Source organism: Pseudomonas sp. NY11955 (assembly GCF_048068035.1).
Lineage (GTDB): Bacteria > Pseudomonadota > Gammaproteobacteria > Pseudomonadales > Pseudomonadaceae > Aquipseudomonas.
The window spans coordinates 170,386-219,534 of record NZ_JBLUPS010000010.1; the positions used below are offsets into that span (position 1 = coordinate 170,386).

45 protein-coding genes and 1 tRNA gene (1 of these 46 only partly in view) are annotated in these 49,149 nt (G+C 63.0%); 14 read left to right on the forward strand and 32 right to left on the reverse strand.

Features of this window, described 5'->3' with window-relative positions; all coding sequences use genetic code 11:
* Window positions 1-2,307, reverse strand: partial view of a TonB-dependent receptor gene (locus ACNFBR_RS19560; RefSeq protein ID WP_416736374.1) — the 5' portion only. The gene continues 30 nt to the left of window position 1, outside the view; only the first 2,307 of its 2,337 coding nucleotides appear in the window; the start codon lies at window positions 2,305-2,307; its stop codon lies beyond the left edge, outside the window.
* Between the two features lie 192 nt (window positions 2,308-2,499).
* On the opposite strand from ACNFBR_RS19560, the gene ACNFBR_RS19565 reads away from it, so the two are divergent.
* On the forward strand, window positions 2,500-3,417 hold the full coding sequence (locus ACNFBR_RS19565; protein ID WP_416736375.1) for a LysR family transcriptional regulator: 918 nt from the start codon (window positions 2,500-2,502) through the stop codon (window positions 3,415-3,417).
* A gap of 108 nt (window positions 3,418-3,525) precedes the next feature.
* Here ACNFBR_RS19565 and ACNFBR_RS19570 read toward each other — a convergent pair whose 3' ends face one another.
* Window positions 3,526-4,431: a TauD/TfdA dioxygenase family protein gene (locus tag ACNFBR_RS19570; RefSeq protein WP_416736376.1), complete on the reverse strand. Its 906-nt coding sequence runs from the start codon at window positions 4,429-4,431 to the stop codon at window positions 3,526-3,528.
* A gap of 39 nt (window positions 4,432-4,470) precedes the next feature.
* Entirely contained in the window at window positions 4,471-5,508 is a 1,038-nt protein-coding gene (locus tag ACNFBR_RS19575) for an ABC transporter substrate-binding protein (RefSeq protein ID WP_416736377.1), read from the reverse strand.
* Window positions 5,509-5,805: 297 nt separating this feature from the next.
* Between ACNFBR_RS19575 and ACNFBR_RS19580 the strand changes: the two genes are divergently transcribed.
* The 5 genes from ACNFBR_RS19580 to ACNFBR_RS19600 all read left to right on the forward strand — a co-directional run bounded on the left by ACNFBR_RS19580 (window position 5,806) and on the right by ACNFBR_RS19600 (window position 11,028).
* Complete coding sequence (locus ACNFBR_RS19580; protein WP_416736378.1) at window positions 5,806-7,410, forward strand: ABC transporter permease; 1,605 nt, start codon at window positions 5,806-5,808, stop codon at window positions 7,408-7,410.
* The gene (locus ACNFBR_RS19585) at window positions 7,407-8,270 is read left to right on the forward strand and encodes an ABC transporter ATP-binding protein (RefSeq protein ID WP_416736379.1); all 864 of its coding nucleotides are present in this window, start codon (window positions 7,407-7,409) and stop codon (window positions 8,268-8,270) included. Before ACNFBR_RS19580 ends, ACNFBR_RS19585 begins: the two co-directional genes overlap by 4 nt.
* 112 nt (window positions 8,271-8,382) lie before the next feature.
* Window positions 8,383-8,459 (forward strand) — tRNA-Arg (locus ACNFBR_RS19590).
* Between the two features lie 161 nt (window positions 8,460-8,620).
* Window positions 8,621-10,351 carry a dipeptidase gene (locus tag ACNFBR_RS19595; RefSeq protein ID WP_416736380.1) on the forward strand — a complete coding sequence of 577 codons (1,731 nt, stop codon included), beginning with the start codon at window positions 8,621-8,623 and terminating at the stop codon, window positions 10,349-10,351.
* A 239-nt stretch (window positions 10,352-10,590) separates the two neighbouring features.
* Complete coding sequence (locus tag ACNFBR_RS19600; protein WP_416736381.1) at window positions 10,591-11,028, forward strand: CBS domain-containing protein; 438 nt, start codon at window positions 10,591-10,593, stop codon at window positions 11,026-11,028.
* Between the two features lie 6 nt (window positions 11,029-11,034).
* Here ACNFBR_RS19600 and ACNFBR_RS19605 read toward each other — a convergent pair whose 3' ends face one another.
* From ACNFBR_RS19605 to ACNFBR_RS19615, 3 genes are all read right to left on the reverse strand, one after another.
* The gene (locus tag ACNFBR_RS19605) at window positions 11,035-11,673 is read right to left on the reverse strand and encodes an NADH:ubiquinone oxidoreductase subunit N (RefSeq protein ID WP_416736382.1); all 639 of its coding nucleotides are present in this window, start codon (window positions 11,671-11,673) and stop codon (window positions 11,035-11,037) included.
* A 69-nt stretch (window positions 11,674-11,742) separates the two neighbouring features.
* A complete protein-coding gene (locus ACNFBR_RS19610) occupies window positions 11,743-11,985 on the reverse strand; it encodes a DUF2789 domain-containing protein (protein ID WP_416736383.1) in 243 nt (80 codons plus the stop codon).
* Between the two features lie 61 nt (window positions 11,986-12,046).
* On the reverse strand, window positions 12,047-12,505 hold the full coding sequence (locus ACNFBR_RS19615) for an aminoacyl-tRNA deacylase (RefSeq protein ID WP_012270008.1): 459 nt from the start codon (window positions 12,503-12,505) through the stop codon (window positions 12,047-12,049).
* A 98-nt stretch (window positions 12,506-12,603) separates the two neighbouring features.
* On the opposite strand from ACNFBR_RS19615, the gene ACNFBR_RS19620 reads away from it, so the two are divergent.
* Together ACNFBR_RS19620 and ACNFBR_RS19625 are read left to right on the forward strand one after the other, a co-directional pair.
* Window positions 12,604-13,950, forward strand: a complete 1,347-nt coding sequence (locus tag ACNFBR_RS19620; RefSeq protein ID WP_416736384.1) for an NfeD family protein — start codon at window positions 12,604-12,606, stop codon at window positions 13,948-13,950.
* 2 nt (window positions 13,951-13,952) lie between these two features.
* The gene (locus ACNFBR_RS19625; protein ID WP_416736385.1) at window positions 13,953-14,705 is read left to right on the forward strand and encodes a slipin family protein; all 753 of its coding nucleotides are present in this window, start codon (window positions 13,953-13,955) and stop codon (window positions 14,703-14,705) included.
* Between the two features lie 153 nt (window positions 14,706-14,858).
* Here the strand turns inward: ACNFBR_RS19625 and ACNFBR_RS19630 are convergent, their stop codons facing one another.
* The 3 genes from ACNFBR_RS19630 to ACNFBR_RS19640 all read right to left on the reverse strand — a co-directional run bounded on the left by ACNFBR_RS19630 (window position 14,859) and on the right by ACNFBR_RS19640 (window position 18,128).
* On the reverse strand, window positions 14,859-15,491 hold the full coding sequence (locus ACNFBR_RS19630; protein WP_416736386.1) for a LysE family transporter: 633 nt from the start codon (window positions 15,489-15,491) through the stop codon (window positions 14,859-14,861).
* Window positions 15,492-15,630: 139 nt separating this feature from the next.
* Window positions 15,631-16,218 (reverse strand): mechanosensitive ion channel domain-containing protein, encoded by a 588-nt coding sequence (locus ACNFBR_RS19635; protein WP_416736387.1) that lies wholly within the window; start codon window positions 16,216-16,218, stop codon window positions 15,631-15,633.
* Entirely contained in the window at window positions 16,218-18,128 is a 1,911-nt protein-coding gene (locus ACNFBR_RS19640) for an ATP-binding cassette domain-containing protein (protein ID WP_416736388.1), read from the reverse strand. Before ACNFBR_RS19640 ends, ACNFBR_RS19635 begins: the two co-directional genes overlap by 1 nt.
* A 50-nt stretch (window positions 18,129-18,178) precedes the next feature.
* On the opposite strand from ACNFBR_RS19640, the gene ACNFBR_RS19645 reads away from it, so the two are divergent.
* Complete coding sequence (locus tag ACNFBR_RS19645; protein WP_416736389.1) at window positions 18,179-18,661, forward strand: TIGR02444 family protein; 483 nt, start codon at window positions 18,179-18,181, stop codon at window positions 18,659-18,661.
* Here ACNFBR_RS19645 and ACNFBR_RS19650 read toward each other — a convergent pair.
* Window positions 18,637-19,665 (reverse strand): AlgP family protein, encoded by a 1,029-nt coding sequence (locus tag ACNFBR_RS19650; RefSeq protein ID WP_416736390.1) that lies wholly within the window; start codon window positions 19,663-19,665, stop codon window positions 18,637-18,639. The two genes, ACNFBR_RS19645 and ACNFBR_RS19650, sit on opposite strands and share 25 nt — an antisense overlap.
* A gap of 178 nt (window positions 19,666-19,843) precedes the next feature.
* Here ACNFBR_RS19650 and ACNFBR_RS19655 point away from each other — a divergent pair, with 178 nt between their 5' ends.
* Window positions 19,844-20,482, forward strand: a complete 639-nt coding sequence (locus ACNFBR_RS19655; protein WP_416736391.1) for an FKBP-type peptidyl-prolyl cis-trans isomerase — start codon at window positions 19,844-19,846, stop codon at window positions 20,480-20,482.
* Between the two features lie 8 nt (window positions 20,483-20,490).
* Here ACNFBR_RS19655 and rsd read toward each other — a convergent pair whose 3' ends face one another.
* The 7 genes from rsd to ACNFBR_RS19690 all read right to left on the reverse strand — a co-directional run bounded on the left by rsd (window position 20,491) and on the right by ACNFBR_RS19690 (window position 26,851).
* Window positions 20,491-20,961, reverse strand: a complete 471-nt coding sequence (rsd, locus tag ACNFBR_RS19660) for a sigma D regulator (RefSeq protein ID WP_416736392.1) — start codon at window positions 20,959-20,961, stop codon at window positions 20,491-20,493.
* Window positions 20,962-21,192: 231 nt separating this feature from the next.
* Window positions 21,193-21,699, reverse strand: coding sequence for a disulfide bond formation protein B (locus ACNFBR_RS19665; protein WP_416736393.1), 507 nt, complete (start codon window positions 21,697-21,699; stop codon window positions 21,193-21,195).
* Between the two features lie 222 nt (window positions 21,700-21,921).
* A complete protein-coding gene (locus ACNFBR_RS19670; protein WP_416736394.1) occupies window positions 21,922-23,160 on the reverse strand; it encodes a heme biosynthesis protein HemY in 1,239 nt (412 codons plus the stop codon).
* Window positions 23,157-24,257: a uroporphyrinogen-III C-methyltransferase gene (locus ACNFBR_RS19675; protein ID WP_416736395.1), complete on the reverse strand. Its 1,101-nt coding sequence runs from the start codon at window positions 24,255-24,257 to the stop codon at window positions 23,157-23,159. Before ACNFBR_RS19675 ends, ACNFBR_RS19670 begins: the two co-directional genes overlap by 4 nt.
* Before the next feature lie 45 nt (window positions 24,258-24,302).
* Window positions 24,303-25,070: a uroporphyrinogen-III synthase gene (locus ACNFBR_RS19680; protein WP_416736396.1), complete on the reverse strand. Its 768-nt coding sequence runs from the start codon at window positions 25,068-25,070 to the stop codon at window positions 24,303-24,305.
* Complete coding sequence (hemC, locus tag ACNFBR_RS19685) at window positions 25,067-26,008, reverse strand: hydroxymethylbilane synthase (protein WP_416736397.1); 942 nt, start codon at window positions 26,006-26,008, stop codon at window positions 25,067-25,069. Before hemC ends, ACNFBR_RS19680 begins: the two co-directional genes overlap by 4 nt.
* Window positions 26,009-26,107: 99 nt before the next feature.
* A complete protein-coding gene (locus ACNFBR_RS19690; RefSeq protein ID WP_416736398.1) occupies window positions 26,108-26,851 on the reverse strand; it encodes a LytR/AlgR family response regulator transcription factor in 744 nt (247 codons plus the stop codon).
* Window positions 26,852-27,147: 296 nt separating this feature from the next.
* Between ACNFBR_RS19690 and argH the strand changes: the two genes are divergently transcribed.
* A complete protein-coding gene (gene argH / locus ACNFBR_RS19695; protein ID WP_416736399.1) occupies window positions 27,148-28,542 on the forward strand; it encodes an argininosuccinate lyase in 1,395 nt (464 codons plus the stop codon).
* Window positions 28,543-28,562: 20 nt separating this feature from the next.
* On the opposite strand, the gene ACNFBR_RS19700 is transcribed toward argH, so the two are convergent.
* Both ACNFBR_RS19700 and ACNFBR_RS19705 read right to left on the reverse strand, forming a co-directional pair.
* Window positions 28,563-29,234 carry a glutathione S-transferase family protein gene (locus tag ACNFBR_RS19700; RefSeq protein WP_416736419.1) on the reverse strand — a complete coding sequence of 224 codons (672 nt, stop codon included), beginning with the start codon at window positions 29,232-29,234 and terminating at the stop codon, window positions 28,563-28,565.
* Between the two features lie 82 nt (window positions 29,235-29,316).
* Complete coding sequence (locus ACNFBR_RS19705) at window positions 29,317-29,985, reverse strand: glutathione S-transferase (RefSeq protein WP_416736400.1); 669 nt, start codon at window positions 29,983-29,985, stop codon at window positions 29,317-29,319.
* 148 nt (window positions 29,986-30,133) lie between these two features.
* Here ACNFBR_RS19705 and ACNFBR_RS19710 point away from each other — a divergent pair, with 148 nt between their 5' ends.
* Together ACNFBR_RS19710 and ACNFBR_RS19715 are read left to right on the forward strand one after the other, a co-directional pair.
* Entirely contained in the window at window positions 30,134-30,433 is a 300-nt protein-coding gene (locus ACNFBR_RS19710) for a hypothetical protein (RefSeq protein ID WP_416736401.1), read from the forward strand.
* Between the two features lie 69 nt (window positions 30,434-30,502).
* Window positions 30,503-30,748, forward strand: a complete 246-nt coding sequence (locus tag ACNFBR_RS19715) for a TIGR02647 family protein (protein WP_016714401.1) — start codon at window positions 30,503-30,505, stop codon at window positions 30,746-30,748.
* Between the two features lie 37 nt (window positions 30,749-30,785).
* Here the strand turns inward: ACNFBR_RS19715 and ACNFBR_RS19720 are convergent, their stop codons facing one another.
* From ACNFBR_RS19720 to ACNFBR_RS19750, 7 genes are all read right to left on the reverse strand, one after another.
* On the reverse strand, window positions 30,786-32,729 hold the full coding sequence (locus ACNFBR_RS19720; protein WP_416736402.1) for an FTR1 family protein: 1,944 nt from the start codon (window positions 32,727-32,729) through the stop codon (window positions 30,786-30,788).
* Between the two features lie 229 nt (window positions 32,730-32,958).
* Window positions 32,959-34,377: an efflux transporter outer membrane subunit gene (locus tag ACNFBR_RS19725; RefSeq protein WP_416736403.1), complete on the reverse strand. Its 1,419-nt coding sequence runs from the start codon at window positions 34,375-34,377 to the stop codon at window positions 32,959-32,961.
* Entirely contained in the window at window positions 34,374-35,249 is an 876-nt protein-coding gene (locus tag ACNFBR_RS19730; protein ID WP_416736404.1) for an efflux RND transporter periplasmic adaptor subunit, read from the reverse strand. The genes ACNFBR_RS19725 and ACNFBR_RS19730 overlap by 4 nt, the downstream gene beginning before the upstream one ends.
* A complete protein-coding gene (locus tag ACNFBR_RS19735; protein ID WP_003255905.1) occupies window positions 35,246-35,458 on the reverse strand; it encodes a DUF1656 domain-containing protein in 213 nt (70 codons plus the stop codon). Before ACNFBR_RS19735 ends, ACNFBR_RS19730 begins: the two co-directional genes overlap by 4 nt.
* Window positions 35,455-37,542, reverse strand: a complete 2,088-nt coding sequence (locus tag ACNFBR_RS19740) for an FUSC family protein (protein WP_416736405.1) — start codon at window positions 37,540-37,542, stop codon at window positions 35,455-35,457. The genes ACNFBR_RS19735 and ACNFBR_RS19740 overlap by 4 nt, the downstream gene beginning before the upstream one ends.
* Window positions 37,539-37,991 carry a MarR family winged helix-turn-helix transcriptional regulator gene (locus ACNFBR_RS19745; protein ID WP_416736406.1) on the reverse strand — a complete coding sequence of 151 codons (453 nt, stop codon included), beginning with the start codon at window positions 37,989-37,991 and terminating at the stop codon, window positions 37,539-37,541. The genes ACNFBR_RS19740 and ACNFBR_RS19745 overlap by 4 nt, the downstream gene beginning before the upstream one ends.
* Window positions 37,992-38,225: 234 nt before the next feature.
* The gene (locus ACNFBR_RS19750; protein ID WP_416736407.1) at window positions 38,226-39,020 is read right to left on the reverse strand and encodes a tetratricopeptide repeat protein; all 795 of its coding nucleotides are present in this window, start codon (window positions 39,018-39,020) and stop codon (window positions 38,226-38,228) included.
* Between the two features lie 207 nt (window positions 39,021-39,227).
* Between ACNFBR_RS19750 and ACNFBR_RS19755 the strand changes: the two genes are divergently transcribed.
* Complete coding sequence (locus tag ACNFBR_RS19755; protein ID WP_416736408.1) at window positions 39,228-39,788, forward strand: WYL domain-containing protein; 561 nt, start codon at window positions 39,228-39,230, stop codon at window positions 39,786-39,788.
* Window positions 39,789-39,888: 100 nt separating this feature from the next.
* Here the strand turns inward: ACNFBR_RS19755 and ACNFBR_RS19760 are convergent, their stop codons facing one another.
* From ACNFBR_RS19760 to ACNFBR_RS19785, 6 genes are all read right to left on the reverse strand, one after another.
* Window positions 39,889-40,752, reverse strand: coding sequence for an ABC transporter permease (locus ACNFBR_RS19760; RefSeq protein ID WP_416736409.1), 864 nt, complete (start codon window positions 40,750-40,752; stop codon window positions 39,889-39,891).
* Window positions 40,753-40,766: 14 nt separating this feature from the next.
* Window positions 40,767-41,630 carry an ABC transporter ATP-binding protein gene (locus tag ACNFBR_RS19765; protein ID WP_416736410.1) on the reverse strand — a complete coding sequence of 288 codons (864 nt, stop codon included), beginning with the start codon at window positions 41,628-41,630 and terminating at the stop codon, window positions 40,767-40,769.
* Window positions 41,631-41,636: 6 nt separating this feature from the next.
* A complete protein-coding gene (locus tag ACNFBR_RS19770) occupies window positions 41,637-42,656 on the reverse strand; it encodes an ABC transporter substrate-binding protein (protein WP_416736411.1) in 1,020 nt (339 codons plus the stop codon).
* A gap of 18 nt (window positions 42,657-42,674) precedes the next feature.
* Complete coding sequence (locus ACNFBR_RS19775) at window positions 42,675-43,574, reverse strand: TauD/TfdA dioxygenase family protein (protein ID WP_416736412.1); 900 nt, start codon at window positions 43,572-43,574, stop codon at window positions 42,675-42,677.
* Window positions 43,575-43,771: 197 nt separating this feature from the next.
* The gene (locus tag ACNFBR_RS19780; protein WP_012269973.1) at window positions 43,772-44,113 is read right to left on the reverse strand and encodes a hypothetical protein; all 342 of its coding nucleotides are present in this window, start codon (window positions 44,111-44,113) and stop codon (window positions 43,772-43,774) included.
* Between the two features lie 373 nt (window positions 44,114-44,486).
* The coding region (locus tag ACNFBR_RS19785; protein ID WP_416736413.1) for an immunoglobulin-like domain-containing protein at window positions 44,487-49,149 on the reverse strand (4,663 nt) is incomplete at its 5' end.

The following is a 49,149-nucleotide window of genomic DNA, read 5'->3' on the forward strand; positions in this document are numbered from 1 at the left end:
GGTGCGTGGGGTGCCGAGCACGCCGGCATAACCACCGTTGGCGGAATTCCACAGGCTGGTGAAGTAGGTTTTGTCGCCGGCGTTTTTCACCCACAGCGACAGGTCGACCACGCCGTCGCCCTGGTCCAGGCGCACGCCGGCGGAAAGGTTGACCAGTGCGTAGCTGGGGATCTGGCCGAAGTCAGAGTCGTCGATGGTGCCCACGGCCTTCGAACGGAAGGCGTAGCTGGCGGTGACGTAGGGCTCGATGTGCTCGCTGGCCTGCCACTTGTACTGGGTGTTGAGGTTGGCGATGTACTTGGAGGCGCCGACCACCTGGTGGCCGGACAGGTCGCAGGTGGCGGTGGCATTGGCCAGGCTCACCTCCGGCGGGCATGGGGCGTCCTTGTACTCGGTGTAGCGCACGTCGTTCCACGAGCCGTTGAAGTTGACCGTGAGGCCACGGATCGGCAGCGCCGTGGCTTCGAACTCCAGGCCGCGCGAACGCACGCGGCCGGCGTTGGCCAGGTATTGCACGCGGTTGATCTGGTCGTAGACGTTGGCCTGGTAGCCATGCACTTCGGCCCAGAACAAGTTGCTGTTGAGTTGCAGGCGGCCGTCGAACAGGGTGCTTTTCAAGCCCAGCTCGGCATTGTTGACCCGCTCGGTGCCAACCAGCAGCGAATCGGTCCCCAGCCGTGGCGCGGCGCCGACAGTGAGGTTGACGCCGCCAGACTTCTCGCCGTGGGTCAAGGTGGCGTAGCCCAGCAACTGCTCGTTGAAGCGGTAGCTCAGGCCTAACAGGCCGGAAGGGCTGAAACTGTACTGGTTGAGGTCGCCCGAATCGTAGGCACCTATCCGGGCCTGGCGCGCAGTAGCGGCGGCACCGGTTACCGCGGCGCCGCCACTCGGCGCATCGCGGGTCACCCAGGCGCTCTTCTCTTCATAGGTGCCGCGGATGCCGGCAGTGAAGTCCAGGCGGTCGGTGACATGCCAGGTGCCCTGGGCGAACAGCGCATAGCTATCGGTATCGATGTGCCCATCACCGAGGGTGTCGACGTTGTTCAGCGCACCGGCCGGCGTGAGGTTCCAGACATCGGCCTGAGGCCCGTAATAAGTGAAGGACTTGTTGTCCAGGTCCTGTTTGAAGTAGTAGGCACCCAGCACGTAGTCGAAGGCGCCCCCCGTAGGCGACGCCAGGCGGATTTCCTGTGAATACTGCTTGTCGCGCACCGATACCCCGGCGCTGTAGAACACCGGCACGTTCAGGCCATCGTCGTTGCGCGGGGTGAAGTCCCACCAGCGGTAGGCCGTGATCGACGTCAGGGTGAAGTCATTGGGCAGGGTCCAGTTGGCCTCCACCGAAGTGCCGCCCTGGAACACCGTCACCTGTTGGTCGGCATCGAAATTGACCTTGCGGTCCTTGCCCGACACCAGGGTCGCCCCTGCCTGGGCGGCCAGGCTTTCATAGCGGTTGACGCCATTGATGGTCGGCCCGGTGCTGTACAGGCTGAGGATGCCGTTGTTGGAGTCTTCTTCGTTGTACTCGCCAATCCAGCGCAGGTTGAAGGTTTCGCTGGGCTTGAACAGCAACTGGGTGCGGAAGCCTTGGCGCTTGCCGCCGTTGAGATCATCACCGTTGTGGATGTTCTTCACATAGCCGTCGTCTTCGGTGCGGTAGGCGCTGATGCGCCCGGCCAGGGTCTCGCTGATCGGCCCCGAGAAGCTGCCTTGGGTCTGCAGGTAGCCGTCTTCGCCAATCGACTGCTGGATGCTGCCCTCACGGTGGAAGGTGGGCTTGCGCGTGGTGATGTTCAGCACGCCCGCCGTGGTGTTCTTGCCGAACAAGGTGCCCTGCGGGCCGCGCAGCACTTCCAGCTGTTCCACGTCCAGCAGGTCGAATACCGCCATGCCCGGGCGGCCGAGGTAGACGTTGTCGAGGTAGATGCCAACGCTGCCCTCCAGGCCATCGCTGGCCGGATTGTTACCCAGGCCGCGGATCGAAATGCTCGACTGGCGGGCATGCACATAGGCGACGTTGGTGCTGGGCACCAGCTGCTGCAAGTCCTGCACGCGGTAGATGCGTTGGGTTTCCAGGGTTTCGCTGTCGAGCACGCTGATTGGCGTGGGCACGCTTTGCGCGGTTTCTTCGCGGCGGCGGGCATTGACTGTGACAGTGCCAAGCTTGGCTTCTTGCTCCACCGCCGGTGTGGTGCTGACCGGCGCTTCGGCAAAGCTGCCGGTGGACGCCGCCAGCAGCACGCCAGCGGCCAAGGGTTGCAAGGTGAAACGCGACGCGCGCGCAGGCCAACGGGAAAGTCCGGACATGCAAATGCTCCTAGAGGCATGGGCCCTGGCGAGCATTTCCGTTGGCGGAACCGAATCGCGGTCAGTCGGGCTTATATTCTTTTAAGTGATATAAATATTTGTAATTCATATTTAGTGGAATAAGTAACTCCATTTATAAGGGGACTCACCCTTGTCAGCAATTGCATTTGGCCGAAGGTTTTAATGTAGAAAATGCATATCGATCTGCGTCAGTTGCGCCATTACATTGCCCTTGTCGAGCACCGCAGTTTTGTCGCGGCGGCGGCGGCGGTGAACCTGTCGCAGTCGGCTTTCAGCCGCAGCATCCAGACCCTGGAGCACAACATCGGCTGCCGCCTGGTGGACCGCGCCAGCAAGGAACTGGCGCCGACCCGCCAGGGCTTGCTGGTGCTGGAGCATTCGCGGCGGCTGGTGCACGGGGCGCACAACCTGGTCAACGAAATCCACCAGTTCAACGGCGCCACCACCGGGGTAGTGCGCTTTGGCTCCGGCCCTGCGCCGGCCGGTGGCTTGGTGCCGCGTGCGGTGGCGCGCTTCGTGGCCGAATACCCGGCGGCGCGCACCTGCTTCCAGGTGGATAACTGGCAGGCGCTGAACCGCAAACTGGTTGCCGAGGAGATCGAGTTTTTCGTGGCCGACACCCGCCAGTTCGAGTCCGATCCGGACTACCAGGTGCACAAGCTGACCCCGCAACGCTGGCATTTCTGCTGCCGCGCCGGGCACCCGCTGACCGAGCAGCAGAGCGTGCTGGCGCGAGACCTGTTCGACTACCCGATGGCCACCACCTTTCGCCCGCCGAATATCCGCAAGATCCTCAGCGACCTCAGCGGGCGACAGGACTTCCTGCCAGCGGTGGAGTGCGAACACGGCTATGCGCTGCTCAATGTGGTGATGCACTCGGACACCATCGGCATTGCCTGCAATGCCAATTTGCGGCCCTATCAAGGCGAGGACGGGTTGGTGAAGCTACAACTGGCGGACCTCACGCCGGAGCAGGAAGAGGCGTGCCATACCCGCTATGGGGTGGTGAGCCGGGTGGGGTATGGCCTTTCGCCGCTGGCTCAGGGATTGGTCAGGCAGTTGATTGCCTGTGATAGCGAACGTGTGTAGGAGCAGCCTTGTGCTGCGAAAAGGCCGGCGCAAACACCATAAATTGGCGATGTCTGCACCGGCCTTTTCGCAGCACAAGGCTGCTCCTACACAGGAAAACGACGGGGTTCAGCCCTTGCGGGTAGTTCGGCTCAGCTGCCCATCCACACCTACCGGTACTTCTCCGGCCAAGGTCACCCGACGCACCACGCGCGGCTGGGTCCCATAGTCATCCACCGCATAATGCTGCGTCGCACGGTTATCCCAGATCGCCACATCCCCTGCCTGCCAGCGCCAGCGCACGGTGTTCTCCAGGCGCGTCACATGCCCTTGCAGCACCGCGAACAGATGCTGCGAATCCGCCAGCGAATAGCCTTTGATGCGCTTGACGAAATGCCCCAACTGCAACGCCCGCTCGCCACTGACCGGGTGCACGCGCACCACCGGGTGCTCGGTCTCATACACCGTGGAAGTGAACACCTTGCGGTAGCGTTCCAGCTTCGCAGGGTCGACATCCGGCTTGAGGCTGGCGTAGTCGTATTCGTTGCTGTGCACCGCCCACAGCTTGTCGGCCAGCTCGCGCAACGGCTCGGGCAGCTCCTGATAAGCCGCGGCCGTGTTGGCCCAGACCGTATCGCCACCCGAAGCAGGCGCCACCACGCTACGCAGGATCGAGGCCTTGGGGTAGGCATCGACGAAGGTCACGTCGGTGTGCCAGGAGTTGGCCCGCTGGCCTTCAGCGCCATCGAGTTGCAGCAGGTAGCTGGTGCCATCGACCACCGGTACGGTCGGGTGGGCCACCGGCTCGCCGAGCAGTTTGGCAAAGCCCTCCTGGCTCTGGTCATCCAGGTGGGTCTGATCGCGGAAGAAGATCACCTTGTGCTGTACCAGTGCCGCCTGAATGGCTTCGACTGTGACGGCATCGAGGTCGGCGGACAGCCTTACTCCGCGAATTTCCGCGCCGATACGGCCGGCAACCGGGTGAATGTCGAGTGCGAGGGTTTGTGGCGCGGTGGCCAGGGCAGCATTGCTCATGGTCGTGGTCCTTGCGGTCATGGTCGGGTTATTTGAGGTTCAGCGGGCGGCCTGCACGGCCTGTTCGTGTTTCAGCGCAGCGTCGAGGAAGCGCGGCTCGATCCAGTCGGCTACCTGGAAGCCACGGCGGATCAGGCGTTCTTTGGCAGCCAGGTCGACGCCCTGCTGCAGCTGGCCGACGAATCCGGCGTCCAGCCGTGGGTCGAAGTAGTGGGCGAGGTCTTCCTTGGCCAGGTCATCGCTGAGGATGCCGCGCGGCCAATTGGCGTTGCTGGCCACCAGATCGATGTAGGCCTCGCGGTTGTGTTCGTCGCGAAGCCAGGCACTGGCCTGCTCCTGGGCATTGACCAGGCGCTGCACCAGCTCGGGGTATTGACGGATGAAGTCACCGGTGCCCAGCAGCACTGCCTGGGTGCTGCCCGCGCCTTCCAGGTCACGCGAGTTGACCGGTAGCTCGACCAACCCGCGCTCACGCAGCGACAGCAGGTTGGACAAGCCCCAAGTGGCGTCGACCTGCTTGGCCGCCAGCGCAGCGTTGGCGGCATTGAAATCGAGGTTTATCACCTTCAGCTCACGTTCGCTCAGGCCCTGGCTGGCCAGGGCGCTGGCGAACGAAAGCTGGTTGGCAGTGCCACGGAACACCGCCACGCGCTTGCCCTTGAGGTCGTGCAGGGTCTTGATGCCAGAGCCGGGCACCACGCCCAGGTAGCTCTTCACCCCGCGCACGCCCGCCGACAACACGCGGGTGTCCAGGCCATTGGCCTTGCCGACGATTGCCGCCAGGTCGCCGAGGTAGGCGAAATCGGCTTGTCCGTTGGCCAACGCCTCGTTCACCACCGGCCCGGCACCTTTGAAGAAATGCCAATCGATGCGGATGCCGTCCTTGGCGAATGCCTTCTCCAGCAACTGCTGGTCACGCAGCACATCGACCACGCCACCGGCGCTGGGTTTGCTGCCGGCGCTGAGGTCGGGCACGGCGATGCGGATGCTTGTTGGCTTGGCGGGTTCAGCCGCTTGAGCGCTTAGGGTGACAGCCAGCCCAAGGGCGGTAATCAGGTGACGCAATGGGGTTTTCATGGCAAGGCTCCTTGGCAGGCTGCCACCGGCGATGGCCGGCGCTTTGGCCAGAAGCTAGGCAGGTCTTGTTAGAACCTACAAAGATCAAAACTTCATTTTTTAGTAACTGGAAGGCATAAATCAGGCGGCATGCGGGGCTGAGCGGGGGTTGCGGAAAACGCATGGAAAATATGAGGAAAACGCAACGGCGAGGGGCTTCCGTATGCATGGAGCGCATGCTCTTATCTCTTGAAAGTCACCTTTGTAATTTTTTAATTCCATAAGTGAATAACTTAACAACGCTTCGAGAGATGGCCGATGAATGGAGTTCTGAGCAGGAATCGGGGGGGGCCGCTGCGCGGCCCATTCGCGGCGCAAGGCCGCTCCTACAGGGACCGCATCGTCTCTTTGGAGCGGGTTCTGCCGTGGGTGTTGCCTGTGCTGATTGGGCTACTGTGGGTGGTGGCGAGCCGGCAGCACTGGATGAGCGAACAGATTCTGCCGGCGCCGGCGCTGGTGTGGCAAAGCGCGCTGGAGTTCGGCTCCGGCGAGCTTTGGGGGCACCTGTGGATAAGCTTGCAGCGGTTGTTCTGGGGGCTGGCGGTGGGTATCGGCAGCGGCTTGCTGTTGGGTGTTTGGCTGGGCGCTTCGCGTCAGGCGCAGACACTGGTGCTGCCAACTTTTGTGGCGCTGGCACAAATTCCTACCCTGGCCTGGATCCCGTTGTTCATGCTGTTCTTCGGCATCGGCGAGTGGCTCAAGCTGGTGGTGCTGGTGAAAGCCGTGGTGGTCCCCGTCACCTTGCACACGCTGGTCGGTGTGCGCGATGCCCAGCCCAAACTGCGCGAGGCCGCTGCGACACTGCGCCTGCCTCGCCGTCTGTTGTTCCTGCGCCTGTTGCTGCCGGCTGCCCTTCCCGCCTTCCTTACCGGCGTACGTCTGGCGCTGGCCACCGGCTGGACTTCGTTGCTGGCAGTCGAGCTGCTGGCCTCCAGCGAGGGGATCGGTTACCTGATGGTGTGGGGCCGGCAGCTGTTCATGCTCGACCTGGTGCTGCTGTGCATCCTGGTGATCGGCCTGGTGGGCGCCGTGCTGGAGCGCAGCTTCTCGGCCGTGGAAAAGCGCCTGCTGTACTGGCCGCACCCTGCTACCGGTGAACAACAGCGCGGTCCTGTGCCACGCGGCTGGCAAAGCCTGCTGCTGCCGCTGGCGATACTGGCGCTGTGGCAAGCCAGCAGCCGCTTCGGCTGGGTCGACCCTAATATCTTGACCTCGCCACTTGAAGTACTGCGCACGCTGCTGGTCGGCCTGGCCGATGGGTCGTTGCCGCAGGCCTTGCTGCTGAGCCTGCAACGCACCCTGACCGGCCTGCTGCTGGGGGGTGGCGCCGGCCTGCTGACCGGCTTGCTGCTGGGGCTTTCAAACGACGCGCAACGCCTGTTCGGGCCCACGCTTTCGGCCCTGCGCCAGGTGGCGCTGTTCGCCTGGGTGCCGTTGCTCACCGCCTGGTTCGGCCTGGGTGAAGGGGCCAAGCACGTGTTCGTCGGCCTGGCCGCGTTCTTCCCGCTGCTGATCGCTACCCAGCGCGGTATCGCCAGCCTCTCGCCGCAGTTGGGCGAAGCAGCCCGTACCCTGCGCCTGGGCCTGTGGCAACGCTTGCGCCTGCTGGTACTGCCCGGTGCGGCCCCGGCCATTTTCGCCGGCCTGCGCCTGTCGCTGATCTATGCCTGGCTGGGCACCATCGGCGCAGAGTACTTCATGCCCTCGGACGGCGGCATCGCCAGCCTGATGATCGGCGCCCAGCAACTGTTCCGCATGGACCAGGTAATGGCCGCCATGGTCCTGATCGGCCTGGTCGGCGCCTTGCTCGGCACCCTTGGACAACGCCTCGAATCGCGCGCCACGCGCTGGAGAACCGCATGAACGCCTTCAATACCTCGCACCTGCACGCGGCCAACCAGCCCGACGCCACCCCGCCATTAGTCAGCTTCGAGGGGGTTGGCAAAGTCTTCACCGTGGACGGCCAGCCGTTGGAGGCCATTCGCAATTTCAACCTGTCGATCAACGAAGGTGAGTTCATCGCCATTGTCGGCGCCTCCGGTTGCGGCAAGTCCACCTTGCTGCGCTTGCTGGTGGGCCTGGACACCGACTACAGCGGCAGTATTCGTGTTGACGGGCATAGCGTGAGCGGCATTGGCGGCGAACGCGGCATCGTGTTCCAGGAACATCGGTTGTTCCCCTGGCTGAACGTGGAGCAGAACATCGCCCTGGGCCTGGTCAATGAATCGCTGACCCAAGGTGAGCGGGCACGGCGCGTGCACGAGTTCGTGCAACTGGTGGGGCTGGTGGGTTTCGAATCCGCCTACCCGCATCAGCTGTCCGGCGGCATGGCCCAGCGCGTGGCCATTGCCCGTGGCCTGGTAGCCAGCCCACGTATCTTGCTGCTCGACGAACCCTTCGGCGCGCTGGATGCGCTGACCCGCCAGCAACTGCAGGACGAGCTGTTGGCCATTCGCGAGCGGGCCGGTATCACAACCTTGCTGGTGACCCATGATGCCGAGGAGGCGACGTACCTGGCTGATCGGGTGGTGGTGCTGGAGCCACGCCCAGGTCGCATCAAGTCGGTGGTGGAAATAGACCTGCCGCACCCGCGCTTGCGCTCCGGCGTGGCGCTGCACGGCCTGCGCGAAAAAGTGCTGCATCAGATCACCGGTGACGGCGGTTACCTGCCGCCACCGGTACGCCGTGTAGAGGGCCTGAGGCCCGAGTTGATCGCCCTTTGAGATGTCGACACGCATCCGGCCTCTAGGGATCGGCATAGCCAACAAGGTAAAAACAGCTACAGATCAAGGCGATGGACGTCACCGATTCAGATGGGTATCATGCGTGCGCGTTGCACTCGTAGCTCAGCTGGATAGAGTACTGCCCTCCGAAGGCAGGGGTCGTGGGTTCGAATCCCGCCGAGTGCGCCATATCAAGAAAGCCCTGGGCCTGAGCCCGGGGCTTTTTCGTTTGTGCGGCATGTCGCGTTTCTGGTACTCCCGTGCCATGGGTCATTGGTGTTAGCGTGGGCATCTTCCCGTTTTCGCACGGGTAACCCATGACAATGACTGGCAAAGGAATGCGCGCAACCATGCACCTGAGAAAACTGACCGCCACCACCCTGCTGCTGGCCAGCATCGGTTTGTTCACCCAGCCGGCCCAGGCCAACCTCACCCAGCAGCAGTCCGCTGCCATCGTCAAAGCCTTCGACGGCAGCGACCCCAGCGACTTCAAGCAATTCCTCGGCAAGCTCAAAGGCAGCGACCTGGCCAAGGCCGACAACCTCGGGGCGACCCTCGACGCCTACCTGGCCAACACGCCATTGGCCGCCGAGCAGCAAGGCGAAATCAACCGCCTGCTCGGCCTGTACACCCGCATCAAGTACGGCAAGGCTGCAACCGAAACCCTGCGCGAGCTGGTGGCCATCCCCACCTTCAACGTCGAGGGCACGCCGCAGTACGAAAACCCTGAGTTCCTCAAGATCGCCGACAGGATCAAGGCCCTGGCCGACAGCTTTGGCCTGGCCTTCCGCAACATCGACAACCGGGTGTACGAAATTTCGCTGGGTAGCGGCAAGGAAGTGATCGGCATCCATGCCCACGCCGACGTGGTGCCGGTCAACCCGGACAACTGGAAGCTGGCCGACGGTACGCGCCTGGACCCGTTCAAAGTCACCCTAATCGGTGACCGCATGTACGGCCGCGGCACCGAAGACGACAAGAACGGCATCGTGGTGGCGATGTACGCACTGAAGGTGGCCAAGGACGAAAACCTGCCGCTCGCCCGGCAGTTCAAGCTGCTGATCGACACCACCGAAGAAACCAGCGGTGATGCGATCCCCTATTACTTCGAGCGCAACCCCACGCCGGACTACAACCTGGCCCTCGATGGCGGCTACCCGGTGGTGATCGCCGAGAAAGGCTACGGCACCGTCATGGCCAGCTTCAGCAAGCGGGCAGGCACTGGCAAGGGTGCGGAAATCGTCAACCTGACTGGCGGCTTGGCCACCAACCAGATCCCGACCACCTCGGTAGCGACCCTGGTTTCCGACAACCCGGAACAACTGGCTAAAAACCTGCAAAGTGCCGGCGACAAATACGTGAAGCAGCATGGCGGCGACTTCAGCATCGACGCCAAAGCCGAGGGCAAACAGGTGTTGCTCACCGTGACCGGCGTTTCCGCCCACTCTTCGGAGCCGGAATCCGGGGTGAACCCGGTTGCACGCATGCTCGACTTCATCAATGGCCTGGGCAAGCAGGTGCCACTCAAGCAGAACCACTTCACCGACGCCGCCCGCTACGCCGCCGATAACTGGGGCCTGGATTACCTGGGCAACAAGCTGGGCGTGGCCTTCAAGGACTCGTTCATGGGCCCGCTGACCGCCTCGCTGACCTTTGTCGGGGTGGACGAAAAAGGTCTGAAACTGGCAGTGAACCTGCGCATTCCCAAAGGCAAGCCCATTGCCACGATCAAGGACGAGCTGGCCGACAAACTGGGCAAGTGGACCCGGCAAAGCCACACCTCGGTGGCGTTCGACTACAGCCTGGACGAGCCGATGTACCGCAACCCCGAAGGCGAATGGGTCAAGGCCCTGCTCGCGGTGGCCAGCGAGAACCTGGGCATGAAGCATGAGTTCGGCACCTCGGCCGGTGCGACTTCGGTGCACGACTTGCCCAATGGCGTGCAGTTCGGCTTGGCCATGCCGGATGTGAAATACACCGGGCACAACGACAACGAGTTCAAGACCGTCGAGCAGTTCATGCTGGACCTGCAGGTTGTGAGCGAGATGGTGGCGCGGATCGGGCAGATGCCGAAGCTTTGATTGGCGTCGATTCCATTGTAGGGGCAGCCTTGCGCTGCGAAGAGGTCAGTACGGCCACAGGGCGTCTTTTGCCATGCGGGCCTCTTCGCAGCACAAGGCTGCTCCTACCGGATGACGCTACGAACACCCATGACGTTTTTCAATCGACTCCATGCCGTTTCCTGCATTGCCGTGCAGAGCGCCGTACCGGATGCTTTAGTTACACCGAGACAGCGCTTTTTTCACCCGCAGAGGCCCGTATGAAGACCGTCGAACAAATCCTCAAGACCAAGTCCCAGCACCAGACCGTGTACACCATCGGCCCGGATGACTCGGTGCTCGACGCCCTGAAAATGCTGGCGGAAAAAAACGTCGGTGCGTTGCCCGTGGTCGAAAGCAACCAGGTGGTGGGTATCGTCAGTGAGCGGGACTACGCGCGCAAACTGGTGCTCAAAGGCCGCTCGTCCGCCGCCACGCCGGTACGCGAAATCATGAGCGCACCGGTCGTCACCGTGGAACCGAAGCAGAACCTTGAGTACTGCATGAACCTGATGACCAACCGCCACCTGCGCCACCTGCCAGTGGTCAGCAACGGCGAACTGCTGGGCCTGCTGTCGATCGGTGACCTGGTCAAGGAAACCATCGCCGAACAGGCCAGCCTGATCCTGCAGTTGGAGCAGTACATCCGCGGTGAATGAAGCGCCTCAATGGTATGCGCGCTCCAGCTCGTCCAACTGATGGTCGAAGCTGCGCAGGCGCGCCGACCAGGTGTACACCAGCACTTCCAGGTCTCGGTTCAGCACGGCCGTATTGCCATGGCCGCTGTGCGTGGGTTCGCCCAAGTCCAGCTGGTAGCGCTCACGGGCCATGGCCTGGGCCACGCTGGACAGGTCGCGGGCGTTGGCCAACCAATGGTGATGGTGGTCATGGATTTCGCGGTCGAGCACCCGGCACTGGCGCTTCAGCGCATCCAGGCTCTGCTCCAGCGGTGTGCCCTTGAGCTCGCCCATGACCTCTTCGAAAGTACGCCCCGAATGCCAGTAGCTGCCCCAGAAATAGCGGTCGAATACGGTTTCGACGCGACGTAGCGCCACCTTGGTATTCCAGATGGTCAGCAACGTTCGCCCCTGAACCACTTCGCGCTTGTTCAGGTGCAACTGTTGCCAGGCGATCCAGGTCAGCGCCACCAATGCAACCGCCACAGTGACCGCGGCAGCGGCATACAGGAAATGCACGGCCTGGTTCATCTGTTGCGTCTGCCTGATGCCGTAGAAGTAACTGGCCGTCAGGGTGCCCAGGATCGTCACGGAGCACCAGAAACCTGGTGCATAGGGATCTTTCATCTCGCTATCCCCTTATTGTTTTCCTGAGCATAGCAACGGCCGATCACTCGTCAGGTGCCACTCGGCGCTTTATTTTCGGGGGCGGCGCAACGCTTCGTTGAGTTGATCGAAAGGCTCCGCCCAATCGGCATCTTCAATGATGCTGTCCTTGAGAAAAGCACGCTGAGAGTCGCTCCAGAACGGCGCATCCACCAGCTTTATCTCGTTCTTCAGCGGCGAATGGCTGGTGATGAACTGATCGATGCTCTTGGGGTCGTCGGGCAAGCCCAACTGCTTGAACAGGTCGGCAAAGGGATGGATCGGCGCTTCCATGGTTCCTCCTGAGCGCCAGGTAGGCCGTCCACGACGCCCGCCTGGCAGTGGTGTGAAAACATCAGCACAGCTCGCGCACTTCGGCGTGCGGCACCAGCTTCATGTACTGCTCCATGCTCATGTGGATCAAGTGATCGTGGTCACCCGCCTCCAGGTAGACATCACCCTGGCGGGTAAGGCTCGGGTCGAGCAGCATTTTTATCTGATAGGCATCGCCGAGGGCCGGCACTGCGCCGCGCTCGCAGTCATTGAACAGGCTTGGCAGGCCGCTTTCACGGGTCAGTTGCCAGGCCCCCGACATGCGTACCTTGCTCATGTCCAGGTGCCGGTTGGCCGGCAGCACGGCCATGATGTAGTTGCCGTGACGGTCATCGAGCATCACCGACTTGGCAACCCGCTCGGCGGGCACGCCGGCTGTGCGGGCCGACTCCAGGCTGGTGGCCGAATGTGGATGGGGAATGATGTCGTAGTCGCAGTTGGCCTTGTCCAGGCGGGCCTGCAGGGTCTTTGCCATACGCATGATGCACCTCCGGTTTCGCCCCCCAATTTCCAATTTTAGGCCGGGCAACGGCAGGCAGGGCTAAACTTGTGCAATAGAGGCAAACGAGGTGACGACAGGTGATCGCCCGCTGCTGGCGCTGGCTGATGCTGGTGTTGTTGCTTGGCATCACGCCAGGTGGCCAGGCAGCGCCTGGCGCAGTGTGGGTGCTGGACATCGATGACGCGATTGGTCCGGCCAGCGCCGATTACCTGCTGCGCGGCCTCGACCAAGCCCAGGCGCAGGGCGCGCAACTGGTGGTTATCCGTATGGATACCCCAGGTGGGCTGGACAGCGCCATGCGCCAGATGATCAAGGCGATTCTCGCCAGCCCCGTGCCGGTCGCCAGCTACGTTGCGCCCAGCGGAGCCCGCGCCGCCAGCGCCGGCACCTATATGCTCTACGCCAGCCATTTCGCGGCGATGGCCCCCGGGACCAACCTGGGTGCCGCCACGCCGGTGCAGATCGGCGGCCCGCCAGGCGCGCCCAAGGACGAAAAGGGCAAAGGTAGCGACGATGAAACCCTCGCACGCAAACAGGTCAACGACGCCGCTGCCTACATCCGTGGCCTTGCGCAGCTGCGTGGACGCAATGCCGATTGGGCGGAGAAGGCCGTGCGTGAGGCTGTAAGCCTATCCGCCAGCGAGGCGTTGCGGCTGAACGTGATCGATCAGGTGGCCGACGACCTGCCCGACTTGCTACGCAAGCTCGACGGCAAAACGTTGATGGTCGCGGGCCAACCTCAGCAACTGCACACCGCTGGCGCCAGCCTGGTGGAACACCTGCCGGATTGGCGCACCCGGGTACTGGCGGTGATCACCAACCCCAGCGTGGCGCTGATCCTGATCATGATTGGCGTGTACGGCCTGCTGTTCGAATTCATGAACCCCGGTTCGGCGGTAGGCGGTGTGGTCGGCGGCATCTGCCTGCTGCTGGCGTTGTATGCCCTGCAGCTGTTACCGGTGAGCTTTGCCGGCGTGGCACTGATCCTGCTCGGCATTGCCTTCATGATCGCCGAAGCCTTCTTGCCCAGCTTCGGCGTGGTCGGTTTTGGCGGCATCGTTGCCTTTGTGGTCGGCGCGTTGATCCTGATCGATACGGATGCCCCCGGTTTCGGCATCCCGTTGGCCTTGATCGGCAGCCTGGCAGTGCTCTCGGCACTGCTGATCGGTGGTGTGCTGAGCATGGCCCTCAGGGCACGCCGACGAGCACTGGTGAGCGGTGACGCCGGCCTGGTCGGCAGCCTGGTCACCGTTACCCAGGTGATGCCAGGGAATCCGTTCTGTGGCGTCGTGCTGGCCCAGGGCGAGCAATGGCAAGCGCAGTGCGCAACAGTGCTGCAAGCCGGCCAGAACGTGCGGGTAACCGCGCGCCATGGCGTCATGCTGGAAGTGAGCGCTGCCGCACCCGCCGCGCAAGGAGAATAACCATGTTCATGCAAATGGGTTTCGGCGCCGTACTGATCGTGCTGGTGATGCTGTTGCTGTCGGCGTTCCGCATCCTGCGCGAATACGAGCGTGGCGTGGTGTTCCAGCTGGGGCGTTTCTGGCAGGTCAAGGGGCCGGGGCTGATCTTGTTGATCCCGGTGATTCAGCAAATGGTGCGGGTCGACCTGCGCACTGTGGTACTGGATGTGCCGCCGCAGGATGTGATCACCCGTGACAACGTCTCGGTAAAGGTCAACGCGGTGTTGTACTTCCGCGTGCTCGACCCGCAGAAAGCGATCATCCAGGTCGAGGATTTTCTGGTAGCGACCAGCCAGCTGGCCCAGACCACACTGCGTGCGGTACTGGGCAAACACGAACTGGATGAGCTGCTGGCCGAGCGCGAGCAGTTGAACCTGGACATCCGCCAGGTGCTGGATGCCCAGACAGATGCCTGGGGCATCAAGGTGGCCAATGTCGAGATCAAGCACGTCGACCTCAACGAATCGATGATACGCGCCATCGCCCGCCAGGCCGAGGCCGAGCGCGAACGGCGGGCCAAGGTGATCCATGCCGAAGGTGAACTGCAGGCCTCGGAGAAACTGATGCAGGCTGCGCAGATGCTGAGCAAGGAGCCGGGGGCGATGCAGTTGCGCTACATGCAGACCCTGGGGACGATTGCCGGCGACAAGAGCTCGACCATCGTCTTCCCGCTGCCGATCGATTTGCTCAAGGGGCTGGCGGACCAGCAAAAATAGCAATGGCCGGTACGCAGTCCCTGTAGGAGCAGCCTCGTGCTGCGAAGAGAACGGTGAGGCGAAAGATCATCTTCGGCTGCAATGGCCTCTTCGCAGCACAAGGCTGCTCCTACACGGCCTGTGTTTGCCTTGAAATCGACGTCGGTCAGGTGATCAGAGAGGCGCGCGACGCAGGGTCGCCAGGAAGGTAGCCGCACCAATGAACAACCCGGCAAAGGTCCGGTTCAAACGCTTCTGCTGCTTAGGCGTACGCAGCATGCGCAACACCCGCGCAGCCAACCCGGTGTAGCCTGCCATCACCAGCAGGTCCACGGTGACCATGGTCACGGTGATCGCCACATACTGCGGCAGCAGCGGCGCATGCGGGTTGAGGAACTGCGGCAGCACCGCCAGCATGAACACCAGCGCCTTGGGGTTGCTGACGTTGACCAGGAAGCCACGGAAAACCAGGCTCAGCGGCTTGCCGATCGGGCGCACGCCGGACTCATCGGTCATGTCCATCGGCAGAGCACGCCACTGCTTGTAGGCCAGGTAGACAAGGTAGCCGACGCCGAACCATTTGATGACCTGGAACGCCGTGGCCGAGGCAGCCAGGATGGCACCGACGCCGGCGGCGATGATGGCGATCTGCAGGATCAGGCCCAGCTGTAGGCCCAGGGCGTTCCAGTAACCACGCCAGAAGCCGTATTGCAGGCCGCTGGACATCGAGGCAATGGCCCCGGCACCGGGTGACAGGCTGATCACCCAACAGGCGGCAAAGAAGCCCAACCATACTTCCATCGACATCACACACCTCGCTCGAACATATGTTGCAAAACGTTAAGCTAAGGGGTTGGTGAAAAAATAACCAGTGATTTCTGTCGCCTGTGAAGGCCTTTTCGCTGTAGGAGCAGCCTTGTGCTGCGAAGAGGCCGGCACAGGCAAATCAGTCACCTTCTACCGGCACCTCTTTGTGCATGGCCTGCACCTCGGCCCCACGCCAGCGCCGTACCGACTTCTGGAAGAACTGGCTGTTCGGCACCTGTACCAGCGCCCCACCGGCCTCGGGCATTTCCAGCAAGGTGGTGAACAGCAGGTTGATCGCGATCACCCGGCCTTTCACCCCCGGCTTGTCCAGGGTGTCGACCAGCTCGACCACGTCGCCGATGCGAAACGGCCCAACCGTGAAAATCAGCACCGCGCACAGCAGATTGGACAGCACGCTCCACATGGCGAAGAAGGCCACCGCCGCCACCGCGACGAAGCCGGAAAGTGCTGTCCACAACACGGTTGCCGAAACACCCAGGCGCTCCAGCACGAACAACAGCGCGCTGCCCATGATCAACCAACGCAGGCCACCGCGCACGGGTACCAGCAGCTCCGGCGGCAACGGGTAACGCTGGCCCAGGCGGCTCAACCCGCGAGCAACGATGCGCTGCAGGACGAAGGCCGCCACCAGGATCAACAGAATCTGCAAGCCCAGCCAGAAGGTGTCCATCCATTGCCCTGGCAGCAGCGACCGCAGTTCTTCCATCAAGACAACGCCTCGAGCTCGGCCTGCATGCTTTCAAGCGTTTCCAGCGCTTCCATCCAGGCTTCTTCCAGCTCGCCTTCGCGTTGCTTGAGCTTGGTCTGGCGCGCCAGCAGGTCGCGCAACTCGTCCTTGCGCGCCGCGTCGTACAGGCCACCATCACCCAGCGCGGTCTCGATCTCGGCCAGTTGCGTGTGCACCTGGTTGAGCTCGGTTTCCAGCTTGTCGGCGGCCTTCTTGTGCGGTGCCAGTTGCTGGCGCAAGGCTGCGGCGGCCTGGCGCTGGGCTTTCTTGTCGGTCTTGTCCGGGTTGGCCGGGGTAGTACTGGCCGGCGCGCTGCGCTGGCGGTACTCGACCAGCCAGCGGCTGTAGTCGTCCAGGTCACCGTCGAAGGTCTCGACCTTGCCATCGGCCACCAACAGGAAGTCGTCGGTGGTGCTCTTGAGCAAATGACGGTCGTGCGATACCACCACCACAGCACCGGCAAACTCCTGCAAGGCCATGGTCAGCGCCAGGCGCATTTCCAGGTCGAGGTGGTTGGTCGGTTCGTCGAGCAGCAACAGGTTTGGCCGCTCCCAGGCGATCAGCGCCAACGCCAGCCGGGCTTTTTCACCACCGGAGAAGTTCACCACCGGCTCGTCGCAGCGGGCGCCATGGAAATCGAAGCCGCCGAGGAAGTCGCGCAGGGTCTGCTCACGCTCGGTGGGGGCAATGCGCTGCAGGTGCAGCAGCGGGCTGGCCTTGTCGTCCAGCGAGTCCAGCTGGTGCTGGGCGAAGTAGCCTACAGCCAGGTTTTCGCCACGTACCAGGCGGCCCGACAAGGGCTCCAGCTCACCGGCGAGGTTCTTGATGAGGGTCGACTTGCCGGCGCCGTTGGGCCCGAGCAAACCAATACGCGCGCCCGGGGTGAGCTGCAACTTGACCTTGTCGAGGATGGCGGTGTCGCCGTAACCCAGACGGCCTTCGGACAGGCTCAGCAACGGGCTGGAAATCTTCTGCGACTCACGGAAGACGAAGTCGAACGGCGAATCGACATGCGCCGCCGACAGCTCTTCCATGCGCTCCAGGGCCTTGATCCGGCTTTGCGCCTGACGGGCCTTGGTGGCCTGGGCCTTGAAGCGGGCGATGTACTTTTCCATGTGCGCGCGCTGCGCCTGTTGCTTCTCGTAGGCCTGTTGCTGCTGCGCCAGGCGTTCGGCACGGGTGCGCTCGAAGGCGGTGTAGCCGCCCTTGTACAGGTTCAGCTTGCGCTGCTCGACATGCAGCACATGGTCGACCACGGCATCGAGGAAGTCACGGTCGTGGGAGATCAGCAACAGCGTGCCGGGGTAGCCCTTGAGCCAGTCTTCCAACCACAGGATGGCGTCCAGGTCGAGGTGGTTGGTAGGTTCGTCGAGCAACAGCAGGTCGGACGGGCACATCAGCGCCTGGGCCAGGTTCAGGCGCATCCGCCAGCCACCCGAGAAGTCGCCGACGCGGCGGTCCATCTGCTCGTTGGTGAAGCCCAGGCCGGCCAGCAGCTTGCGTGCACGGGCGTCGGCGGTGTAGCCGTCGGCGCTTTCCAGCTCGCTGTGCAGGCGCGCAAGGGCGGTACCGTCGTGAGCCTGCTCGGCCGCAGCCAGTTCGGCTTGGACCTTGCGCAGGCGCACATCGCCGTCGAGCACATAGTCCACAGCCAGGCGGTCGAGGGTGTCGACCTCCTGGCGCATGTGGGCGATGCGCCAGTCACCAGGCAGTTGGCAGTCACCGGCATCGGGCGAAAGCTCACCGCGCAGCAAGGCGAACAGGCTGGATTTTCCGGCGCCGTTGGCGCCGATCAGGCCGGCCTTGTGACCGGCGTGCAGGGTCATCTCGGCGCCTTCTAGCAAGCGCTGCGGACCACGCTGTAAAGTGAGGTTGGATAGTCTGATCATGATGGTCGCGGAGTCTACCAGCTTCCTCGGCCCATAGCGCGAGTGGAACCATGCACACCGACCTGTGGAATTACGCCCTGGCCCTGTATGCCAGGCCCGGCGTGGAAGCCGCCTGCCTTGAGCTGCAGGCGCAGGGTGGGGATGTCTGCCTGCTGCTGTGCGCAACCTGGCTGCAGGCGCGTGGCGTGGCCGTGCTGGACGAGCGCGCGCAAGCGCTGCACGACCTTGCCGGGCCCTGGCAGCGTGAAGTGGTCGCCCCGCTACGCAGCCTGCGCCGGCAATGGCGGGCAGCAGCGTCGAGCGATGCGCAACTGGCGGCGTTGCGTGAACAAGTGAAGGGGTTGGAGTTGCAGGCAGAAAAAGCGTTGCTGGAGCGCTTGCAGGAACGCTCGCGACAGTGGCCCGCGGACTCTCATGAGCCCACGGGAGACTGGCTGGTCCGGCTGACGCCGGCCCCTACCCGACACCACGACGCGCTGAATCAGTTGCGCGTCGCGGCGGCGGCGCTTCAGGACGCCGAAGACGGAGCCTGAGCCGGGGTGCTGGCGGGTGCCGACGCTGCTGCCGAAGTGGCTGGGGTCGCCGAGTTGGTTGCGGCGGCCGAGGTGCTGGCGGCTGGCGTAGCGGGTTTGGCTTCGGCAGGCTTGCTGGCAACAGGTTTGGCGGCAGGTTTGGCGGCCGTACGTGCTGGCGCCTTGGCGGCAGCAGGCTTGGCTGCAGCTGTCGCTTTGGCAGCTGGCTTGGCCGCAGGTTTGGCAGCAGCCGTCGCTTTGGCGGCTGGCTTGGCCGCAGGTTTAGCAGCAGCCGTCGCTTTGGCGGCTGGCTTGGCCGCAGGCTTGGCAGCAGCCGTCGCTTTGGCGGCTGGCTTGGCCGCAGGTTTGGTAGCAGCCGTCGCTTTGGCGGCTGGCTTGGCCGCAGGTTTGGCAGCAGCTGTCGCTTTGGCGGCTGGCTTGGCCGCAGGTTTGGCAGCAGCTGTCGCTTTGGCGGCTGGCTTGGCCGCAGGCTTGGCAGCAGTTGTCGCTTTGGCGGCTGGCTTGGCTGCAGGCCTGGCAGCAGCCGTCGCTTTGGCGGCTGGCTTGGCCGCAGGCTTGGCAGCAGCTGTCGCTTTGGCGGCTGGCTTGGCCGCAGGTTTGGACGCACGCAGATCAAGCGCCTTGGCTGCAGCTTCGCGAACCTTGCCTACACCTTGGGCCAGTTTGAGGCTGTCCTGGGCATCACGCTTGAGTTGCTGAATATAAGCGCGAGTCTGGGTTTGACGTTCCTTGAGGGAGTCGAGCAACTGTTCAAGTTCGCCGATGGCTTTTTGCGCCTTGGTTTGCGCCTTGGCTTTGCCTGCCTTGGCGGCGTCTTGCAGTTTCAGGCGACCGTTGTGCAGTTTTTCCTGCGCCTTGCCACGCTGTTTTTCCAACTTGGCCAGCAGTTTTTCCGCATCAGCCAGCGCTTGCGAGCAGGCTTCTTCCAAATGTTCGAGCAAGCTGCCCGAAAGTTGCTGGAGCAGGTGTAACGGCGTACTTACTGGCTTCTTTTTGGCCGACATGGTTTACCTCCTGGCTGACGAGATTGCGGCTCATACTATGCTTCTGCTGCTACCGCCGCTAGGGCATGTTGACCGTAATATTTACGCCGCGTTGCATGCCTGGGCAAAGTTGTTATCTTGCAGCTGCGTGAAAGTGTAGTTGCTGAATTAATCATTGCTGATCTTTGGGAGTCAGGCATTGCCTCGATACTTTGTTTTAGGTTTATGCCTGCTGGCACCCATCGCCTTGGCCAATAGCGACGACCATGACTTGGCCTACAGCCTGGGCGCCAGCCTGGGTGAGCGGCTGCGTCAGGAGATGCCGGGCTTGCAACTGGATGCACTGGTCGAAGGCCTGAAGCAGTCCTATCAGGGGCAACCGCTGAAGCTCGACAAGGCACGCATGCAGGCAGTGCTGCAGCAGCATGAAGCGCAGGAAGGTGATGCCGCCACGCAAAAGCTGCAGGCCGCCGAAACGCGCTTCATGGCCAACGAGCGTGGTGGTTACGGGGTACATGAACTACCGGAAGGCGTGCTCTACAGCGAACTGCAAGCAGGCACTGGGGCGCAGCCGAAAGCGGGCGGCAAAGTGCAGGTGCGCTATGTAGGCAGGCTGCCGGACGGCTCCGTGTTCGACCAGAACCAGACACCCCAATGGTTCAGCCTGGACTCGGTCATCGAAGGGTGGCAGGTGGCTTTGCCGCAGATGCACGTGGGTGCCAAATGGCGCCTGGTGATTCCTTCAGCACAGGCTTATGGCGCCGAGGGGGCGGGTGACTTGATTGCACCCTACACACCCCTGGTGTTCGAGATCGAACTGCTGGCGGTTGGCGACTGAGCCAACCTTCAGGCCTGCACCGCGCCTTCTTCCTTGTGCGCGTTGTGCAGCACTTCGATCAGGCAGTCTTCCAGTTCGAAGCGCTCATGCAACAGCCCGCCCAACTTGGCCAGTTTCTCGGCAAAGCGTTCGGTGTCCTTGCACTCACCCTTGGCGCAGTGGTCATTGAAAGCCAACGCGATCTGCGTACTGTCGTTGATCCGTGGGTTGATGTCTTCGGCTAGCTTCAAGGCCTTCTCGTCTCCGAAAGCCTTGGCCTCGCTGACCAGTTGCTCGCAGACTTCGAAGTGCCACGCCGACACGTAGTCGACCAGGAGCGCGCAAAAATCCCCGTTGGTGTCCTTGTCGGCGAAGGCTGGCTTCACATCGCGCAGGGCGCGGAAAGCCTGCACCAGCTCCTGGCGCTCCTCCAGCCAACGGTCGATCAGCTTGTGAACCCCACCCCAGCGTTCCTGGGCGTTCTGACAACTATCGAGCATGGCGATCTCTTCCCTTCTGGGTAGATGCCGCTGCACCTCGCACCACGACCGCGCAGCACAAAGGTGACATCAGCAGGACGGCATCGAGCAGTTGTGTTTTCGGTATGCGTGCTGGGAGATTATTCCCGCGCGTGCTGGCCTTCAAGGTACGCAGCACATAAAGTTCATACAAGTGTTTAATACCCTGTTATAGCGCCATTGGTCGCGCTAATGGCGCAACCTTGCGCCAGGTCATGTTCTTGACAGGGTGCGGAAACGATACGCCAGCAGACAGCTCAAGGGCAGCGTCGCCAACAGCAGGAAGGCCAACAGGCTCCACTCCGGCAGTGTCAGGTCGAGAAAGCTCCAGGTAAGCGCGCTGCAATCCGGGCCACCGAGCAACAATTGCCGTGCCGCCTCGCCCCAGGATTGCTCGAATACCCGCCCGATCGGCACCGGGCAAACATGGATACCCCCTTCAGCGCCCTGCAACCAGACATGCCGTGCTGCCAGCAACGCGCCGGCCAGCGAGCAGCCCAGCGCCACCCGCGCATAACGCAGGGTACCCCGTGTGCCTGGCGCCTGCAGCACGGCTGCGAGGCACAGCAGCGCGTACACGCCAAGCAGCGATCGCTGGCTGAAGCACAATGGGCATGGCACCAGCCCGACGATGTTTTCCAGGCGCAAAGACGCAAACAGTACCGCCAGTGCGGCCAGGCAGGCAGGGAGGAAAAAGGTGCGCATACGGGCCGGCAGCATGGGCGGTGAAGATCCCGGGTGAAAAGTGGTGACTTGAAACGGTAGAGGAAAGACAGGCTTTGTTTCAAGGCACGACAGCAACGACAAGTCGCTGAATCGTGTGGGAAATTTCTAAAGATGCGGCGGGAAGTGCCGGAAGAAATGAACTGCAGGTCTAACAGGCAGCAATAGATAAATTACCCGCCCCCAAAGCCCGCACCCAGGCGCGGGCCTTGGGGTGGGTCAGGCGCGTACGCCTTCAGGCAAAGGCAACGCCAGCAGACGCTCGTCCAGCAGGCCAAGGCCCTCCTGGAACAGCTGGTTGCTGCGCTCGGTCTCCCCCAGCCCTGCGAGCAGGCGGGCCAGTTCGGCACAGGCTTCGGGGTTGCGTTCCATGCGCAGGCTGCTTTCCAGGTAGTCACGCGCCTTGCCCCACAGACGGTTCTGCAGGCTCAGCCGGCCCAGGGTCAGCAACAGGCTGGCGTCTTGCGGGTGAGCCTTGAGCCAACCTTCAGCGGTTTGCAACTGACGCGCCGGGTCATCGCCACGCACCAGGCCGTAAAGGCGGGCCAGGTGGCTTTCGTATTCACGCTTGAGGGCCGTGCGCAGCACTTGCTCGGCCTCGCTCTGGGCACCTACCTGGCGCAATTGCTCGGCGTAGGCCAGCACCAGTTGTGGCTCCTGGCGCTGGGCCGCGGTCAATTGCTGCCAGGCGCGCTCCAGGGCCTGACGTGCTGTTTGCGCGTCCTCGCCACGGGTGGTCGCCAAGCTCAGGTTCTGGCCCCAGGCACGCTGTTCCAGGGCGGCCAGCTCGGCGGCCGGCAGCACTTTGCCTTTGCGCAGGTCGGGCAGCAGGCGGATCAGTGCAGACCAGTCGCCGCGCTCCAGGTGCAAGCGTTGCAGCAGGCGCAGCACCTGGCTGTTGTGCGGGTGGCGTTCCTGCATGGCCAGCAGGGTTTCCAGGGCCCCGTCGGTTTCACCACGGTCCATCTGCAGTTGCGCATGGGTCAGAGCAATGGCCAGCTCCGCTTGCGGCTGGCGCTCCAGGGCACGCTCAAGCAGGTTGTCGCTGTCTTCGCTTCGGCCTTGCTCGTTGGCGGCACGTGCGGCACCGAGGTAGTACAACAGCGGTTGGCGCTCGGCCTCGGCGGCACGGTGCAAGTGGCGCTGGGCACTGGCCCAGCGACCCTCGGCGAGGTCGAGCTGGCCCTGTTCGATAGCCAGGCGAATGCGCCGACTGCGGTTACGCCGCGACCACGGGTTGACCACACCGCTGGAGGTCAGCACAAGGCCGACCAGGTAGCGTAGCAACCACAACAGCAGGACGATCGCCAGAACCCCGGCCAAGGCCGCCCATAACCCCGACTGATAGCGGAAGCCCGCATAGGAAATCAGCACATAGCCGCTGTGCTTGGCGACCGCGACGCCCAGCGCTGCAGCAACCACGATCGCCAGCACGGCCAGCAGGTAGACGCGCTTCATGGCTTGCCCCCTTCAGCCTCGGCCGGCAGGTGGCGCCGCTGAATGTAGGCCTGCACCGCCGCCAGGCTTTCGCTGAGGTCGGGGGTAACCACCGACACCGGCTGATCGGCCAGGGCATTCAGGCTGTCGAGCATGGCCTTGCTTTGCGGGTTGTCAGCGTTGAAGTTGGCCAGCAGTACGCTGCGGGCATCATCCAGCGCTTGGGTGTAGACCTTGGCGTCGCCATTGAGCGCCGCCCACTGGGCCTGCTCGATCGTCAGGCTCAGGGCCAGGCGCAGCTGGTTCAGTTGCTGCCCGGCCAGCAGCGGACGCACGTTTTCATCGGCGTTGAAGTCGATCTGGAAGTACTTGGAGATTTCCGCCCACCACTGCGACAGCCGACTGGCACCATCACCGTCAGCGGTCAGGGCGCCAAGCGCGTCGGCATCGCTATTGAACTCAGGCGACTGGGCGCTCAGTTGCTGTACCAACTCACGCTGAGCAGCCAGTTTCAGGAACAGGCCGGTACGGTCCGGTTGCTGAGTGCTGCCGAGCGTGGCCAGGCTACGTGCCAGTTGCTCGCGGGCGGCGAAGGCACCCGGGTCGCTCTGCTCGCGCAGGATCTCGTCGGCGCCTTCGACCAAGGCCTTGGCACTGGTAATGTCCTGCAACGCCGAAAGGCGCAAGGTAGCCAGGCGCAAGAGGTGCTCGGCTTCGGCCAGGCGCCACTCTTTGCGGCTTTCTCCCAGTATGGTTTCCAGGCGCTGGCTGAGGCGCTGCTGGTCGCCCTGCAATTGCGCCACCAGGCGCCGGCGGTCTTCCAGCTCACTGGCCGCAGGCAAGCTGGCCAGTTGCGCGCTGATCTGCTGTTCGCGCTGTTGCAGGGCCTCGGCGCGCTGGTTCAGCGCCTCGATGTGCTGGCCCTGGTTGAACTCGCTGCCTTGCAGTTGACGCACCTGCCAGACACCCCAGCCACCTACCGCCACCCCAGCCGCGCCAAGCAGCAAGGCCAGCGCTGCCAGGCCACTGCCGGAGCGCTTGGCAGGTGGGGCGGTAACGGGGTCCGCTGGCGCCTGTGCCGACGGCTGATCGTTATTGGACAAGACAGTCTCGCTCACGTATCCATCCTTTGCATGGGGGCGCATCGCGTACAGCTTAGCGCCTTAAGAGGCAGGTGCAGCGCTACGCTGCACGGCTGCCAGCAAGGCCGTGGCACTGGCGCCACGGCAATCCACAACCTGTTGGGCCCCTGCGGCCCTGGCCTGCTCGGCGACTCGCGGGCTTGGCACGAACAGTGGCAAGCGGGCCAGCTGCGGCCAATCCGCGCCGGCCATTTGCTGCAAATGTTCCAAACCCTGCCCACTGCTGACCACCAGGCCATTGAGGCGTTCCGCTTCGATGCGGCGCATCAGCGTACCCGCCGGGTAAGCCGGCAGGTAGCGACGATACAGTTCCAGATAATCGACACTAGCACCTTGCTCTGCAAGACGCTCTGCCAGCAGTTCGCGACCTCCGACGCCGCGAACGATCAACACACGCGGTGCCGGCACGGCAACTGCCTGGCGCAGGGCCGGCAGCGCCAGCAAGGCCTCGCTGTCGTCACCACGCGGCGGAGCGCTGACCTCCAGCCCAGCACCTTGCAGTACCGCAGCGGTTGCCTCGCCCACCGTGAACCAGCCTTGCCGTGGTGGCTGGAAGCCGGCCTGGGCCAGTTGCTCAAGCAGCAACCGAGCAGCCGGTTTGCTGACCACGATGATCGCCTGGAAGTCGTGCAGGCCTTCCAGTAACAGGCGCTGCGGGGGCTGCAAGATAACGGGTTCGATCGCCAGCAGTGGCAGGCAACTGCTGCCCACACCCGCTTGCGCCAGGCTTTGCGCCAATGCCGCGCAATCCTCGGCAGGCCGGGTCAGCAACAGGCGCCATTGGCTCACGGGTGGCCGGCCTCGCCGTAGACTTCCTTGAGGATCGCCTCGGCGCCCTGGCCCAAAAGGTCTTCAGCCACCTGTACGCCAAGGGTTTCGGCAGCGGCACGAGGGGCACGAGCATCCGCCACCAGCAGCGTTCCGCCACTAGGCTGGCCGACCAGGCCACGCAGCCACAGCTGGTCACCTTCAAGCACCGCGTAGCAGGCGATCGGCACCTGGCAGCCGCCGTTCAGGCGCTTGTTCAGCGCGCGCTCGGCCACCACCCGGTCGGCGGTGTCGGCATGGTGCAGTGGCGCCAGCAGGGCATGGATCTCGACATCGGCGCTGCGGCATTCGATGCCCACTGCACCTTGGCCGCCAGCCGGCAGGCTGTCATCGACGCTGATGGTGGAGGTGATGCGGTCTTCGAAGCCCAGGCGGATCAGGCCAGCGGCGGCGAGGATGATGGCGTCGTACTCGCCGGCATCGAGCTTGGCCAGGCGGGTGTTGACGTTGCCACGCAGGAAGCGGATTTGCAGGTCTGGCCGGCGCGCCAGCAACTGGGCCTGGCGGCGCAGGCTGGAGGTACCGACGATGCTGCCGGCGGGCAGCGCATCAAGGCTGGCGAAGTGGTTGGAAACGAAGGCATCGCGCGGGTCTTCGCGCTCGCAGATGCAGTACAGGCCCAGGCCTTCGGGGAAGTCCATGGGCACGTCCTTCATCGAATGCACCGCGATGTCGGCTTCGTTGTCCAGCAGGGCGGTTTCCAGTTCCTTGACGAACAGGCCCTTGCCGCCGATTTTCGCCAGCGGCGCGTCGAGCAGCTTGTCACCACGGCTGACCATGGGCACCAGGGTCACCAGCAGACCAGGGTGGGCCTGCTCAAGGCGGGCTTTGACGTATTCGGCCTGCCACAGGGCCAAGGCACTTTTACGGGTGGCAATGCGGATTTCGCGAGTGGACATGGAACGCCCCGATCCAGAGAAATGCCACCGATGATAACAGCATCGCCGGCATCGCTTGCAGATGTGGATCATTGGGGCTGCTGCGCAGCCCCAGAGACGTCAGAGGGTCTGCATCATCTTGCGCACGCCGGCCACATGCCGGCGGCTGACGGTCAGGGCATCGCCATCCAGGCCCTTCAGGTACAGCTGAAAGTGCCCCAGCGGGGTGCGCTGCAGGCGTTCGATGCGCTCGCGGGCGACCAGTGCATTGCGGTGGATACGCACGAAACGCTCGCCAAACTCGTCTTCCAGGGCTTTGAGCGGCTCGTCGAGCAGCACTTCCCCGGCCTCGTGGCGCAACGTCACGTACTTGTGGTCGGCAATGAAATAGATCACCTGGGGTAAAGGGATCAGCTCGATACCTTTACGTGTGCGGGCGCTGATGTGGCTGCGTGGGCCGCCACCTTCATTGGCTGGCCGGGTCAGCGCCGCCAACTGGGCGCGGTTGGGCTTTTCGGCCTTGCGCAAGGCATCGCGCAACGCCTGGGCCTGAATAGGCTTGGTCACATGGCTGAGGGTACTGTCCTTGAATGCCTCAGCACCGTATTCATCGTCCCCGGTGCAAAACACCACCGCCGGCGGCGCCTCGCGTTCGCACAGGCGAGCGGCAACCTGCAGGCCATCCAGGCCTGGCATGCCGATGTCCAGCAGGACCACATCGGGCTTGAGGCTTTCGATCAGCGCCAGAGCCTCCTCGCCGTTGGTGGCGCTGGGCTCCAGCACGGTATAACCCTCCAGTTCGCCGAGTAGCCGGCTGAGGCGTTCACGGCCTTGGGGTTCGTCATCAACGATCAGGACATTCATAATTGCGCTGGATTCCTGAATGAGTCTCGCACAGGTATAGCGTAGACAGGTGTGGTTCGAGCGACACTGCGGTCACGCTCTAGACCGGTGCGATGGCCAAAGATTCACTCGGCCGGCAGATTCACTGCCAGTCCTCTGTCCAACTGTAGACGGTCCGTGGAACACTGCCGTTCATTCCTTAAAATCCTTCTCTGTCATTTTCCGGGCATTTCTCGCGACCGGCGCCCTGCGGCAGCCGGCCCAACCCTGCTATCATCGGCGGCACTTTTTCGTTCACGCCTGCAATGAGTGAATCCATGAGCACCGACAAGACCAATCAGTCCTGGGGCGGCCGCTTCAGTGAGCCCGTCGACGCCTTCGTCGCCCGTTTCACCGCCTCGGTAGATTTCGACAAGCGCCTGTACCGCCACGACATCATGGGTTCGATCGCCCATGCCACCATGCTGGCGCAGGTCGGCGTGCTCAGCGATGCCGAGCGCGACACCATCATCGATGGCCTGAAAACCATCCAGGGCGAGATCGAAGCCGGTAACTTCGACTGGCGCGTCGACCTCGAAGACGTGCACATGAATATCGAAGCACGCCTGACTGATCGCATTGGCATCACCGGCAAGAAGCTGCACACCGGCCGTAGCCGCAACGACCAGGTAGCCACCGACATCCGCCTGTGGCTGCGCGACGAAATCGACCTGATCCTGGCCGAAATCACCCGCCTGCAGCAGGGTCTGCTGGAGCAGGCCGAGCGTGAAGCCGAAACCATCATGCCCGGTTTCACCCACCTGCAGACGGCGCAGCCGGTCACCTTTGGCCACCACCTGCTGGCCTGGTTCGAAATGCTCAGCCGCGACTACGAGCGCCTGGTCGACTGCCGCAAGCGCACCAACCGCATGCCGCTGGGCAGCGCCGCGCTGGCTGGCACCACCTACCCGATCGACCGCGAGCTGACCTGCAAGCTGCTGGGCTTCGAAGCCGTGGCCGGCAACTCGCTGGACGGCGTGTCGGACCGTGACTTCGCCATCGAATTCTGCGCTGCCGCCAGCGTGGCGATGATGCACCTGTCGCGCTTCTCCGAAGAGCTGGTGCTGTGGACCAGCGCGCAGTTCCAGTTCATCGACCTGCCGGACCGCTTCTGCACCGGCAGCTCGATCATGCCGCAGAAAAAGAACCCGGACGTGCCAGAGCTGGTACGTGGCAAGAGCGGCCGCGTGTTTGGTGCCCTAACCGGCCTGCTGACCCTGATGAAAGGCCAGCCGCTGGCCTACAACAAGGACAACCAGGAAGACAAAGAGCCGCTGTTCGACGCCGCCGATACCCTGCGCGACTCGCTGCGTGCCTTTGCCGACATGATCCCGGCGATCAAGCCCAAGCACGCCATCATGCGTGAAGCGGCCCTGCGCGGCTTCTCCACCGCTACCGACCTGGCCGACTACCTGGTTCGCCGTGGCCTGCCCTTCCGTGACTGCCACGAGATCGTTGGCCACGCGGTGAAATATGGTGTGGATACTGGCAAGGACCTGGCTGAGATGAGCCTGGACGAACTGCGCCAGTTCAGCGACCAGATCGAGCAGGACGTGTTTGCCGTGCTGACCCTGGAAGGTTCGGTGAATGCCCGTGACCACATTGGTGGTACGGCACCGGCGCAGGTGCGTGCAGCAGTAGTTCGCGGCAAAGCACTGCTGGCTGGCCGCTAAACATCCTGCTGGTTCGCCACTCAGCGCTGCTGGGTGGCGGCCCGCAAACGCTCACGAAACGCCGGAACGTCCACTTCCCTATCTGCGGCAACACGACGGACCTCAGCCATCGAGCCCAGGCGCTTGAGCAACGCTGTCGCACCGGGCAAGGCTTCGAGATAATCAACGTCAAACAAGCGCTCGCCGACCACCTGGGCGAGGTCGACGCTGTAAAGAAAGTAGATATCCGCCACGGTCAGATACTCACCCGCCACATACGGGCTGAAGCGTCCGCGCGCGCGCAGCGCCTCAAAACCCTTTTCCAGGTCCCGCTTCGCCTTGGCTTTCAAGGCTTCAGGCGTTGGGCGCCCGCCAAAAAACACCTCGGCGTAGCAATAACGGGCAGGCAGTTCGATGTAGAGCTCTATCTCTTTGGCCAATGCCCGCGTAGTTGCACGCGCGAAAGGCTCCCCGGGTAGCAGCGGGTAGACTTCGCAGGACTCCTCAAGGTAGTCGAGTATCGCATCGGTCTCACTCAGGAACCCCTGCTCCGTCTCCAGCACAGGCACTTTCCCTCTTGGGCTCATGGCTAGCGTTTTGGGATTACGGCAACCATACAGCGGCACCTCCTCGAAAGGTAGACCTTTGAGCAGCAGCGCCAACTTGACCATGTTGTAGTAGTTGCTGGCAGGAAAGCCGTGAAGACGCAGCATATGAATGACCTCGTTGAGCATGGAGCAACGAGTCTAAGCGCCTCACTCACTTGCAACTGCCGGCAACGTTCACCGCGTCCTGTCAGCCATCGCTTCTCATAGCCCGGATTTTTTCCAGGAACGTTGGCATCGCCACCTCCTTGTCCGCCACGATCCGCGCCATGTGCGGGTTCTCGCCGATCAGTTGCAACAGCGCCTTGCCCTGCGGGAAGTCCGCCAGGAAGTCGATGTTCAACACCTTCTTGCCCACGGCATAAGCCAGGTCGACCGAGAAGCAGAACATCAGGTCTGCCAGCGTCAGTTGCTCACCCGCCACGAACGGCGCAAAACGCCCGTTGCGCTTGAGCGTGGCAAACCCGGCCAGCAGGTCGGCACGGGCTTTCTCTTTGATCAGCGGCTCAACCGACGCGCCAAAGAACGCCTCGGCGTAGCAGGTACGTGCGGGCAGCTCGATGTACAACTCGATTTCCTTGAGCAGTTCACGCACCTTGGCCTGGCCGAACGGGTCGGCCGGCAGCAACGCCTTGCCACCCTGGGTTTGCTCGATGTAGTCGAGGATCACACTGGTTTCGCTGAGGAAGCCGTGTTCGGTTTCAAGCACCGGCACCTTGCCCCGCGGGCTCACTGCCAGCGCCTGTGGCGCCTGGCCGCCATAGAAGGTGACTTCCTCGAAGGGCAGGCCTTTTTCCAGCAGGGCCAATTTGACCATGTTGTAGTAGTTGCTGACCGAGAATCCATAAAGCTTGAGCATGAGGTAACAGCCTCCAGGCCGTAAGGGGTTGGCCCGGCTTTTATAGACTGTACGCCCGCCCCTGGCCAGCGTCATGCACCCCGTCAATGCCCAGGCATTGCCGCCACGGGCGTGGCACACTGTCGTATCCCATCACAGGAGTACCGCCATGAGCGAGCCCACCGACATCGACAATGACGACGAAGCCTTCGCCGAGGCAACGCTGACCCAAGCCATCGAAAACCAGATTGAAAGCGGCGAGCCGCCTGCCGCCAAGGCCACGTTCAACAAGCTGACCCTGGTTGGCTACGCGCGTGAAGACATCCTCAACCTGATGGCCCATGTGCTGGCCTTCGAGATCGACAACATGCTGGTAGAGGACCGCCCGTTCAACGGCGAGTGGTATGAGAGCGCTCTGCGGGCGCTGCCGGAGCTGCCGCCTGAGATGGATCAAGGCGAGGACGAATAACCCGACTACACTCGAAGGTCAGGCACCGCTGACGGTGCCGCCATCCTTGTCTGGAAGTCAGGAGCCGCCATGCCTTTTACCCCCGATCTGATCGATGAACTGGAAGTACTCGCGCTGTTCAAACACGACAGCAGCCAGGAAGGCATCAAGATAACCAGCACCGCCGCCCCTGCCCTGATCGCGGCTGCGCAACGCCTGCATGAAAAGGGGCTGACCGATCAACCTGATGGCGGCTACCTGACCAGCCTGGGTCATGACGCCGTTGAAAGTGTGCAATTGCTGCAGAACATTCTCAAGGCGCCACAACCGGCCTGAGCCAAGATTGAGAAGGGGCTGCCATGCAGCCCCCCGCTCAGTTTGCAGCTGCCCTGCGCTTTTCCGCCAGGCGCGAGCGCCCGTACAGGAACACGATGGCCAGCAAGGCCACCGCCTGCGCCGACAACGAGTAGGCGTCGGCATGAATTCCCAGCCAGTCGAACTCGAAGAACGCCACCGGCCGTGTACCCAGCACCCCGGCTTCCTGCAGCGCCTTCACGCCATGCCCGGCGAACACCACCGACAGCGCGCACAGCAGCGCGGCGTTGATGCTGAAGAACAGCGACAGCGGCAGCTTGGCCGAGCCACGCAGGATCACCCAAGCCAACCCCACCAACAGCACCAGCGCCGTAGCGCCACCCGCCAGCACCGCCTGATGCCCGGCTGGGCCGGCCTGCAGCCACAGGGTTTCATAGAACAGGATGACTTCGAACAGTTCGCGGTACACCGAGAAGAACGCCAGCAAGGCGAAGCCGAAACGCCCCCCGCCGCTGACCAGGCTACTCTTGATGTAGTTCTGCCAAGCGGCGGCATGACGTCGATCGTGCATCCACACCCCGAGCCACAGCACCATCACTGCGGCGAACAGTGCCGTACAGCCTTCCAGTAGCTCGCGCTGGGCGCCGCCCACATCGATCACATAGGCCGCCAGCGCCCAGGTGGCGAAGCCGGCAACCAACGCCAGGCCCCAGCCAATGTTGACGCTGCGCACCGCCGACTGTTGCCCGGTGTTACGCAGGAAGGCGAGGATCGCCGCCAGCACCAGAATCGCTTCAAGGCCTTCGCGCAGCAGGATCAGCAAGCCGGAGATAAAGCTCAGCGACCAGCTCAGGCCATCGCTGCCCAGCAGCTTGGCGGCCTGGTCGAGCTTGGTCTTGGCTTCGGTCAACCGTTGCTCGGCCTGGGCCAGCGGCAGCGCGTCCTGCAGCGCTTGGCGGTAGGCCATCAGGGATTTTTCGGTGTCTTTGCGCACCTGGGTGTCGATGTTGTCCAGCGAGCTTTCCACCAACTCGAAGCCTTCCAGGTAGGCCGCCACCGACAGGTCATAGGCCTGGTCGTGGTCACCTGCGCGGTAGGCCGCCAGGCTCTTGTCCAGGGTGCTTGCGGTGTATTCCAGCAGTTGTGCCGGACCACGCTTGACCTGCGGTGGCTGGGCACGCTGGGCGCGGAATGCCTCCACGACCGCATTGCCTTCATTGGCGGCGACTTCGGCAGGCGTCTGGCGGGCCAAGTCAGCGATGTTCCAGGTCTTGTCGCCTTTGCCAGCTTCCGGTTTGGCGGTGAAGCTGGCGATGTAAGCGGCCACGTCCCAGCGCTGGCGGTCGTCCAGCTGGTCGGCAAAGGACGGCATTTCGGTGCCATCGATGCCTAGCGCCAGGGTGTTGTACAAATCGAACAGGCTCAACTGGTCGAGGCGTGCGACATCTCGCAGGTTGGCCGGGGCAGGCTCCAGGCCAACGCCAGCTGGGCCGTCACCTGCGCCTGTATCACCGTGGCAGATGGAGCAGTTTTGCGCATACAACGCCGCACCGCGTGCGGGGTCGGGGGTGATCACCGGGGCCTGGCTGACCTCGTAGGCTACCGCCAAGCGCGCACCCAGCTGGCGGGCCTGCTTGGCGACTGCCGTGCCTTCCTGACGCTGGTCAATGGCCTGGCGCAGAGCCTGGACGCCCTGTTCCAGAGCCGCTTGCTCGGCATTGGCGGGCAGGCCTTTGACCAGGTCGGCCAGCACGCTGCTGAACTCCTGCTGCTCGCGGTATTCGCCATCGTCGATCACCTTGCCGCCTTGCACGGTCGGCGGGTAGTCGGCGCCAATGTAGTCCAGCAGGTGCAGGGCTTTGGCGGCCTCGGCGGGGGGCTCGGCCAGCGCCAGGGTGCTACACAGCGCCAGCACTGGGCCGAGCAGTAGAGCCGGCAGCCAGGCAAGCAGACGGGATCGGGTTTTCATGGCCAGTCTCGAAGGGAATGCGAAAGAGAACATTGTTCACTCCGACTTGGCTTCCCTCAAGGGTGCAGGGCGGATTTCATGAAAAATCTTGCTACAAATCTGATGAAGCGGGATGGGCAGGTGTTTGTCGTGGCGGATGCAGCGCCTGTGAGATCGAGCGCCGCGCGGGCGGCGCTCGATCTCACAGGCGCTGCATCCGCCACGGCGAACACCTGCCAGCCCTACTCAATTCACTGCCGGAAACGCGAAAACACCAACCACCTCAAGGCTTGGCGCTACCCTTCCAGCCCCCACCAAGGGCCAGAAACACCCCAATCTGCCCCACCGCCACCTGGCTATTGGCCGCCGCCAGCTGCGCTCGCATGTCGGTATAGGTCCGCGTCGCCTGCAAGTCCGCCAGGAACGACTCACGCCCCGCCTGGTAATACCGGTGCGTCTGGTCTGCCGCTTCCTTGGCCGATTTCTCCGCCTCGGCCAGCGCATCACGCCGGTCCAGCAACGCGCTGTACTGCGCCAGCCGGGTCTGGGTCTCGCGAATGGCGTTCAACACCACTCCGTCGAAGTTCGCCAGTGCCGCCTGGGTAGAGGCTTCGGCCATGCGAATACGGGCGCGCGTGCCGTTGGTGGGGATGGTCCAGCTGATCTGCGGGCCGAAACCCCAGCGGTTGGTCGCGGGCTCGCCGAGATTCTCCAGGATGCCGATGGTACCGACCTGGGCACCAATGCTGATGTCGGGGTACAACGCACCCGTGGCCACGCCGATGTAGGCCGTAGCAGCAGCCAGCTGGCGCTCGGCCTGGCGCACGTCGGGGCGGCGCTTGAGCAGCGCGGCGCCATCGCCCACCGGAACCAGCTGGCTCAGGTGCGGCAGCTCGGCACAATCGGCGGTGCCGGCAGGCAACTGGTCGACCGGCTTGGCCAGCAGCGCGGCCAAGGTGTACAAACCCGTCTCGCGCTCGGCCCTGAAGCGTGGCAGTTCGGCGCGCAAGGATTTGAACTGGGTCTGCGAGCGGGTGACCTGGGTTTCATCACCACGCCCGGCATCACGCAGACGCTGGTTGAGCTTCACGCTCTGCTCCTGCAAGTCGAGCGACTCGCGGGCAATGTGATATTCCTCGTTGGCCGAGCACACCTGCGTGTAAGCCTTGACCACGTCCGCCACCAGGGTGATGCGGGCAGTATCGGCAGCGGCCTGCACCGCGTCGGCATTGGCCTTGGCCGCTTCGGTGCCACGCTTGAAGGTGCCCCACAAATCGAATTGGTAGGAAGCGCTGATGATGGCTTCGCCAATATTGGCCACTGGCACCTTCTCGGGCAGCAGGAACGCTTCGCCAGACTCCTGCAAACGCTGGGCGCCGAGTTTCACACCGCCATTGAAGCCACCTTGCGATTCGGCCACCTCCACCTGGGCCCGAGCCTTGGCGATGTTGGCAGCGGCCACACGCAGTTCGGTGTTGGCACTCAGCGCCTGGCGCACCAGCGCGTTCAACCGTTGATCCTGATACAGCTGCCACCAGTCCTCAGGGACCGGCGCCGACACCACGCTATCGGCATCCTGGCGCAGCGGGCCATTCAGGTCGCTGCGTTGCACCGCCGCATCCTTCGGCACCTCATAATCGGGGCCCACCATCATGCAGGCCCCCAGCGACAGGCACAGGCCAGCCAGGATCAGCTGTTTCATGGGCGCTGAACCTCGATGATCGACACCGTGGCAGTACGCCCGGCGATCATGCGGAAGTCTTGCGGCACTTCGTCAAAGGCGATACGCACCGGAATGCGCTGGGCCAGGCGTACCCAGCTGAACGCCGGGTTGACGTTGGGCAGCAGGTTGGCGCCACTGCTGCGGTCGCGGTCCTCGATGCCGGCGGCAAAGCTCTGTACATGGCCGCGCAGGCGGGTGTTATCGCCCATGACGCGAATATCCACGGCGTCGCCGATGTGAATGCCACCGAGCTTGGTTTCCTCGAAATAACCATCGACGTGGTACGAGGCGCTGTCGACCACCGACAGCACCGGGCGGCCGGCGGTGACGAATTCGTGGTTACGCGGTGCGCGGTCGTTGAGGTAGCCGTCTACTGGGCTGCGCACCACCGAACGGTCGAGGTTGAGCTGGGCAGTATCGACCGCCACCTGCGCCTCGCTGACGGCCGAACGGGCACGGGCCTCGCGGGACTGGCTTTCTTCCAATTGCTCGGCGGCCACCAGGTTGCCCAGCTTGCGGTTACGCTGCGCTTCGCGGGAAGCCTGGGCCAGGGTTTCCTGGCGCTCGCCAAGGGTTGCCTTGGCCTGGCGCAGTGCCAGGGTGAAGCGGTCCTGGTCGATGGTGAACAGCACGTCGCCGCGCTTGACGGTCTGGTTGTCGCGCACCTCGACCTTCTGGATCAACCCCGACACATCGGGAGCGATCTGAATGACATCAGCGCGGATGTGGCCGTCGCGGGTCCAGGGGGCAAACATGTAGTACACCACCATCTGCCACACGAGCACGGCGGCGAAGGTCACTACCAGCAAGGTCAGGACCACACGGCCCAGGGTCAGCAAAGGTTTTTTCATGGCAGCATCAGGTTTCGGCAAAAGTGGTCCACCGCGCCAAGCAGCACGGCATACAGGGCAACGTTGAACAACGCCCGGTGCCAGACCAGGCGGTAGAAATGCAGGCGCACCAGCACCGCGTGCACCCCCAGGAACAGCAGGTAGGTGCCAAACATCATCACCAACAGCGTGGGCAGGAACACCCCGCTGATATCCAGTTCACCAATCACAGGGGCGCTCCGTCGAGGCCGGGGGGCAGTTGCTGTTGTTCGACCGGTTCGAGCATCACCTCCACGCCCGGCAGCAGCGCCAGGCGCAAGCCGCTCAGGGCATGCAGCAGGTGGGTGCGAGCATCGCCGCGCTCGTACAGCTCATCCAGGTTCAACGCCAGGCGCGCGCGCTCCATGTTGCGCAGCAGCGCAGCCGGTGCGTGCAGGCGCTCGCCGGCGCGCAGGCAGGCGGCGTAGTGCGCGCCGACTTCCTCGACCACCGTGCCAAGGCGCTCGCGCGCCTGCTGGCCGGCGCGCGGCATATAGGCCAGCAGGTCGAGCAGGTTCAGCCCCACACGCAGGTCTCGCAGCGCCACGCCGCTGTCCTGGCCGGTTTGCGACAGGCGCGGCAGGTGCTGCATCAGGCGGTCGAGCATCTGTACCCCTACCTGGCGGTGCTCAGCCAGGGTCGCCGGCTCGGTCATTTCGACGATGTCGCGCCAGGCGAAACGGGTCATGCGCTTGGCCGCCAGCTCTACGCCGAACGGGCGCATCACCAGGGTCCAGATGAAGGCGAACAGCAGGCCAACGGGACCGGCCAGGTTGGAGTTGAGGAAGGTGAAGAAGTCGGCGTCGTAGGCGCCCTGGATGCTGATGAAGGTCGAGGTGTTGACGATGGTCAGCAAGGTACCCAGGTAAAAGCGCGGCTGCACGGTGAGGGTGCCGATGCAGATGAACGGCACGGCAAAGGCCAGCACCAGCATCGGGAAGTCGTGCAGGTTGGGTAGCACCAGAAACAGGTACAGGCTGGAGAAGATGACCGACATCAGCGTCCAGAAGAAGAACCGGTAGATCTGCGGCGCCGGGTCGTCCATGGCGGCGAAGAAGCTGCACGATACTGCCGCGAGGATCACTGCGCTGGCGCCGTCGTTCCAGCCCAGCCCGATCCACAGGCCGCAAGCGACGACGATCGCCAATACGGTGGAGGCGACCGAATACAGCATCAGGCCACGGTCGAAGAACGCCGTCAGGCGGCCCAGGCGCCAGTGGCGATACACCGCGCGCCAAGGCTTGGCATCATCGGTGCGCAGGGCGTGCTGCAGGGAGCAGCAGTCCTGCCACAGGTCGGCCCATTCGGTCAGGCGGTACAGGGCGTTGGATAGCAGCAATTCGCCACGCTGGTCGAGGGCCGCAGCACCGGGCTGCAGGCGGTCGATCTGCTCGTGCAGCGCGGTCCAGCGCGCGACCGAAGGGCTGTCGGCGGTACCTTTGAGCCATTCGCGAGCCGCTTCAAGCACGGGCTGAAGCTGGGCGAACTGGGCCGGGGCGCGGCCTTCCAGGGCCACCAGGGCGTCGTCGAGCGCGTCGATCACCGGCAGCAGGTGGATCATCCGCCCGCGCAGCTCGCGGGCGTTCTTCACGGTGTGCGGGCCGGCGCCTTCGTGGCCGAGCTGGCCGATCATCAACTCCAGCGAGTTGAAGGTGGCGACCATCGCCCCGCGCATGCCGCCGACCTTGTCGGTGCTGCCCTCACGGGTCAGGTAGAGGTCGCTGTAGCGGATCGCTTCAGTGAACCAGTTGCTGGTGGCGCCGACCACCACTGGCGCCAGCCGGCGCGGCCAGAATATGGCACCGACCACTGCAGCGCAGACGATGCCCAGGCAGATTTCCTGGGCGCGGGAAGACGCCACGTCGAACACCGCCAGCGGGTTATCAACCACTGCCAGCGCGATCATCGGCAGGGTATAGCCGGCCAGCATCAGCACATAGTTGTTGGCCGTGCGCAGGTTCAGGGAAAGGAACAGCAAAGTGCCAGTCCACAGGGCGATGGCGATGCTCAGCAGCAACGGCGATTGCACCAGCGGCGGCACCAGGAAAATCGCCCCACCGGCACCCAGCAGCGTGCCCACGGCGCGGTACAGCGCCTTGGAGCTGGTCGGGCCGACGAACGGGCTGGAGACGATGTACACCGTGGCCATGGCCCAATAGGGGCGCGGCAGCTGCATGAGCAACGCGATGTACAAGGCGATCATGGAGGCGGCGAAAGTGCGCACGCCGTAGAACCAGTCGCGGGCCGGGGGTACCGAGCTGAAGAAGCCGTTCATGCCACTCCACCCGCACTGCCCAGACCCGCAGCTTCGAAGGCACGCAGCACGCGCAAGGTGGCTTCCAGGTCGGCCTGGTCGATGCCGTGCAGCACATCGCGGCGCAGGCGCACCAGTTCGGCTTCGATGGCTTCGGCCAGGGCACGGCCTTCGGCAGTCAGGCTCAGGGCCTTGGCGCGGCGATCCAGTGGGTCCTCGCTGCGGCACACCAGGCCGGCCTTGCACAATTGATCGAGCAGGCGCACCAGAGAAGGGCTTTCCAGGCCGGCAGCCTGGGCCACTGCCACCTGGTGCACACCGTCACCCAGGCGCACGATCATCAGCAGCGGTGCGGCGCAGGCCTCGGAAATGCCGTAACCGGTCAGGGCGGTATGGCAGATGCGACGCCAGTGGCGGGCGGCAACCACCATGCCGCTGCTGACTTGCAGGCGCAGGAGATCAAGGGACATGAGGAGAACCAAGCATATTCATAGTTTGCTAACTATCAATATACGCCTTGCCCTCCCCCCGCCGTCAACAGGGGGTGACGGAAGGCCCACGTTAAATGTTGTTCATTTTTCAGCCTGTGCTGGCCCTTTCGCGGGCACGCCCGCTCCCACAGGTACCCCACAAATCCTGAGCCTTGTGGTTTTCCTGTGGGAGCGGGCGTGCCCGCGAAGAGGCCGGCACAAGCTACAGAAAACTCAAGGCTGGATCTGGTCTTCCAGCTTCATGGTCAAGGCCAGTGTGCTGCCCATCTGCACCGCCCGGTCCCGCCACTCCTGGTAACGCACAGCGTCCAGACTGCTGAAATGCACGGCCAGCTCCTCGGCCGCCTGCACCACCCCCGCCGCTGCCGCCAGTTCCAACCAGTACAGCGCCACCTTGAGGTCGGCCTCTACATACAGCCCGTGCATCAACCGGTAGCCCACCTCGAAACGGCAACGCGCCTCGCCCCGCTCGGCCCCGCGCATGAACCACTGGTAGGCCTGCACCAGGTCTACCTGCCAATCCAGGTCGCCATCGCACACCTCCTCCTCATACAGGTCTCCCAGCGCCGCGGCAGCATGCAGCATCCCGCGCTCGAAGGCTTGCCGGTAGCACTCCGCCGCCTGCACGTAGGAAGGTTCGATGCCTTTGCCGAAGTAGTGCTGCTGCCCAAGGTTGAACCAGGCAGCCGCATTGCCCTGCAGCGCCGCCATGCGCAACAGATGCCCGGCCAACTCGGTATCGGCGCGCCAGTACTTGCCGTTGAGCCAGATCCAGCCGAGGTCGTTCAGTGCAGCCACACTGCCTTGCAATGCCTGGAGGCGCAGGTCGACATACACCGCCTGCAGGTCACTGGCCTCATCCAGGCGGTTGACCAGCAGCGACCGCTGGCTGGGCAAGCCCACGCCGGCAAACAGCCGCTGTCGCCTCCCGACAGGGGCCGGTGGGGCGATGACCCGCTCGGGTAAAAGGCGGGCAAGCAGCGAATGGATATTGCTGGCAGCAGACATGTTCATCCTCATTGAACGACGCACAACCCCAACCTTCGGCTGTGATGAGGCGTGATTCTGCGTGATGTCACGTCAAAACCTGTCGCGAACGATTCGGCACGAGGCAACCAAATGCGACTTCCTTGATCTGAGCAAGCTGTGGCCAATTGCCATGCCCCTCGCGTGCCGCCATCCTATTGCGGCAAGCCTAGACAAGGACGTTATCTTTTGCCGTTCGCCACCACTCGCGCCACCCTCAGCCGACAGTGGGCGCTGCTGCGCCTGCTGCCCAGCCGCTCGCCAGGCATTACCAGCGCCGAATTGGTGTGGGGCCTGCGCGATGTGGGTTTTACGGTCAGCAAACGCACCGTCGAACGCGACCTCAATGAGTTGTCGCTGATCTTTCCGCTGGAGCGCAATGACAAAAGCATTCCGTTTGGCTGGCATTGGTCGGCCAGTGCGGTGGGCGAGTTGCGCGGTAATTTCGACTTGCTCACGCATCTGCGAGGGGATGCGTTGCAACCGGCGCAGGGTGAGGGCGTTGAGTTGGTGGCGCGGATCAGTGATGCACTGGCGCGGCAGTTGCGGGTTGCACCGCTGAGCAACGATATGCAACTGACCGCACTGGAACAAGGGCATCGGTTCCGGGCCACAGTGAGTGACGGCTGGCCGTTGCGCTGGTGGCTGTTGAGCCATGGGGATGGGGTGGTGGTGGAGCAGCCTGCCGGCTTGCGGGAGGAAATTGGCAAGATTTTGAGCAGTGCGGCTGCTCAATACCAGAGTCAATAGCCTGTACCGGCCCGATCGCCGGCAAACCAGCGCCCACACAGGTTGATCAAAACCTGTAGGAGCGGGCTTGCCCGCGATGAGGCCAGCACAAGCCTGTGCACTACCGCTGCATCCCCCAGCGCCGCACGGTCAGCCGCTCCAGGGTATTGAACACCAACCCTTCCACCAGCAAACCGATCAGGATCACCACCGCCAACCCAGCAAACACCTTGTCGGTATACAGCTCGTTGCGGTTCTGGAAGATGTACCAGCCCAGCCCGCCTTTGCCGCTGCTGGCACCAAACACCAACTCGGCAGCGATCAGCGTGCGCCAGGCGAACGCCCAGCCGATCTTGAACCCCGACAAGATCGACGGCAAGGCTGCCGGCACCAGGATGTGCAGCACCAACCGCAGCCCTTTCAGGCCATAGTTGCGGCCAGCCATGCGCAGCGTTTCCGACACACCGAGGAAACCGGCATAGGTATTCAGCGCCAGTGCCCACAGCACCGAGTGAACCAGCACGAAGATCAGGCTGTTGTCACCCAGCCCGAACCACAGCAAGGCCAGCGGCAGCAGGGCAATGGCCGGCAACGGGTTGAACATCGAGGTCAACGTGCCCAGCAAGTCTCGCCCCAGTTGGGTCGAGACCGCCAGGCTGGTCAGGGCGAAGGCCAAGACGATGCCCAGCACATAGCCCTTGAGCAGTATCACCAGCGAAACCCCGACCTTGGCGGGCAGTTCGCCACTGATCAGGCCGTCCCAAAGGGCCGCGGCGGTTTGCAGGAAACCGGGCAGCAGCAGGTCATTGCCCTGGTAGCGGGCAACGGCCTCCCACAGCACGGCGATCACCAGCAGGATAACCGCCTTGCGCAGCCAGCCTTGCTGCCACAGGCGTTGCGCCAAGGGGAGTTGGCGTTCTACAGGCACACTGAGCAGGGGCGGCAGCTGCACCTCGTATTCCTGGCGTACAGGTGTAGTGGTCATGGCTGAAGCTCCTGTCAGTAGGCGATGCGGATATCGTTGAAGCCAAGGTCGTCGGGCTGTTCCGGGACGTCTGCCTCATCGAACAACAAGCGGTGGATACGCCTGGCACTGGCCTGGAAGTCGCTGCCGCCCAGGCTGCCCAGGTCGTATTGATGGCTGTGCACTTCAGCCCTCACCCGCCCCGGGTGCGGCGACAACAGCAGGATTCGATTGCCGACCACCAGCGCCTCTTCGATGGAATGCGTGACGAACAACAGGGTGAAACGCACCTCCTCCCACAGCAGCAGCAGTTCTTCCTGCATCTTGCGCCGGGTCAGCGCGTCCAGTGCTGCAAATGGCTCGTCCATCAGCAGAATCTTCGGCTGGGTGGCCAACGCCCTGGCAATCGCCACGCGTGCCTTCATACCGCCCGACAGGGTGTGCGGATAGGCATCGGCGAAGGCGGACAGGCCGACCTTCTCCAGGTAATGCAATGCCCTCTCTTCGGCTTCTGCGCGCTTGAGCTGGCCAGATATCAGCAACGGGAACATGACGTTCTGCTTCACCGTTTTCCACGGCGGCAGTTGATCGAACTCCTGGAACACCACGATGCGGTCAGGGCCTGGGCCGCGGACCGTCTGGCCCTGCAGCAGAATCTGCCCTTCCTGTGGCTGGATGAAACCGGCAACGGCTTTGAGCAAGGTGGACTTGCCGCAACCGGAGGGGCCGAGCAGCACGAAACGGTCGGCACGGTCGACTTCGAAGCTGACCTGGTGGGTGGCGCGCACCACGCGTTGCGCGGTGCGGTATTCGAGGCTGAGGTTATCCACCTTGAGCAAAGGTGGCGTTGCGACACGGCTCAGGTTGCTGGCCGTGTGGCCTGGCAATGGGGCGGTCATGGTCGGTCAGCTCCCCTGCAGCGGGCGTTCATCCTGGAAGAAGTAGTCCTTCCACGATTCCGGCTTGTGCTTGATAGCGCCTACCCGATAGAGGAAATCGGCCAGCTTGTAGGTGTTCTTTGGCGTGACGGTGAATTCGTACTGCGGGTTGTCGATCAGCTTGATCAGCGCGTCGCGGTCGATCTTGGCCTTGGTCACGCGGATGTAGGTATCGGCAGCGGCGGCCTTGTCCTTTTGCGCGAAGTCTGCGGCTTCGGCCAGGGCGTCGACAAAGGCCTTGTAGGTTTTGGGGTTGTCCTTGCGGAATTTTTCGGTGGCGAACAGCAAGGTCGGCGAGTTGGGCCCAAGCAGGTCGTAGCTGTTGAGCACCACGTGCACGTCCTTGTTGGCCAGCACCTGGTCCTGGAACGGCGGGTTGGAGAAGTGCCCGTTCAGCTCGGTGCCGCCGGCCAGCAGCGCGGCGGTGGCATCCGGGTGCGGTACGGCCAGAGTGTATTTGTCGAGGCGGTTGTATTCCTTGTCGCCCCACTGCTGGGCGGCGGCGTACTGCAGGAAGCGCGACTGCACCGAAACACCTACCGCCGGCACGGCAATGCGGTCCTTGTCGGAGATGTCGGCGATGGTCTTCACGCTGGGGTTGCTGCTGACCAGGTAGTACGGGAAGTTGCCCAGCGAGGCCACGGCTTTGACGTTCTGCCGCCCTTTGGTGCGGTCCCAGACGGTCAGCAGAGGGCCCACGCCGGCACCGGCGATGTCCACCGAGCCGGACAGCAGTGCATCGTTGATGGCCGAACCACCCGACAACTGGGCCCAGTCGACATCGATGTCGATGCCCTGCTCCTTGCCGTGCTTCTCGATCAGGTGCTGGTCACGCACCACGTTCAGCAGCAGGTAAACGATGCCGAACTGCTCGGCGATGCGGATCTTGCCTTCGGCCTGGGCCACGGCGGGGGCGGCCAGGCTGCCGACGACCAGGCTCGCGCCCAGGCCAATGCTTGCCGCCAGGCGGCTGATGGATTTGCGCATGATGGGGTTCCTCAGTCGTCAGAACGGGGCATCGCCCTGGATGGTGGTGCGGTACAGCTTGCGCCGCAGGTGTGCGGGGCAGCCAGCGGCCAGGTGGATCAGCGAGCGGTTGTCCCAGAAGACCAGGTCATGGGGCTGCCACTGGTGGCGGTAGATGTTCTGTTCCAGCACGCTCAGGGCGTACAGCTGTTGCAGCACGTCGTGGCTTTCGTCGTCTGGCAGACCGACGATGCGGGTGGTGAAGCCTTCACTGACGAACAGGGCCTTGCGGCCATTTTCCGGGTGGGTGCGAACCACCGGGTGGATGACTTCCTGTACCTGGGCCAATTGTTCGGCCGTCAGTGTCGGGCGCCAGTTGCCTTCGAATTTGGTCTCGGCGTAACGGGCGGTGTAGGAGTGAGCGGCACTGCGGCCCTCGACCACTTTACGCAGGGCGTCGGGTACGCCGTCCCAGGCTTTGTGCATGTCCGCGAACAGGGTATCGCCGCCTTCGCTGGGCAGTTCCTGGGCATGCAGCATGGAGCCGAGGCTGGGCAGCGTTTTGTACGACAGGTCCGAGTGCCAGAACTTGCCGGCATCGCCCAGGCCGATGTTGTGGCCGTTTTCGATGATATTGGAAACGATCAGGATCTCGGGGTGACCTGTCAGCAGGAACTGCTTGAGCACATGGATCTGCAACTCACCGAAGCGGCGGCTGAAGGCAATCTGCTGTTGCGGGCTGATGCGCTGGTCGCGGAACACCAGTACATGGTGGTCGAGGTGGGCGCGATGAATACGGGCGAAATCCTCGCTGCTGACTGGCCTGGCCAGGTCCAGGCCGATGATCTCGGCGCCGACGGCACCGGAGAACGGGCGGATTTCGAAGGATTGCGGCTGGGCGCTGTCGATGGTCGACAAGGCGTTCGAGGCGGCTGACATTTTTCACTCCCACGCAGTGCGCGACTTAAACGGCGCGCAACGATCAGAAACGCACGGGGATTTCCCGTGTGGGTTCAAGTCGTGCGGCGCATCGATTGGTCGACGGGTACGCAGTGGAAGTGACTATAAAGTCATAAGAGAAATATTTTAAATACCTTTAAGAAATAACCATAGCACTGGGCTCGGGCGGTTCGCGATCAGATCAGCCCGCCCTGCTCTTCTTCATCGATGAGGTTGTTCAGGCTGCTGAGCGCCTTGCGCGCGGTGGAGCGGTTGAGCAGCTTGGCCTGGGCACCGGCGGGCAGGTCGGTGATCTTGAACACACCTTTGGCGGTCAGCACATCGATCAAGTCCTCAAGCACGCGGATCATGTCCAAGTCACTTTGCTTGAGCTGGTTGAGGCTGTTTTCCACGACGTCGTCGGCAAACCACTCCTGGATATCGGCATGGTCGGCAGGGAGCATTTCGGTGAACTGGTCAAAAGCGGCTGCTTCTACCCGCAGCAACTGGCCGGCAGCGTCGCGTTGCACGTAGAACATGGCGGTGTCCCTCGTCACGTTGGTTCCTTGTTGGTAGACAGCAGCATAGGCAAAGATCACCGGGCACGCAGGCCCGGCGCCAGAGTATGCGCTGTCGGAAGATGGTGCGAAAGGGCTGTGGCCGCCGTGCGGCCAATCGCCGGCAAGCCAGCTCCCACAGGTACAGCGTAGGTCGTCTGATCGGCGCCGTGCCTGTAGGAGCAGCCTTGTGCTGCGAAGAGGACCGTAGGGCTCAAGATCAGCTTCAGCCTGAAATGGCCTCTTCGCAGCACAAGGCTGCTCCTACAGATGCCGCGCATGCCTTAATGGCTTGTGCTGTATCTGTGGGAGCCGGCTTGCCGGCGATTGGGCTGCAGAGCAGCCCGTTAGCGCATCAGCTGTCCTTGTTATGGATGATGATGGTTGGGTCAGCACCGCTGATCAACGAGTTGATCGTGGTGTTGGACCAGTTCACCCCTTCCAGCTTGATGGTCACATCGGCATTTGCCAGGCCCCCGGCGGCGTTGAGCTTGCCTTCGCTGCTGACCTGCAGCGTGGTCGTGCCGTCCACCGTGGTGAGCTTCAGGTAATTGTCGATGGTGCTGCCTTTCTCGCCCTGCAGCAGATCGCTCAAGTCGATCTTGTCCTTGTCGCTCAGCTTGAAGTCCTTGATGACGTCGTTGCCGAAATCGCCAGCCTTCCACACGAAGGTGTCGGCACCGCTGCCACCGATCAGGATATCGTCGCCATGGCCACCGATGAGGGTGTCATTGCCGGTACCGCCCAGCAGGATGTCGTTGCCTCTGCCACCATCGAGGGTGTCGTTACCACCTTGGCCGAAGAGGATGTCGTTGCCATTGCCGCCAGACAGGATGTCATTGCCGTCTTTGGCACCGGAGATATCGAACTCGGTGTAGTGCTCGGTGATGTACTGGTGGACATTGCTGGTGGTGACGGAGCTGACCTCGACACCGCTCTTCTGCGCAACGTAGGTCTGCAGGGCCTGGTAGCCCTCGCTGACAACGCCGTTGAGGGTGATCAAGTCACCGAAGATGATGTCGTTGCCATTGCCACCATCGATGGTGTCGGCACCTGGTACCGTTGCTTCGGAGTGGCCAAGAATCGCCTTCGCCAGGTCGGACGGGTCGATGTTGGTCTGTGGCTTGCCAGCGCTGTCGTAAGGTTTTAGGTCGTTCAGCGTGACATCGCTGTTCAGGCCGATGGCCTGCACTTTACTCAAGCCGTTGGTGCCGCCCAGCACTGCGAAGCTCGCAGTGGAACCCGCCGCCGAATCCACGTAGTTCCAGTAGTCTGCGTAGCCAGTACCCCCCAGGCTGGAGAATTCATAGGTGCCATCCCCCTGTGCATGCAGGGTGCCAACCGTCTTGGTGGAGTCATACACCAACTCACCTTTTTTCTCGGTGTAGGTCAGCACTTTGACTACGCCACTACTGCTGATCTCGACCTTGTGCGTGCTGTCGGCCCAGGCACTGAAGGTATCGCCCATCTTGTAGTTGTTGACGTTGACCACATCATCCAGGTTCTTGCCATTCTTCCACAGGCTAGGGTTGGTGGACTCCCCGCTCTGGTAGTAGGTTGGCTTACCGTCGGTAATGAAGTAAGTCAGGTTCTCCGCACCTTTGTTACTGGTCGCCATGGTGCTGTTGAAGAAGTTGGACGTGGTCTTGAACGCGTCTTCATAGTTGGTGCCACCACCGTTGTAGCCACCCACCATCGAGTTCAATACCGCTTGCAGCTTGCTCAAGGCATCCGGGTCGGCAAGGTTCACCGCCACGTTCTTGTTCACCTGAGTGTCGAAGTCCACCAGGAAGATGTTCACGGTACCCGAGGTATCGGAACCCAGGCTGGCCTTGAGCGAATTGAACACCGAGGCCAACTGCGTCTTCGCATCGGCAATCGACTTGTCGCTCATACTGCCCGAGCTGTCGACCATGAAGGCGATGTTGTAGTTCTTGCCCTGGACCACGTTCAGGCCCGACACGTCGGAGACAATGATGTCGTTGCCTTCGCTGCCGGTCATGGTGTCGTTGCCCGAGGTGCCTACGCTGGCCTTGTAGGTCGCGGGGTACACCGTCACCGGGATGTTGCCGGTGGTGATGGCCGAACCGCCCAGGCTTTCGGTAGCGGTCGAGGTGACAGTGATGTCGAACGAGCCTTTGTAGTAGGCCGGCGGCGTCAGGGTCAACCCGCTGAGTTTCCAGCCAGTCACATCGACCGGGCTGCTGCCCACCGTCACGGTATGGCCTGCACCATCGCTCAGCACGGTACCTTTCGGGATACCGCTGAGGGTCACGTTCAGGGTTTCGGAACCGTCGGTATCGGTCAGGGCGGTGGTAATGCCGACCAGTTTCACCGAGCCACCTTCCGGCCCTTCGTTGAGTTTGTAGCCGTCGTAGTAGCTCTGACCATTCACGGTGTGCAGGTCGGACACGCCCAGGCCAGCGTTGGCCATCTCGGTCACGTTCTGGTACATCTTGACGTTCGAGCTGCTCAGGTCAGTGACAGCACCGGAGCCTACCTGGATGTTCAGGTCATAGCTGCCTGGACCAGACTGGTTGGCATGGTAGACCTCGATTGGGTAGTAGCCGCTGGTGTTCGGGGTGAAGGTGCCCGAAACCTGGCCACCCGCGCCCCAGGTGGCCGTGACCACGGTCTTGCCACCAATGGTGACCACGAAGCTGTCGTCAGCGGTACCGCTGAAGGTGTAGGTCTTGCCGGCTTCCAGGTAGATCAGGCCCGACGTTTTCGAGCCGGTGCCAGCGGTGACGCTGCCATCGGACTGCACGTTGGTGGTGGTGCTGCTGGAGTTGGCATTGCCAGAGTTGGCAAATACCGTTTTCAGGTCTTCGCCGGTGATGCCATTGCCGCCCGTACCCAAGCCTTTGAGGCTGGTCCAGACTTCCTTGGTCAGGCCTTTGGAGTCGATATCCGCGCTGCCGAAGCTCAGGGTCGGTTTATCCGCAACCGGGCTGATGTCGACCTTCATGGTTACTTCGCTGCCCAGGTTGGTGCCATCGTTCGGCTTGAACTTGAACTGCGCGTAGTCGGCCTGCTGGTTACCCACGCCATTGCCGCCGTAGTTGTCCGCACCTGACTGGTTGAGGGCCGGAACGAACTTCAGGTTCTTGGCAGTGATATCCGCCTGGCTGACCACCTGGCCAACGGCCACATTCACCCATGCGGTACCGTTGAAGAACTGCAGGCTGCCGGCGGCCGGGAGCGAGGTAATGGTCACGGACAGGCCAGTGTTGCCATCGGCATCGGTGACTTTGAAATCACTCCAGGCGAACACGTAGTCGGTGTCTTCAACACCAAATACCGCACCGCCAGGCGAAACCGGCAGGTGGTCGTTGTCGAGGACGGTGGTGGTGACCGAAGTCTTGTCCAGGGTCAGCTTCTCGAACTTGTCGACATCCGTCCCGCTGACCGTAGCAATCGACTTGATCACAGGGTCGTTGGCACCGACGTAGGTGTTGTCCGGGGCGGTCACGGTGGCAGTGCCCACGGTGCCGTTGGCCGGCACGGTGATGGTGGTTTTGCCATCGTTCAGCGTGAAGGTCAGCGCCGAGTGGTTGTTGATTGGCAGGCCGTCTTTGTTGGTCAGCGTCACGGTGTAGGTGATCACGCCGCCTTCGGTGACCGATGGCGTCGCGGTCAGTTTCGCGATCACTTCGTCGGTGGTGTCGGTGACACCGACCTTCGCCGCATCGCCCAGCTGCAGGTTCTCGAACGGACGGTTGCCAATGTCGGCGGCCGACTTGATGCCCAGGCTGATTTCGCCCGAGTCTTTGTAGACGTCATCGCCCTGTGCCGCGTGCTCGTACTTGACGCTGGTGTCGCCGGCTTTGATGGTGACCTGGGCGTTGTTGCTCAGGGTCACGACCAGGTCGTTGGCCAACGCTTGGTTGATGTGCACGGTGAAGGTCGGTTTGACGTTCTCGGCCACCGAGGTCTGGTCGGCGGTGATGGTGACTTTGACCAGGTCGCCCTGGTTGTTGTCGCCAGGCACACCCGAGCCAGGCTCGTCGGTGACAGTGGTTTTGACCTCGGTTTTGTCCAGGGTCAGCTTCTCGAACTTGTCGACATCAGTACCGCTGACCGTAGCGATCGACTTGATCACAGGGTCGTTGGCGCCGACGTAGACGTTGTCCGGGGCGGTCACGGTGGCAGTGCCCACGGTGCCGTTGGCCGGCACGGTGATGGTGGTTTTGCCATCGCTCAGCGTGAAGGTCAGCGCCGAGTGGTTGTTGATTGGCAGGCCGTCTTTGTTGGTCAGCGTCACGGTGTAGGTGATCACGCCGCCTTCGGTGACCGACGGGGTCGCGGTCAGTTTTGCGATCACTTCGTCGGTGGTGTCGGTGACACTGACCTTCGCCGCATCGCCAAGCTGCAGGTTCTCGAACGGACGGTTGCCGATGTCGGCGGCCGACTTGATGCCCAGGCTGATTTCACCCGAGTCTTTGTAGACGTCGTCGCCCTGAGCCGCGTGCTCATATTTAACGCTGGTATCGCCGGCTTTGATGGTGACCTGGGCGTTGTTGCTCAGGGTCACGACCAGGTCGTTGGCCAACGCTTGGTTGATGTGCACGGTAAAGGTCGGTTTGACGTTCTCGGCCACCGAGGTCTGGTCGGCGGTGATGGTGACTTTGACCAGGTCGCCCTGGTTGTTGTCGCCAGGAACACCCGAGCCAGGCTCGTCGGTGACAGTGGTTTTGACCTCGGTTTTGTCCAGGGTCAGCTTCTCGAACTTGTCCACATCAACGCCGCTGACCGTGGCGATCGCTTTGACGATCGCAGGGTTGGTGCCGACGTAGACGTTGTCCGGGGCGGTGACCGTGGCGGTGCCAGAAGTACCGTTGGCCGGGATGGTGATGGTGGTTTTGCCATCGTCCAGGGTAAAGGTCAGGGCGCCGTGCTTGTCGATCGGCAGGCCGTCTTTGTTGGTCAGCGTCACGGTGTAGGTGATCACGCCGCCTTCGGTGACCGATGGCGTCGCGGTCAGTTTCGCGATCACTTCGTCGGTGGTGTCGGTGACA

Excerpts from the sequence above, each read along its gene's own strand:
- ACNFBR_RS19710 (WP_416736401.1), top strand. The coding sequence starts at position 30,134 with ATGAGCGAGCCCACCGACATCGACAATGACGACGAAGCCTTCGCCGAG.
- ACNFBR_RS19775 (WP_416736412.1), bottom strand. The coding sequence starts at position 43,574 with ATGTCAGCCGCCTCGAACGCCTTGTCGACCATCGACAGCGCCCAGCCG.
- ACNFBR_RS19730 (WP_416736404.1), bottom strand. The coding sequence starts at position 35,249 with ATGAAAAAACCTTTGCTGACCCTGGGCCGTGTGGTCCTGACCTTGCTG.
- ACNFBR_RS19630 (WP_416736386.1), bottom strand. The coding sequence starts at position 15,491 with ATGTCGATGGAAGTATGGTTGGGCTTCTTTGCCGCCTGTTGGGTGATC.
- ACNFBR_RS19750 (WP_416736407.1), bottom strand. The coding sequence starts at position 39,020 with ATGTCTGCTGCCAGCAATATCCATTCGCTGCTTGCCCGCCTTTTACCC.
- ACNFBR_RS19645 (WP_416736389.1), top strand. The coding sequence starts at position 18,179 with ATGCACACCGACCTGTGGAATTACGCCCTGGCCCTGTATGCCAGGCCC.
- ACNFBR_RS19780 (WP_012269973.1), bottom strand. The coding sequence starts at position 44,113 with ATGTTCTACGTGCAACGCGACGCTGCCGGCCAGTTGCTGCGGGTAGAA.
- ACNFBR_RS19570 (WP_416736376.1), bottom strand. The coding sequence starts at position 4,431 with ATGAGCAATGCTGCCCTGGCCACCGCGCCACAAACCCTCGCACTCGAC.
- ACNFBR_RS19745 (WP_416736406.1), bottom strand. The coding sequence starts at position 37,991 with ATGTCCCTTGATCTCCTGCGCCTGCAAGTCAGCAGCGGCATGGTGGTT.
- ACNFBR_RS19740 (WP_416736405.1), bottom strand. The coding sequence starts at position 37,542 with ATGAACGGCTTCTTCAGCTCGGTACCCCCGGCCCGCGACTGGTTCTAC.
- ACNFBR_RS19765 (WP_416736410.1), bottom strand. The coding sequence starts at position 41,630 with ATGACCGCCCCATTGCCAGGCCACACGGCCAGCAACCTGAGCCGTGTC.
- ACNFBR_RS19720 (WP_416736402.1), bottom strand. The coding sequence starts at position 32,729 with ATGTTCTCTTTCGCATTCCCTTCGAGACTGGCCATGAAAACCCGATCC.
- ACNFBR_RS19625 (WP_416736385.1), top strand. The coding sequence starts at position 13,953 with ATGTTCATGCAAATGGGTTTCGGCGCCGTACTGATCGTGCTGGTGATG.
- ACNFBR_RS19770 (WP_416736411.1), bottom strand. The coding sequence starts at position 42,656 with ATGCGCAAATCCATCAGCCGCCTGGCGGCAAGCATTGGCCTGGGCGCG.
- ACNFBR_RS19715 (WP_016714401.1), top strand. The coding sequence starts at position 30,503 with ATGCCTTTTACCCCCGATCTGATCGATGAACTGGAAGTACTCGCGCTG.
- ACNFBR_RS19575 (WP_416736377.1), bottom strand. The coding sequence starts at position 5,508 with ATGAAAACCCCATTGCGTCACCTGATTACCGCCCTTGGGCTGGCTGTC.
- ACNFBR_RS19595 (WP_416736380.1), top strand. The coding sequence starts at position 8,621 with ATGCACCTGAGAAAACTGACCGCCACCACCCTGCTGCTGGCCAGCATC.
- ACNFBR_RS19615 (WP_012270008.1), bottom strand. The coding sequence starts at position 12,505 with ATGCGTATGGCAAAGACCCTGCAGGCCCGCCTGGACAAGGCCAACTGC.
- argH (WP_416736399.1), top strand. The coding sequence starts at position 27,148 with ATGAGCACCGACAAGACCAATCAGTCCTGGGGCGGCCGCTTCAGTGAG.
- ACNFBR_RS19650 (WP_416736390.1), bottom strand. The coding sequence starts at position 19,665 with ATGTCGGCCAAAAAGAAGCCAGTAAGTACGCCGTTACACCTGCTCCAG.
- ACNFBR_RS19670 (WP_416736394.1), bottom strand. The coding sequence starts at position 23,160 with ATGAAGCGCGTCTACCTGCTGGCCGTGCTGGCGATCGTGGTTGCTGCA.
- rsd (WP_416736392.1), bottom strand. The coding sequence starts at position 20,961 with ATGCTCGATAGTTGTCAGAACGCCCAGGAACGCTGGGGTGGGGTTCAC.
- ACNFBR_RS19705 (WP_416736400.1), bottom strand. The coding sequence starts at position 29,985 with ATGCTCAAGCTTTATGGATTCTCGGTCAGCAACTACTACAACATGGTC.
- hemC (WP_416736397.1), bottom strand. The coding sequence starts at position 26,008 with ATGTCCACTCGCGAAATCCGCATTGCCACCCGTAAAAGTGCCTTGGCC.
- ACNFBR_RS19700 (WP_416736419.1), bottom strand. The coding sequence starts at position 29,234 with ATGCTGCGTCTTCACGGCTTTCCTGCCAGCAACTACTACAACATGGTC.
- ACNFBR_RS19610 (WP_416736383.1), bottom strand. The coding sequence starts at position 11,985 with ATGGAAGCGCCGATCCATCCCTTTGCCGACCTGTTCAAGCAGTTGGGC.
- ACNFBR_RS19760 (WP_416736409.1), bottom strand. The coding sequence starts at position 40,752 with ATGACCACTACACCTGTACGCCAGGAATACGAGGTGCAGCTGCCGCCC.
- ACNFBR_RS19585 (WP_416736379.1), top strand. The coding sequence starts at position 7,407 with ATGAACGCCTTCAATACCTCGCACCTGCACGCGGCCAACCAGCCCGAC.
- ACNFBR_RS19605 (WP_416736382.1), bottom strand. The coding sequence starts at position 11,673 with ATGAAAGATCCCTATGCACCAGGTTTCTGGTGCTCCGTGACGATCCTG.
- ACNFBR_RS19565 (WP_416736375.1), top strand. The coding sequence starts at position 2,500 with ATGCATATCGATCTGCGTCAGTTGCGCCATTACATTGCCCTTGTCGAG.
- ACNFBR_RS19665 (WP_416736393.1), bottom strand. The coding sequence starts at position 21,699 with ATGCTGCCGGCCCGTATGCGCACCTTTTTCCTCCCTGCCTGCCTGGCC.
- ACNFBR_RS19640 (WP_416736388.1), bottom strand. The coding sequence starts at position 18,128 with ATGATCAGACTATCCAACCTCACTTTACAGCGTGGTCCGCAGCGCTTG.
- ACNFBR_RS19600 (WP_416736381.1), top strand. The coding sequence starts at position 10,591 with ATGAAGACCGTCGAACAAATCCTCAAGACCAAGTCCCAGCACCAGACC.
- ACNFBR_RS19580 (WP_416736378.1), top strand. The coding sequence starts at position 5,806 with ATGAATGGAGTTCTGAGCAGGAATCGGGGGGGGCCGCTGCGCGGCCCA.
- ACNFBR_RS19690 (WP_416736398.1), bottom strand. The coding sequence starts at position 26,851 with ATGAATGTCCTGATCGTTGATGACGAACCCCAAGGCCGTGAACGCCTC.
- ACNFBR_RS19725 (WP_416736403.1), bottom strand. The coding sequence starts at position 34,377 with ATGAAACAGCTGATCCTGGCTGGCCTGTGCCTGTCGCTGGGGGCCTGC.
- ACNFBR_RS19635 (WP_416736387.1), bottom strand. The coding sequence starts at position 16,218 with ATGGAAGAACTGCGGTCGCTGCTGCCAGGGCAATGGATGGACACCTTC.